Consider the following 56942-nt stretch of genomic DNA (forward strand, 5'->3'; position numbering starts at 1 on the left):
AGGGCAAAAGAGCCAGTGCTGTTGTTGCAAATTCGGCATCGAATAATTTGTCGGCCAAGTCGGGCGCGTCACTGATGCAGGTCATTGCTGATGATGATCTAGACGGTATTGAATTGCTCGAAGACGCATTCGATGACCGTTTCGATCAGACAGATGGTGTCGAAGTCGATGATGGTTTTGTTGATGAAGACCCAGCTCATGGGATTTGTGTTGAAGACGAAGGAGTTATTAATGGAGGAAGTTCTGTCATTGGTATAAGGTATAAGAACCCGTATTCAGATACTAACTGGACAGAAGATGCGAGTGAAGGACACTCTGACCGAGTGCCATTTGCTGTTGATTGGTCATCCAAATTCGCTGGAAATGTCATCGGTCTCAAAGAACGTCTACGTGGGATTGCCATTGCGCGGCACGATGACGCTTCCAACGGCAGTATGGGACGTGGATGAAAGTTTGTTGAACAAACTTTTGCGGAGCAACTTCATCGCTATCGTTAAGAAGCAGAGAAGCGTAAAGGAGTGCGGACAACGCCATGTAAGCAGCCAAGCTGCACCCAATGATAAACGCTTGCCGTCGACGCTCTATGGTGATCGCCGGAAAAGACAAACCCCATGGGATCATATTGATCCCATGGGGTTTGAAGACAGCACAGTTATCTGTGCTGTTATTCGGTTTTGTGCAACTGCTTCTTGCGTTCTGCCGATACCGCAGCGAGTTGCGCGTCAAGTTCGCCAGCACGAACTGCTTCAATCAGCGTGTCGAGAATTGCAGGCAGCGCTTTTAATTCGCTGACCTCAATGGCGTTTTTGTCCTTGGCGATTTCGATGGTCTTGCCTGCATAACGCAGGACGAAAAATGTCTTGCCCATAAGATCTTCGAACCAGCCCTGACGAACACGTCGTAGTGCCTCCGTCTGGACCTTCTGCCCTTCCGCATTCGTGCGCCAGACTTTGCGGAAGGTGTGATACTTGCGGCCTTCAAGCGCTGCCGTCACCATGAGTTTTTGTTCGGAGAGTACCACGATCATTTTTTCTCGTGACCGCAAAACAGGGTCGTTCGTACGTGCGGGAGCCGCATTTGCAAGCTTAAGCGCCTTGAGATGGGACATGCTGTGATCCTTTCCGAAACGTCGTTGTTTCGTCCCGGATACAGCCGTCCGCCAAAAGGGCGAGTAAAGAACTGAAATCATGAGCACGCAATCTCGCCTTTGCTGGCCGCTCTCCCATTCTTGTTGTTCAGTGTATTTCTTTGCATTTGCATCAGGGAAACGATTATAAGCATATGAATTGTGGGCAAATTAAAAGGGGAAAGCGTGCGTATTGACAATAATCCCGATGAAGAGCCAGCAGCGCCTGCAGTCGCATCTGGACAAAAAGAGGCTCAGTCAAAAGGTAAAAGAAAGTCGCTGAGCAACGTTCGCCGGGATCTTAGCGACGAAGAACTTGCCTCTCCCGGCGTTCAAAAAACCTTACTTGATGAAATTGAACGACTTGATAGTGATCTTGCTGACGCAAAAGACTACCAGAGCAAGTATTATGAAGCAGACAAAAAGGCAGATGTTCTTGAGCAAAAACTTAAAACACATCAGGCATTTGAGATAATTTCTGCGTCTTGTCTAACCGGAGGAGCGCTCCTGCTTGGTTACCTGCCATCTGTATGGGAAGCCCAACCGACTGGTTGGATACTGTTTGCAGTGGGGCTTTTGGCAGTTTTTGGAGGCATTATCTCCAAGGTGGTAAAAATATGAACTTGGAAATTAGGTCTATAGTTGATCCGGGGCAGTTCGAAAAAGAGCGCGTCACTTTTCGGGCAAAAGCAAATCTAGATATTGGGGACTTCCTATTCGCTCAGGCTGGTTATGCTAACGGCTCTCCAACGATGGACTTTTCCTACACATATTGGTTTCCGTACAAAGCAATCAACAAGGGAGATTTAGTGGTACTTTATACCAAAGCTGGTGAAGCGCGAGAGAAACCGCTAACAACGGGGAAGACAGCACATTTCTTTTATTGGGATATTAAAAAATCAATATGGAGAGACTTAGAGCTCGGCGCAGTACTTCTAAATGCTCCCAATTGGGTAAGTAAACAAGCAAGCGAGCTTTCGGAGTAGTCCTTCTTCCCACTTTGCTCACTCGCTATCTTTTTAGTTTACCGTTTTAAATTAACCAGAACTTCCATCAGTTCAGAGCCGGTCTGGAATACCTTCGAATTGGCCGTATAGCTTCGCTGCGCTTCGATCATGTCAGTCAGCTCTTGCGCAATATCGACGTTCGAATTTTCCAGAGCGCCTGTCCTGATCTTGCCGTTGCCGTTCGATGCGGCAGTTCCAAGGGTGATGTCGCCGGATTCAGCGGAGGGCGAGAACACGTTGCCGCTGATGACGGTCATTTTGTCCGGGCTCGCGACATCGGCGATCGCGAGTTGATAGCGTGCGAGCATGTCGCCGTTTGCCGAGCGATCATAAACGATGCCATCTTCCCCAATAATGGTATCGACGGTTGCGCTTGGGGCTTGCCCATTCAGTTCAGCAGCCGATATCTGATAATCGCCTGCAAGCTGTGTTGATGCGGCAAGATCAAGCGTCATGGTCTGGCCGTTGGATATTGCTATCTCAAGCGCGCCGCCTTCAAGAAGCTTGCCATTTTGAGGATCAAACCGCATCAGTGACGTTGCAAGAGGTGTGCTGCCCAGAGCGCCATAGGGAAATCCACCAGACGGTGACGCGTCGTCGCGATTGAAGACGGCCACCTCCCAATTGAAATCCGCGCCCTTGGTAAAATAAACATCCAGCGTCACACCTCGTCCCTGATCGTCATATGCTATCAAGGATGTCTTATGCGAATACGCGCTGTTTGCCATATTGTCAGCAGGCGTATTGCCGAGCACCGAGGGCTTGATGACTGGATCAGTCGCGGGAAGGTTCAGCGCCGCAAATATCCACTCATTATCCATCAGGCTGGAGTCGGTCAAAGACATACTGTCGCTGAAATCGATGGGCCAAGTCTCTCCGCCCGGAAGCGTCACATTGAGACTGCCGTCACTGATCAGCGAACCCGTCGCGAGATCGAATTGAAGCGTTGTTTGGCCGAGCGGGGCACTACTGTAAGGAAACGGAGCTCCAGCCCCAGTACTTGTCGCGTCAGCAGCGTTGTAGACCGCCACTTCCCATGTGTTCGACCCTGTACGCGTATAATAGACGTCGAGGCCGACATTGTTTGGGAAGCCTGCATAGCCTCGCAGGCTCATTCGTTCAGTCGGGCGGCTTGCGGTGCTGTTCGCGGATGCTGGCAGCTCACCTGCTGCCGTGTCGAGGATCGGTGCCAGCGTGGACAGGTTCGTATTGATTTTAACAGCTGGCATAGAACCACCCGTTATTGCCTGCGTGAAGCCGGAAAGATCAACGAGGAAGGGATCATTCGGATCGAAGCCAACAATTGGATTGCCGTCGATCAGATCTCCGGTCACCGGATCAAAGTCGAGCTGGACCGAGCGCAATTCAACATTGCCGCTCATCAGGTCATAGGGAAACCCTGTCAATGGCGTACCATCCGTTTCAACAATGGTTACTTCCCAGCGGTTTTCAGCAATCTTCGTGAAATAGGTTTCCGTCGTCACAAATTCGCCAGCGCTATTCAGGCTCGCAGTCGTTAGCTTGCGGTTCCACGCGCTATACGGGCTATTCTCCGATGGTGGAACATTGACGATTGCTTGTCCCACGTCTGGATCATTCGCAGGCAGATTTACAGTGAAAGTGCCATTGGTTGTAGGCTCTGGCGGAAAGCTGCTCTGTCCGAGCGTGATAGGCACCATGCCATCAAAGCCGTTACCCGCGCCTGTGAATGGATAGGGATAGCCCATGAGGGTAAAGCCAGCCACGTTCACCAGATCTCCATTCTTGTCCGGTACGAACGATCCAGCCCTCGTGAGATAAGACATGCCACTGGCATCCTGCACAACGAAGAAGCCATTGCCGTCAAGAGCCAGATCGGTGGTAGAACTCGTGGACGTCAATCCGCCTTGTGCACCGATATTATGGCGTACCTGCGTCAGCACACTGCCGGAGTTGTAATTGCCAGATGTTGACGGCAATACCAGCGAAGAAAACTCAGTCGAGCCGCGCTTGTAACCATTTGTGCTAGCATTCGCGATATTGTCAGCCACTGCACTTAATTTGTTTGCCTGAGCGTTCATTCCCGAAACACCCGTACGCATCATTCCGTACAAACCCATTGAATTGCCCCCTAACCCAAACTCTTTGTGCCGTCTATAGCTTGCGTGAAGCTTGACACTGGCCCGCTATGGTTTCACGCGCTTAAATTGAACTCCCTAGTAAGCTGGTTCGCGCGCGAATCTCATGTAGAGAATACTCCGTGGCGGAATACTCAACAAGTCAGTTCATCCTTCGGGATGGACATACGAGAAATCTTCGCAAAGAATTTGAAGAGATTGCGACTGGCTAAAGGGCTATCGCAGGAAGAGCTTGCACATCGAGCCGATATAGATCGAACCTACATCAGCTCTCTTGAACGATGTGTATATGGCGTTAGCATCGACGTGCTGGGCAGATTGGCAGTAGTGCTGGAGGTCGAGCCCGCAGAATTGCTGAAGATTGCACAGTGATCGAAACAGATGGCCACGCTCGAAAAAATTTGTTTGCACAAACTTTTCGTTCGGAAACTCCGTTAGGCTGCAACCAAAACGGCCTATTAATGAAAATAGCACTATATAAAAAGCACGGAACCTTGTTTTTTAACCATGTTTATCAATGACTTCTAAAGTATAACTTTTCCTCGTCCAAAAACACAAAAAGCGCGGAAAACCGCGCTTTTTTTAAATTTATAGTCCGACTGATCAGGCCGCAGCGCTTTCCGAAGAAATCACGTTGATGATGTCGTTAACGACCTTCTCAACGAGTGCACGGTCATCGCCTTCCGCCATAACGCGGATCAGCGGTTCAGTTCCGGATGGACGAATAACCAGACGCCCCTGCGAACCCAGACGATCAGTCGCTTCATCGATAGCGCTCTTAACCTTCTTATTTTCAAGCGGCTTTCCGCCAGCGGTACGCACATTCTTAAGAAGCTGTGGCACTGGCTCAAACTTGCGGCACAACTCGCTCAACGGCTTGTTCTCTTCCTGTGCAACGGCAAGAATCTGCAAGGCAGAGACCAGCCCATCGCCCGTCGTAGCAAAATCCGACAGAACAATATGACCGGACTGTTCCCCACCAACATTGAAGCCATGCTCACGCATGTGTTCAACCACGTAGCGGTCGCCAACCTTGGTACGGGCCAGCGTCATGTTATGATCATGCAGGTAACGCTCAAGGCCGAGATTGGACATGATCGTCGCGACGATCCCACCGCCTTGCAGACGATCTGACTTTGCCCATGATTCGGCAATAACCGCGAGAAGCTGGTCGCCGTCGATCACGGTGCCGTTTTCATCGACAAGCAGAACGCGATCCGCATCGCCATCAAGCGCAATGCCGACATCGGCGCGCACTTCATGCACCTTCTTCATCAGGCCAATCGGATGGGTCGAGCCGCAATCCTCATTGATATTGATGCCGTTTGGCTCGTCATTAATGGTGATGACCTCGGCGCCGAGTTCCCAAAGTGCGGCGGGCGCTACCTTGTAGCCCGCGCCATTGGCGCAATCCACCACAACGCGAAGACCATTAAGCGAGATATTGCGCGGCAGCGTGCGCTTCGCAAATTCGATATAGCGATAAATATCACCATCGACGCGCTTGGCCTTACCCACTTCGCCATGGGTCGCGAGATGCGCAGAGAGATCGCTATCGATCAGGCTTTCAATCTGCAATTCGATCTCATCTGAGAGCTTGAAGCCATCAGGACCAAACAGCTTGATACCATTGTCATAGAATGGATTGTGCGAAGCCGAGATCATCACACCAATATCGGCACGCAGCGAACGGCAAAGCATCGCGACCGCAGGCGTTGGAATTGGACCGAGCAGAAACACGTCCATACCGGCGGCAGTGAACCCCGCCACAAGCGCATTTTCCAGCATGTAACCAGAGCGGCGCGTATCCTTACCGATCACAACGCGCGAAGCTTGGCCCTTGCGGCGAAAAATATGCCCAACCGCCATACCGACTTTCATGGCAATATCTGGCGTCATCGGAAAGCTGTTTGCCTTACCGCGAATACCATCAGTTCCAAAATATTTACGTGTCATATTCTTAGCCTTGCGTTGCGCCATAAAGCTGTCTCGAAGCAATAAAAAATCAGTCGCGGTTATTTTATGAGACTGCAATGACATCCGGGGTCGTTAGCCCGGCAATCGATTGTCTGCGTTAATAGCGCAAAACCACCCGTCATTGCAATTTCACCTTTCGGGGAAACAAATTATATCAAAGCATCAATTCCCAAAGTTGCCATATGATGCGCCGAAATCCTTAACCGAGCCTTTCCAACAAAATGCGCCTCAAAAACAGAAAAGCCGGACAGAATGCCCGGCTTTTAAAATTGTTACGATACTTACTGCGGCTGTGGGTTGGGCTCAATACCAGGCTCACTGCCGGGTTCTTCACCCTTGCGCTTGCGTGGGCTGCCAGCTTTCGGAACGCCCGAACCACGCGATGGCGTATCATTCCCTTGATCACGCGATGGCTTGTTGCCCGCAAGCAGTTCCTTGATTTCATCGCCACTGAGCGTTTCATATTCAAGCAGACCTTCAGCAAGAGCAATCCAGTCCTCACGCTTTTCAGTCAGGATACGGGTTGCTTCTGCATAGGCTTCATCCACAAGACGGCGTACTTCAGCATCAATGATCTGCGCAGTTGCTTCCGAAATATTCTGCGTGCGCGAAACCGAGTGACCGAGGAACACTTCTTCCTGATTGTCGCCATAGGCCACGCGACCTAGCTTGTCGGAATAACCCCACTGCGTTACCATCGAACGCGCTAGCTTGGTTGCCTGCTGAATATCGGAGGATGCACCGGATGTGATGTTTTCCTTACCGAATTTCAGCTCTTCCGCAACACGTCCGCCCATCAGAATCGCAAGGCGCGAAACCATCCAGGTATAGGTCGCAGAATAACGATCGCCTTCCGGCAACTGCATCACCATACCCAGCGCGCGACCGCGCGGAATGATTGTCGCCTTATGGACCGGATCAGACTTTGGCACGTTGATCGCCAGAATAGCATGGCCAGCTTCGTGATAGGCCGTATTCGCCTTTTCTTCCGGCGTCATGGCGGAGCGGCGTTCCGCACCCATCATGATCTTGTCCTTGGCGTCTTCAAATTCCTGCATGGTCACGAGGCGCTTGTTGCGACGCGCTGCCATCAAAGCAGATTCGTTGACGAGGTTAGCAAGGTCCGCGCCAGAAAAGCCCGGTGTACCGCGTGCCACAACCTTAAGATCGACATTGGGAGCAAGCGGCACATTACGCACATGCACTTTGAGGATCTGTTCACGACCAACAATATCCGGGTTTGGAACAACGACCTGACGGTCAAAACGGCCCGGACGAAGAAGTGCTGGATCAAGAACGTCAGGACGGTTGGTTGCAGCAATCAGAATGATCGATTCGTTTGCTTCAAAACCATCCATCTCGACCAGAAGCTGGTTGAGCGTCTGCTCACGTTCATCGTTACCGCCGCCAAGACCTGCGCCACGATGACGACCAACCGCATCGATTTCGTCGATGAAAATAATGCAAGGCGCATTTTTCTTCGCCTGTTCGAACATATCGCGGACGCGGCTTGCACCAACACCAACAAACATTTCAACGAAGTCAGAACCGGAAATCGTGAAGAACGGCACATTGGCTTCGCCTGCAACAGAACGCGCGAGCAAAGTTTTACCCGTTCCGGGAGGGCCAACAAGCAGTACGCCACGCGGAATCTTACCGCCAAGACGCTGGAACTTCTGCGGATCACGCAGGAATTCTACGATTTCTTCCAGATCCTGCTTGGCTTCTTCAACGCCAGCTACATCTTGGAAAGTGATACGACCATGCGCTTCGGTCAAAAGCTTCGCCTTCGACTTGCCAAAGCCCATCGCACCGCGTGAACCACCCTGCATCTGGCGCATGAAGAAAATCCAAACACCCAGAATAAGAATCATCGGCAACCATGACAGCAGGATACCAAGAAGCGAGCCGGAACCGTCATTTTCAGGACGGGCAGTGATGGTTACACCCTTCTCTTCAAGACGGGAAACCAGTCCTGTATCGCCCGGCGAATAAGTCTGGAATGTCGATCCATTATCGGCAAATGTACCGCTGATCTTCTCACCAGTAATTGTAACCGACTTCACGCGTCCATTGGAAACGTCATCGATAAACTGGGAGTAGGAAACTTCACGGGAATTCGAGCGCTGGCCAGGACTCTGGAACAGGTTGAACAACGCTATCAAAAGTAGAGCAATGATCGCCCAGAGGGCGAAGTTGCGATAGTTCGGATTCATATCGGGTCCTATCGATACCACAGCCACCCGACAAGGGCGGTAGGATGTTTCGACTTAACATAGGATCGAAGAACGGCCTTGCCAAGGCGCGAGAGCCGCCTCATCTTCGATTCTTATCAAACTGGTTTATAAAAATTAGGACATTCGCGCCCAAATTGCGTTTCAATGGCCTTTGCCAGCGCAAAATCATAGCCCGGAAGCACATGATCAAAGATTGCGAAGTGCTTTTCGACAGTGATTCCTGAAGGCAACTGTTGACCGTTAACCGCCGGAAGTTGCTGCAATTTGCCGTTTTGATAGATCGCGGGCAGCACCAGCAAAGCTTCGCGTTGTGTAAAATCAAGTTCCATCTGATGCACTTCAATGAAATCAGTCAGTTCCTGCCGATCAGGTGCTGCCACTTCAAACAGCGTTTGAGCATCATTTTTAAAGCGATAGCGCCCATCCCAGATGATCGTTTGCCCGGGATGAAGTTCCATGGTTGGCAGATTACGGCGTTCGCGACGAAACTTATGCGGCTCACCATTTTTACCACGCTCAACAAGCGCGCCAAACACCGTCAGACGGCCAACTTTCTCCTGACCAGACAACAGCTTTTCAATCCGTGCACGCTCAGCATCACCGGGAAGAAAACGCCGCCCGCCAGCAATCGATGCAAGAAGGCCAGAAAACAAGCGCCGAACACTTTCTGGCAGCGCTGCATAAATGGAGGCATCGACCAAAATCGTGCCGAAGGCATTCATTTGCAGGCAACCGGGGTTTGAAAGTGCTGAAACAAGCGCCGCATTATCGCGTTTGCGTGCCACAGATGCCAGTGCAACTTGCGCCATCACGCGGTCCGGATCGGCTTCGGAAGCCGATGACAGCCGCACGCGCGGACGCTCATAATTGGTGTTTACGTTGCTGGGATCATCAATCCAGACGACCGATTTATCCGTAAGCTCTTGCCGCAGGTTTGAACGGGACGTTTCCAACAGCGGCCTCACCAAGACCACCGAATTTTCAAGCCATGACTGCGGTGCCATTGCAGCAAGACCACGGGCTTCTGAATGAGAGCTCCGCTCTTTGCGCATCAAAAATGTTTCGATCTGATCATCGCGCGTATGCCCCGTCGCAATAAAATCAGCATCCGCATCATGCGCCGCCTGAACCAGCAACCGATAACGCGCAGAACGAGCGGCGGCGGCGAGACCAGTTTTCGGTTTGGCGTCGTCCCATGAAAGAACACGGTGTGCTATGCCATATTGGTGGCAAAGCACACCTACATTGTCAGCCTCTTGCGCCGATTCCGCACGCAAACGATGATCAATCGTAACAGCTGTCAGCGGCGGCGGATTATCCAGCGTCGCGAGATAGTCTTTCAAAAGGAAAAGAAGAGCCAGAGAATCGCTCCCGCCTGACACGGCAGCAATGATTCCCTTAGCGCAATCTAATCTGAAAGGCTCAAAAATATCAGTCGGGGAAAGCCCCACACATAGTCTCCAAAATCAACATTTGATACGCGCGCGCTCATCGCTCACCCGCTTCAAAATGGCAGGCGCAGCCTTCGGATAGCGTTCTGGAATCTGCTTGAATGTTGCACAAGCAACGTCGTGATTATCCATTTTTTCAAGTGTCATACCGAGCTTGAACATATTTTCTGGTGCACGTTTGGAATCCGGATAATCGCGCTGCGTATCGATGAAAACAGTCGCAGCTTCGGGATAACGTGCCTGACCATACAGCGATTCACCCAGCCAATAGCGTGCTTCAGCCGTGGTTGGATCAGCAGGATAGCGCTTGATATGCTCCCGGAAACCAGTCTCCGCTGCTTTATAATCGCCCGACATCACATATTGATACGCGGCCTGATACAGCGAATTTGGATTATCATCAGTCGGCAGCGATGCCACTGCCTGACCCGCTGGCAACGCAGCGCCTTGCTCAACCGGACGAGGCTGCACATCAATAGTTTCGCCGATTACATTGCCATTGTTGTCAAAGCGGATGGAGCCGAGCGAGCGCGGCGGCTCTCCACGTTGTGGGCCACCCTGCGGGGCAGCACCTGAACCAATAGCCACGGAATCGGCGCCCGATGTATCATGGGTCGCCAACTGTGTATCTGAACCAAAATCACCGCCCTGCGCCACATTACCAGAAACCCCATTATCGGGGTTTCCAGCTGGCGTCGCATCAGCAAGCGAAGTCTCGTCCGGCGCTTTGCCCGCATCGGCGCGGCCACCTTCCAGCTTCTGGAAGCGACGTTCATTGTCTTCCTGCATTTTCTGCATCTGGTCCTGCAATTCGAGGACCTGGAAGTTCATGGCTTCGGCACGGTTGCTGAGCGCATCGGCGGTGCTTACCGGATTGCCAATGCCCTGCGCACAAAGATCACTGCCGGGAGGGGGGCTGACCTGAGGATTTTGGGCAGTGGACTTTGCAGGAGCCGCTAGACCCTGCTTCTTTTCCAGCTCTTCAAAGCGGAAATCATTATCATCCTGCGTCTTCTGCAGCAGCTCATTCGTAAATGAAATCTGCGCGTCGACGTCCTCGACCTTACCGGTGAGGTTACGGATCAATTCTTGCTGCAAGCCGGGGCTTTGCTGATAGCCGCCCTGACCGCCCCCGCTGCCATTGTCACGCATAGCGTCGTCAAGAATTGCGGTCGAACCGATATTCACGTGATTCTGTCCACCACCATTGCCCTTTTCCAGCGCACGAAAACGGGTTTCATTCTCACGCTGAATTTTCAGCATGTTGTCGCGCAGTTGCATGATGCGGGCATAGGACTGTGCGTTCTGATGCGCCAGATTACAAACCTGCTGCGAAAACTGATCGCCACCCGGACTTCCAGCTTGCGCAAGTTGAATATTTCCCTGCTGCGAAAAACCAGATGCTGCCAGAACCGGCGCACTCGCCAAAAGCGGCAGCATGGCAATTGCCAGCGTCACTTTCCTCATTGGTTTCCTCATTCCCTTTTGCCCCTATCGCTCATTGTCGAAAAATGATGGTGCCCTGAAACTATAAACCGCGACCACCAAGGTCTGGATAAACAATCAAACACGATGCCTGAACATTTTCTGAACACCTGATTTTCCGCGGTTCTTTTCAGTTATTAGAGAAAAACCTTAAAAAGCATAGATGCTTTCCCTATCACACAGGTTACTTCGGCCAAAATTTGTCGAAATTACCAATAGTTGTCGTTCGGCACAAAAAAAGCGGCCCGAAGACCGCTTTTCTCTGATTAGGTCAGGCTATTTGCTGAAACTTAGCTGCCAGCACCGTTAAGGACGGTAACAGCACGACGGTTCTGCGACCAGCAAGAGTTGTTATCGCAAACAGCGATTGGACGCTCATTGCCGTAAGAAACGGTGCGCATGCGGCTGGTTGGAACGCCACGGGCTGCAAGGAAGTCACGGGTTGCAGCAGCACGACGCTGGCCAAGGGCAAGGTTGTACTCACGCGTACCGCGTTCGTCGGCATGGCCTTCGACAGTGATCGAGTACTGTGGGTAACGCTGCAACCACTGAGCCTGCTTCGACAATGTCTGCTGTGCGTCCGAGCGGATCAGCGACGAATCGAGGTCAAACAGAATGCGGTCACCAACGTTTACAGTGAAATCCTGAGCGGAGCCGGGCGTTGCAGCGCCACCAGCCAAGCCAAGATCACCGGCATTGTTTGGAAGATTCTTCTTGGACGCACAACCAACAACGGCGAGCGACATGAAAAGGGCAATAGCGATCGGGCTACGTGCAATCGACTGGATACGGCGCATGGGCCGGAGCTCCTTAAGATTTGATGTTCCTGCGTAACCAACCAATAATCATATTTAGGTTAAAGCAGGCTCAAGAAGTATGGTTAATAATTTCTTGCGACCATCTGCAAACCGTTTTTATCCGGTAGCAATTCTGCATTTAGCCCTTGAGGGCTAAATGAGGCAGAAACACGGCCCCAAGGCTATAATTGTGGCATTTTGCCATGAAAAAGGCGCGAAACCGATGCTTCGCGCCATTATATTAGTGTTCTTATAATTCGAACTACTCGAGCAACGGCGACCATGCCGGATCAGAACCGAAGTTCGGGGTCTGAATCTGGCGTTCATTGCGACCAGTCAGATCAATACTGAAGAGCTTCGGACCACCGGCACCTGATGCCTTGCGGAAGAACATCAGGACGCGACCATTTGGTGCCCAGGTTGGCCCCTCATTGTGGAAGCCCGAAGTCAGAAGACGTTCACCCGTTCCATCCGTCTTCATAACACCAATCGAGAACTGACCCTGTGACTGCTTGGTGAAGGCGATGAGATCGCCACGTGGGGACCAAACCGGTGTCGAATAGCTGCCGTCACCGGACGAGATACGGCGTGGATTGGAGCCGTCAGCGCCCATCACATAGAGCTGCGGACGTCCGCCACGGTCAGACGAGAACACAATCTGCGAACCATCTGGCGAATAAGACGCACTGGTATCAATAGCCTGGCTGCTGGTCAGACGTGTGGTTGTGCGGTTACGCAGATCCATCGTGTAGATGTTCGCGCTGCCGTCATCCTGCAGAAGGCTCATCACAACCTTCTGGCCGTCTGGCGAGAAGCGTGGCGCAATCGACATTCCGGGGAAGTTACCAACCAGCTCCCGCTGACCGGTTTCAAGCTGCAACAGGTAAACGCGCGGCTGACCGCCAGCAAAGGACATATACGTCACTTCCTGACGGTTTGGCGAAAAACGCGGGGTCAGTGCGATATCACGGCCATCGGAAAGGTAACGAATATTGGCACCATCCTGATCCATAATAGCCAGACGCTTCACGCGCTTCTGGGCTGGACCGGATTCGTCCACGAAAACGACACGGGTATCGAAATAACCCTTTTCACCCGTCAGACGCTCATAGATCGCATCAGCGATAATATGTGCAACACGACGCCAGTTATCCGGCGTGGTGAAGAACTGCTGTCCAATCAGCTGCTGGCCACCAAATGTATCCCAAAGACGGAATTCAGCCTTCAGGCGACCGTCTGGCTGCTTGGTAATGCGACCAGTGACCAATGCCTGCGCATTGATGACCTTCCAGTCTTCAAAACGCGGAGATGCATCAGGATTGGAAATCTTTTCGATGAATGCACTCTTGCTGATCGGCGCAAACAAGCCGGACCGCTCAAGATCGGCGGCAATCACAGACGTGATATTGGCACCAAGCTGATCGCCTGAAAGGAAATCAGTGATTGCAATTGGCAAAGGCTCGACCACGCCCTTATTAATATTGATTTCCACGACCGCATGAGCCGGTATGGTGGAAACAAAACTTGCAGCGATCACACAGGCAAAAGCCGATAAGGCTGCGCGGATCTTTGTTTTCATGATGCCTATTTTCATATCTTCTGGGACCTCTTTTGTCCTTGGCATTCGTTAGGAGCGACCAGCCATGCTGATCAGAACATTTCGCTTGGGTCGAAGTTAACAATCACTTCCGACCAATTCTCATATTTGTCTGCTGGCAGGTTGTACGGTGCGCAACGTGCCACAGCGCGACGGGCGCTTTCTGCAGCCGCTCTGCCCACACCATCACTGCCACCACCAGATGTCACCTCAGGCGAGCCCTGAATGGAACCATCCTGATTGAGATGCATCTTCACCGTCACAACAAGACCAGGCGCATCGGCGACACCAGCTGGCACGTTCCAGCATTTCGATATCGCGCCACGAAGCGCATCCATTTCACTCTGGCTCAATTTCGAGCCACCAGTATTCTTCTTACCGCCCAGCGATGCCTGATCGGTCGAGCGCTTTGCACCGCCGCCTGAAGCTTTCTGCTTATTAAGAAGTGCTGCCACTTCATCCGCAATGGCATCATTCTTCGACTGTGACGTCTGCGAAGCTGACTGCGTTGGCTTCTTCTCTTCAACAGGTTTACGATCCGGTGTCTTGGCGGTCTGCGCCTGCGGAGGCTTTGGCTTTTCCTGCGGTGCCGGAACATTATCCGGCAGTTTCGGTGCTGCCTGATCAGGCGCTTCTGCCTGTTTCTCAATCGCTTCCGCGACCGGATCCGGCTTCACTTCCTGTTTTGCTTCCGGCTTGGTCTGAACTTCCGTGGCAGGAACCGGTGTCGGCTTATCCTGCGGTTTGGGTTCAGGCTTTGGGTCGGGCTTCGGCTCAGGATTTTTCACCGGCTCCGGCTGAGCCTTTGGTTCCTGAGCAGCTTCAAGCGGCTTAGCTTTGGTGTCAGGCGTCGGCGGTGTCTGGCTATCAACGCTCTGATCACCAAACTCCTGCGCATCCGGTACCGTCTGCGGTTTTGTCGTCGGAATCGGTGCCGACTTTTCCTTCATAGGCGCTTTTTTATCGCCCTGCTGAATTTGCGTGATTGATTCAATCGGAACGATGTCAACCGGAAACGATTCCGAATCCTGCACGTCGAAAGCCTTCGGCGAGGAAAACGAAACCACTGCCAGCGCAAGTGCTGCGGCATGCAGTGCAACAGAAGATGTCAGGCCAGCCTTCATGATGCCGTCAGCTATCCTGCTCCTGGAGTGTCACAAGGCCGATATTCTTGAAACCGGCAGCGGAAATGCGAGCCATCACCTTCATGACAGTGCCGTAATCGGCAGCTTTGTCCCCACGCACGAAGATACGCTCTTCGTAACCGGTCTTGGCAATCGCCTGAAGTTTAGCAACAACTTCATCAATCGGAATTTCTGTTTCCTGAAGATAGATTTTACCTTCGCTGTTCACCGATACGGTGATTGGCTGTGTATCGGCGTTCATCGCCTTCGCCTGCGTATCCGGCAGATCGATTGGCACACCAACGGTCAGAAGCGGTGCGGAAACCATGAAGATGATCAGCAGAACCAGCATCACGTCCACGAATGGCGTAACGTTGATTTCGCTCATCAATGCCTTCTTGCGGCCGCGCCTGCGGCGACCACCCGACTGCATTCCCTGATTTCCAACTGACATGCCCATTGCAAGTTTCCCGAAGGCTCGATTTCAACTTTTTTTGCTGGAACGCTTTATTTTTTGTTTTCACGCATGTCTTTATCGGAAAACCAGTTCCAACTTCTCCGCGACATGCTTTAGCTGCGCGGTGTCAGCTTCTCATCAATTTGGCGCGACAGTATGGCGGAAAACTCGTCCGCAAAACCTTCAAGACGCCCGCTAATTTTGCCCGCATCCGCAGAAAGCTTGTTATAAGCAATAACCGCAGGAATAGCGGCGAGCAGACCAATCGCCGTTGCAAGCAATGCTTCCGCGATACCCGGTGCCACAACGGCAAGACTTGTGTTCTTGGAAGCAGCAATCGCCTGGAAGGAGGTCATAATACCAACAACCGTTCCGAACAGACCGACGAATGGCGCCGCCGAACCTGTCGTTGCGAGGAAGCCAAGGCGGGATTCGAGCTTTTCGCCCTCACGCGCCAGTGCCACATCCATCGCCTTGTCGATACGCATCTGCAAACCAATTGGCGAGCGCGCACCTTTCTCAAAGGACTTTTTCCATTCGCGCATTGCGGCAATGAAAATGGAGGCCATGCCAGTGGTGCGGCGTTCATTGAGCGTACGATAGAGTTCTTCCAGTGACTGTCCCGACCAGAAAGCCTGCTCAAAACGCTCCATCGCACCGCGAGCACGACGATAAGAAACAATCTTGTCGACGATAATTGCCCAGGTCCAGACCGATGCGCCTATCAGGCCGAGCATCACCAGCTTAACCACCCAGCCCGCATGCATAAACAGGCCCCAGAGGGTAATATCGGCGGCAGGGGCCGCGAGCGCAATATTTTCCATCGATCTACCGTCCTCGAATCCAAACGCCCGGCATTGTGACCGGGCGGCATCGCAAATTACTCGAAAAACGTCCGCTGCCGAACGCCCCAACCGCCATAACCGGATTTTAACTTTAAATCCTCAAGCGCTTGTCATGGTTAAATTTGGTGAAAGGAAGGCGTTGCTTAATAACCTGCCCCTCTACCGATTCCATCAGCATGATTAATGGATTATTATGGTTAAAGATCAGTTACTCTTAATGTGCGAATAATCAATGAGCACAAAGAATTACTGTTTGCTTCCAATGCGACGGACTATGGCATTTTGCGTTGCAACAACAAATTGGGACGTCATTGACGCGGAATTCGCAAATGCATGGCGAAGCGATAATGGTAGTTCGAGCTGAGCCCCCCGGCCAGACTGACAGCGATTGCACAGATTGACGGGATTGCGAGCAGGAAATGCATGACCGGACAAGCGAGTGGAAAATCCGGCACCTCTCAGTTCTTCGTCAAGAAGCTCAATAAACCTGGTATCCAATCCACCGAGATAAATCGTGTCCTTGTCGTCAAGCTGCCCCACACCATCCACGGTCTGAGTGTCTTTTCGACCATGAATAGCAAGGGCATATCTAGAACGGGACAACAGATCATCCATCCTGACTTCAAAAAAACGATGGGACGTTATGTGAAGATCTTTTGCCCGCTTGCGGTCAACCAAGCCAATAAAGGAATAAAAACTATATTTTCCACCCGCAATTGCTTCTGCGAGTTCTGTCGTCTGATATTCAATTGTACCACCATGCGGGGCGAGAATAACAATTTCTGAACCTGGAACGAAGCGGGTCACGACCGCAAAATCAACCCCCTCGATATAGACATCGCAGAGCTCGTCAAAAGAGTGGAAACGGTCACTCATCTCAAGCCTTCGTAAAAGCGTCACGCCATTCATCGGGTATCCGGCGCGGTTGTCCTTCCTTGGTGATCATCACAGCCTCAACCTTCGCTTCTGAAAGCAGCCGCTCACCACAGGTAATCTTCTGCGCCATGATAACCCGTGCGCCACGGATTTCGCTGACACGGGTTTCAATCAGAATGAGATCATCCATTTTCGCAGGTGACTTGTAGTCGATCTCCATACGGCGAACGACCCAAACCATTTCTTCGCCAAGCGAACCTTCGGCAAGCTCAATATGATGAACATCCTGCAAGCGCAGAAAGTCGGTGCGGCCACGTTCGTAAAATTCGAGGTAGCGACCATGATAGACAAAGCCGGAAAAATCCGTGTCGGCATAATAAATGCGGGCATAGAGATAATGCGTGCCGTCTTTCAACTCGCCTGCAATCTGTGCATGTTCCATATCTATTCGTCTTCCATGAAAAGGCCAAACTGCGATTGCTGCGCGGCTTCAGCGGGCGCGGCAAGCCCCAGATGTTGCCATGCAAGATTGGTCAGCACACGTCCACGCGGTGTGCGCTGCAAAAAGCCCTGCTGGATCATATAAGGTTCGATAATGTCTTCAATCGCATCACGCGGTTCTGACAGTCCGGCAGCGATGGTTTCAATACCGACTGGCCCACCACCGAAATTGCGCGCAATCATATCAAGATAACGCCGGTCAAGCTGATCGAACCCGCGGTTGTCCACCTCAAGACGCGACAAAGCCTCGTCGGCAATCTTGCTGTCGATGACATCGGCACCTGCGACCAGCGCGAAATCACGAACGCGGCGCAACAGACGCCCGGCGATACGCGGGGTACCACGTGAACGACGGGCCACTTCCAACGCACCATCCGGCGAAATACCCATCTGCATAATGCGTGCGCCACGGCGCACAATATATTCGAGTTCTTCGACGGTATAGAAATTGAGCCGTGTCGGAATACCAAAACGATCACGCAGCGGCGTCGTCAAAAGCCCCAGACGTGTGGTTGCTGCGACCAGCGTAAATTTCGCGAGATCAATCTTCACCGAACGCGCTGCTGGCCCTTCACCGATAATCAGATCAAGCTGAAAATCTTCCATCGCAGGATAGAGAATTTCCTCGACAGCCGGGCTGAGACGATGAATTTCATCGATAAACAACACATCGCGATCTTCAAGATTTGTCAAAAGCGCTGCTAGATCACCGGCCTTTGCGATAACCGGACCAGAGGTCGAACGGAAATTGACACCAAGCTCCTTGGCCATAATCTGCGCGAGCGTGGTCTTGCCTAGTCCTGGGGGACCGACAAACAGCACGTGATCGAGTGCTTCGCCACGCACCTTTGCAGCTTCAATAAAAACTTTGAGATTGGCGCGGGCAGCAGCCTGCCCGACAAAATCGTCCAGCGTTTGCGGGCGCAATGTCGTGTCGGCGTCTTCACCACGCAAGTCAGCATCGATAAGTGGGTTGCGGTCGCTCATGCCAGTCCTCTCGCATGAACATTCAATTCAGACAAGCCACTCAACGCGACAGTTCCTTCAAACCAAGACGAATGAGCTTGGCCGAATCGGCATCTTCACCCGCTTCTCGGAGTGCTGCGGCAACAGCATTTGCGGCCTGATCACGCGAATAGCCAAGATTGGCGAGAGCTGAGACCGCATCGCTCACCGGAGCCGATGCAGCGCCCGCGCCGATTTCCTGCTTAAGGCCGATTGTGCCGCTGGCTTCCCCCGCAAAGGCCGGAGCCTTGTTCTTCAACTCAGTCACAATGCGTTCGGCAACTTTTTTACCAACGCCCGGCGCCCGCGAAACCATCGCGAGATCACGAAGCGCAATTGCATTTGCAAGTTCAGGCGGCGTCAATGTTCCGAGCACGGCGAGTGCCACCTTGGCACCAACCCCCTGCACGTTCTGCAACAGGCGGAACCATTCGCGTTCAAGCTGTGATCCGAAACCATAAAGGCGGATCATATCCTCGCGCACATATGTCTCAATGAGCAGCACCGCCGCCTCGCCTTCTCCACCCAAATTACCGAGTGTGCGGGAAGAACAGAACACAACATAGCCAACGCCATGCACGTCGATGACGGCATGATCATCAGCAATTTCATCGATCACGCCTTTAAGCTTGCCGATCATTTTATATCTATCCTGCTAATAACGCTTGCATACGACGTGCGCTGACAATGCTCTGACGATGATGCGCATGGCAAATAGCAATGGCAAGCGCATCGGCAGCATCGCTCGTATCGAACGTTGCGCGCGGCATCAAAACCTTCACCATCATATGAATTTGCTGCTTTTCGCCATGCCCCACACCAATCACCGCCTTCTTGACGGCATTCGGCGCATATTCCGCAACCGGCAGCCCAGCCTGTGCGGGCGCCAGAAGTGCAATACCACGCGCCTGACCAAGCTTCAGCGTCGCCGTCGCATCTTTGTTGACGAATGTATGCTCAACGGCTGCTTCATGGGGCATGAATTCATGCAGGACGTTGGACAGTCCATCATGCAACTGGCACAGTCTCGATGCGAGATCCATCTCAGCATTCGAGGTCACAGTGCCGGAGCCGATAAAATGCAGAGAATTTCCAAGCGATTCGACAACACCCCAGCCGGTACGGCGGAGCCCCGGATCAATACCAATGATGCGAATCGTTTCTTTCATAAGTGAACCCTATCCTCAGACAGGTTCACTTGACAGCATAAATGTGAACAAAAGAGAAACATTGCATCCGAAGATGCAATAAGACTGCGTAGATTTTACTTAAGACGCGCCAAAAGCAGTCTTCAGCAGCACAATCTGATCGGAAACCGGATTTCCACGCGGCACACTCTGCAAAGCTACAACTTCACCATAGACGTTGCGATCCATGCGGCGAACACGCGCCTGGAGACGAATCGAGCGCTCAACAAGCTCAGTGAAAGCATAAGGCAACTCATTCCAGCCCGGTGCGACGTCGCCAGCCGAAGGCGTATCAAGACGAACTTTGGCCTTTTCAACTTCAACCTGCTTGCGGGACATTTCACCATTGCGCGCTGCACGCTGCAAAAGAAGCCATGAAGCAACCTGCATGAGACGTGTCGTCAGGCGCATCGATTCGGCCGCATAAAGGGTCGAGGCAACACGCGAGAGATTGCGCGCTTCCTCACGGCCTTCGCCGTCGAGATAGCTGGCTGCTTCCTCAACCATGTCCATGCCTTCACTGTAAATCGGCTTGAACGAATCTGAGAAAACCATGCGCTCAGCGAGGCTGATCATATTGCCCGGAATGTGTACCTGTTCGCTAATCACTGCTCTGCCACCTTACATAAACGCATTTGCGAATATTTTGTTGCCCGCGCACCGTCAAAATGTGCGTGAGATAATAGAATGAGCTGCCGTTCGATCATGGGGAGAGCTGGGACGGAACAGCTTGATCGGGCGAGTCCACGACAAACTGCACCTTCATGCACCGTCGCGCAAGTTTATGTTTAACATTCGGTTAATTTTTAAAATGCTTTTGAATAAACTGTGAAAGTCATTGACGCCAGATTTGCCAGAAAACAGGCGATTCCCTCAAAACCATAAAAAAAAGAGCCGCAAAGGCGGCTCTCAGGAGTTTAACAGGGAGGCGTCAAACAAAGTGGCTTCACCACTCGGTAAGAATCCAGCCGAACTGGATGTAAACCATTAAACGCCGTTAAGATTAATGATTGGTTAATTCTGAGCGCAAGCTGTGGAATAATCCGCAAACAAAAAAGCCGCCCGAAGGCGGCTTTTAATTATATTTGCTGAAGTGCCGGTTTTGGATTGGCTCCAATCGAGGCCTTTGAACCTTCCGCAGCGGGTTTTGCGGCAGGCTTCTTGCCCCAGCCAATGGTTGGGAGCCACTCGAGATAATAAGCCAGCGCGAACTGCATCACCACACCCGTTGCAATAAGCAGCGCGTCGTATGGCAGGCCACCCGGATTAACAAGCTTCATAACCTGCGCAACCATCGCCAACAGCGTACCGGCAATAAACACCGGCAGCGAATGCTTGCCGAGAATTGCGAGCGGATTGTCCGGCGAAGTACGCGCAATGCTGTTGAGCGTTGGAACGACAGCAATCAGATAAGCCATGGCGAGCACATGTAGAAGACGTGGAGCCGACAGAAACGTCTTGTCAAAACCGGTCAGAACTGCGGGCATGCCCATTGAAACATCAATGCCCCAAAGCGGAATGCGAACCCAAGCCAGCGAAAGAACCAGATAACCAACAGCCGCTGCAATCAATGTAGGATTGGTCGGCAGCTTGCCACCACGACGCACATGGATTGTGCCAGCAATACCGATAGCAAATAGGAACTGCCACGATAGTGGGTTGAGGAACCAGACGCCTTCAGTCGGATAATTGACCGGAGCAACATGATAGATACCGGCAAGCAACCACACCATACCTGATACGCCGAGCATCAGCGACAGGCTGATACGCGCGAGCAAAAGCAGCAGTGGTGTGATTAGCAGCACAACCGCATACATCGAGAGAATATTGTTATAACCAAGCTGATGACCAAGCGTAACCAGTCCGAGAAGTGCCTCAACCGGCTGCTTAACCAGTGGGCCAATATTGATCTGCGTCAGAAGCTCACGATGCTTGAGGAAAATCGCGGCGGAGGCAAAAATACCGATTGTCGCGAGCGTCGTCATGATGTGCGCGGTATACAGCACACAGGCACGACGCCACATTTTCAAAGTCAGCATTAGACGATTGCCCGGAGCAAACTTCGACCCATAGGCCAGTGCCACCGCCATGCCTGAAATCAGAACAAAAGCTTCTGCCGAATCCGAAAAGCCGAGATTCTTATGCGTGAAATGCTCGAAAAAGGTTCCGGGCACATGATTGATGAAAATCGTAAGCAGTGCCAGCGCGCGAAACACATCAATGCGTGTGTCGCGGACTTTTGGCACTATTTTCGCCGTTTCATTCGTCATTTCGCCTGCCTGCTGATTGTTTTCATTCTGCGTTAGCGCAGCACTTATTGCCGCCTATATAACGGGTAATTCGGTCAGAACGCGGTTGGTTCCAATCAACTTTCGTTCCAGTGGATAACATTATGCCAACACAGCCGTTTCCCACACCCACAACAAAAGCGTTACAATGCAAAGGGGCTGTTCAAGCAACGCCTCTTACTTTATGCCCGAATTCCATCAACATTTTTCGCTAGGTTTGGTTTATGAACGCGCCAACTGCTAAACAAAACATTGATCGCTGCCGCCTTTTGCTGGTTGGACCACCCATCGCAAATGGGGATGCACTTGCAAAACTGTTGTCGGCAGCCTTGTCGGGTGGCGACGTTGCAAGTGTGATTCTCGACGGAACCGATCTGGATGAAGCCACATTTCAGGCATCAGCCCAGAAGGCCGTTTCCGTCATTCAGGAAAAAGGCGCTGCCGCGATCATCCTAAACGATACGCGCATTGCAGGCCGCGTTGGTGCCGATGGCATCCACATTGAAGGCAAAGCGGCAGAGCTTGCTGAAGCAATCGAAAAGCACACGCCAAAATTCATCGTTGGCACAGGCAATCTGCGTGATCGCCATAGTGCTATGGAAATCGGTGAATTGCAGCCTGATTATGTTTTCTTCGGCAAGATTGGCGCTGACAACAAGCCGGATGCACACCCGCGCAACCTGTCTCTGGCTGAATGGTGGTCTGAGCTGGTTGAAATTCCAAGCATCGCACAGGCCGGTAACACCTTGGAAAGCGTCATCGCTGCCGCGCAAACTGGTGCAGATTTTGTCGCCCTTGGTAGTGCCATATTTGAAGCGGAAAACCCCGCAGAGGCTGTCGCTGAAGCCAACCGGCTTCTTGATGAACACGCCCCTCGTTTTGAAAATTAAATTCGGCAAGGTTTCGTACGCCCCCATGAAGAGCAAAATTCTTCTCACCACAGCTTTGATATTCGCTGCGTCTGTTCCGGCTGTTCATGCTGCCGGAACTGCTGGTGAACCCGCAGGCGTACAAAAGAAACACGACAAGAAAAGCGATAAGCCTGCTGAAAAGCCCAAGATGCTGCCGCAACCAGCATCGACCAGCGCTTTGCCAGCAATTGACCCAAGCCGGTTTGGCGATAAGCCCAGCGATGAAGCCTTTGGTGCCTATCAGCGTGGGCTGTATCTGACCGCATTCAATCTGGCGAAACCAAAAGCTGAGCAAGGCGATCCGGCTTCACAGACACTTGTCGCAGAAATTTACGCGCGCGGTCTGGGTGTCCCTGCCGATCAGAAAAAAGCTGCCGAATGGTATGCCAAAGCTGCCGATAAAGGCGTGCATGAAGCGCAGTTCCGCTACGCCGCCCTGTTGCTTCAAGGCCGCTACGTAAAAAAAGATACAGCGAAGGCCACGGAGTTAATGCAAAAGGCCGCCGAAAGCGGCAATGCCATGGCGCAGTTCAATTATGGCCAGCTGCTCATGATGAAAGCGACGACTGCTTCCGGCATCGATGCTGCTTTCCCTTGGTTTGAGAGAGCTGCTACCGCGCAGCTCGCCGATGCTGAATATGCTTTGAGCCAGATTTACGCCAACGGCACCGACAAAATACCGCATGACGACAAGAAGGCGCGTGAATATCTGCTGCGCGCTGCGCGCAAGGGTTATGACACTGCGCAATACGATCTCGCAAACTGGCTCATTCAGGGTCGTGGTGGTGATCGCAATTACGAGCAGGGCTTTGGTTGGATGCAGATTGCCGCCCAGCGCGGCATGGTGATGGCGCAGGCATGGCTTGCTCGTCTTTATCGCGATGGTATCGGCACGGATGGTGACACAGTCAAATCCGCAGCATGGTATATCGTTGCTCAGCGCGCCGGTTATCGCTCACCAGACCTCAATGACATGATGGATGGTTTAGCTGATGATCAGCTTAAGCAGGCAATCCAGATCGCAAACAATCTCCGCGTTCGATAAAACCAGACAGTTTTTTGATGAGCTGACACGCTGATTTGCGGCTCAGGCTTGCACAAAGCGCTATTTTATGGTCTTGGAGAGCCCGATTATCGTGGTTCGAGTTAAAGATGGACGCAATCCCCGCAAATAAGCGGGAGATTGCCTTTCTGTCGTGATGCGCCGGGCCGCAACAGTTTCACATTTACTCCCGGATTAATCTTATGAAGATCAATGGTAACGAAATCCGCCCAGGCAATGTTATCGAACATGATGGCGGCCTGTGGGCAGCGGTTAAGACCAATGCAGTCAAGCCTGGTAAAGGCGGCGCCTACAATCAGGTTGAACTCAAGAACCTTATCACCGGCACCAAGCTCAACGAACGTTTCCGCGCAGCTGAAACCGTAGAGCGCGTTCGTCTGGAACAGAAGGACTTCTCGTTCCTTTACGAACAGGGCGAAGCGCTGGTTTTCATGGATACCGAAACCTACGAACAGCTTGAGCTGCTGAAGGATTTCGTTGGTGACCGCGCCGCCTTCCTTCAGGACGGCATGATGGTTACCGTTGAACTCTACGAAGAAAAGCCAATCGGCATTCGTCTTCCTGATCAGGTTACACTTGAAATCGTCGAAGCTGATCCGGTCGTCAAAGGCCAGACGGCAGCTTCTTCTTACAAGCCGGCTGTTCTTGAAAACGGCATCCGTATCCTCGTTCCACCATTCATCGAATCGGGTGAACGCGTGATCGTTGATACCAACGAACTGACCTACGTCAGCCGCGCATAATCGAATATTTGAAATCATGCGGCGCCTGCAAATTGGGCGCCGCAGTCCATTCTCTTTGAAGAGAAATGCGACAGTTCTTTCTCAGCTTGCTCAGTTCTGAGTGCCATAGGTTTGATCTCATCAAATCGGCGCTCTGTGATTTATCAACGCGCATCTTTTTCGAAAGCAAGCTCCAAGGCTTCGGAATGCGCTTCTAAAAGGACGATCAGATGGCGCGTTCAGCCCTTCTCAATGTTATGGTTCAGGCCGCTATGAAAGCCGGACGCGGTCTCGCGCGCGACTTCGGCGAAGTGCAGAACCTTCAGGTTTCCCTTAAAGGTCCAGGCGATTATGTCAGCCAGGCCGACCGCAAAGCCGAAAAAGTCATTTACACCGAACTGAGCCGCGCCCGCCCGGATTTTGGCTTCCTGATGGAAGAATCGGGTGAGGTTGAATCGAAAGACGGACAGCATCGCTGGCTGGTCGATCCACTCGACGGCACCACAAACTTCCTGCATGGTATTCCTGTTTTCGCAGTCTCTATCGCTCTTGAGCGTCAGGGACAGATCGTTGCTGGCGTGATTTACAACCCAGCTATGGACGAGCTTTACACCGCTGAACGCGGCGGCGGCGCATTCCTCAATGATCGTCGTCTGCGCGTTGCGGCCCGCAACAAGCTGGTTGATTGCGTTATCGGCACCGGAATCCCGCATCTCGGTCGTCCCGGCCACGGCCAATACCTTGTCGAACTGCGCAATGTCATGGCTGAAACATCGGGCATTCGTCGCATGGGTGCCGTTGCACTTGATCTTGCTTATGTCGCAGCAGGTCGCCTTGATGGCTTCTGGGAAGACGGCATGCATCCTTGGGATCTCGGCGCAGGCATGTTGATGATCCGCGAAGCTGGTGGCTTTGTATCCGACAAAAAGGGTGGCCAAGACATTTTTGGCACCAAGACCATTGTTGCTGGCAATGAAATTATTCAGAAAGCATTGCTTAAAACGGTCAACAAGCCAATCTGATCCGCTTCCTATTTCTATGTTTTACTGCGCTCCGGTATTCCAACCGGGGCGCATTATTTTTTCGCTTTAAGCGATTCCGCTTCGCTAAATTATGCAGTAGGCTCCCCCGCGACAGATTATCCCAACGGATATCCATGGAGCCAAACGCATGAGCGATCTGAGACTTTCACGGGAACGCCTCGACGATGCACGGGACTATGACCCCTACCGCCTGAGCAGCCCGAGAATTGTCATTCTATCCATGGTGATCTTTCTCATCATTGTTGCATTCCTTGCAGCGATTCTGATGCGGCAGATCCATACGTTCTTCGTCACCAATCCCGGCCTGAATGGTCTGATCTTTGGCGTGCTGCTCATCGGCATTCTGCTCGCTTTCGGGCAGGTGCTGCGACTTCTGCCAGAAATCCGCTGGGTCAATTCATTCCGCGATGGTGAGCGCGATGGCACGACACGCCCGCCGGTGCTTCTTGCGCCAATGCGCGCTCTGATCGGTCGCAGGCAATCCATGGCACTGACGACCACTTCAACCCGATCCATTCTCGAATCGATTGCCACCCGCCTTGATGAAAGCCGCGATATTTCACGCTATCTGATTGGCCTTCTGGTGTTCCTCGGCCTACTGGGTACTTTCTGGGGCCTGCTCGAAACAGTTGGCTCTATTGGCCAAACCATCCAGTCACTCGACCCGAGTTCGGGCAGCACAACCGATGTGCTTGATTCGCTCAAAGCCGGATTGCAAGCGCCGCTATCAGGTATGGGAACGGCGTTCTCGTCGTCGCTGTTTGGCCTTTCCGGCTCACTGATTTTGGGCTTCCTCGATTTGCAATCGGGCCGCGCGCAAAATCGATTCTATACCGAGCTTGAAAACTGGTTGTCATCGGTGACCGACCTTGGTTCGGATATCAGCACCGATGAGCATCTCGGCGGCATTCGTAGCCTGGCAGAGCATGTGCAGAACCTGCAAGGTGGCGAGGCTTCCAGCCAGCGCACGACAGCAGCGCTTGCCAATCTTGCGGAAGGCATTCAGGGGCTGGTCAAGAGTATGCGCAGCGAACAGCAGCTGATGCGCGACTGGGCTGAGAAGCAAACGGAAGAGCAACAGGCCATCCGTGAAACACTTGGTCGTCTCAATGACGCCATTGCCTCCAGAGCCCCTGCCGAGCGCGCTCCAGGTCGCCCTAGTGACAGCAAACGGCCGGAGTAAGCAGCATGGCTCTAGGCCGTAACCGCCGCCCGCAACGTCATGTCGATTATTGGCCCGGCTTTGTCGATGCACTGACAACATTGCTGCTGGCCATCATGTTCCTGCTTACAGTCTTTGTGCTGGGTCAGTTTTTATTGAGCCGCGATGTCGATAGCAAAGATACCGCTCTCGCACGCCTCAACAGCCAGATACAGGAACTCACCCAGCTTCTCTCGCTCGAAAAAAGCAACTCTCAGGACATGCAGGACACGATTGCCAATCTGCAAGCATCCTTGTCAGGTGCCGAGAGCGAGCGTTCCCGCTTGCAAGCTCTGCTCAATGAAGGCAGTGGTGCTGGTGCTGCCGCTGAAAAACGCGCCGGGGAACTCAGCCAGAGCCTAGATGCAGAAAAACAGGTGAGCGCACGCGCGCTTTCGCAAGTTGAATTGCTCAACCAGCAGATTTCTGCACTTCGTCGTCAGATTGCGGCACTGGAAGATGCACTCAATGCGTCAGAATCACGCGATCGCGAGTCAAACGCCAAGATCGCCGATCTCGGTCGCCGCCTGAACGTGGCGCTTGCACAGCGCGTGCAAGAATTGAACCGCTATCGCTCCGACTTCTTTGGTCGTCTGCGGGCGATTCTGTCCGACAAAGAAAACATCCGCATCGTCGGAGACCGTTTCGTGTTTCAGTCGGAAGTTCTTTTCCCGACTGGCTCGTCTGATCTCAATCCCGCTGGACTGGAGGAGATGAAGAAGCTTGCCGAGGCGGTCATCGCACTCAATCAGGAAATCCCGGATGACATCAACTGGGTTCTGCGTGTGGATGGACATACTGACAATGTGCCGCTCGCAGGCACTGGTCGCTTCCGCGACAACTGGGAGCTTTCCTCAGCGCGTGCGACAGCTGTCGTCAAAGACCTGATCGCCAACGGTGTTCCGCCCAACCGACTGGTTGCGGCGGGCTTTGGCGAATACCAGCCGCTTGATAATGCAGATACGCCCGATGCCCGCGCCAGAAACCGCCGCATCGAGCTAAAACTGACTGAGAGATAGAAATAAAGGGGCGCTTAGCCCCTTTATTTATTTCCCGAAAACGCCGGAACCAGCTTCAAATTGCAGCTTGGCAAGGCGGGCATAAATGCCACCCTTTTCAACCAGCGTCTGGTGGGTTCCCTCTTCGACAATCTGGCCCTTATCGAGCACCAGAATGCGGTCGGCTTTGAGAACGGTTGCAAGACGATGCGCCACGACCAGCGTCGTGCGATTATCCATCAGGCTATCGAGCGCTTTCTGCACCAGCATTTCGCTTTCGGCGTCAAGCGCCGAAGTCGCTTCATCGAGCAATAAAACGGGTGCCGCCCGCAGAATCGCACGCGCAATCGCGATACGCTGGCGCTGACCGCCTGAGAGCGTTACGCCACGTTCGCCGACTTCCGTGTCATATCCCTTGTCGAGTGCCAGAATAAAATCATGTGCAAGTGCTGCTTTTGCTGCGGCTTCGATTTCCGCATCACTCGCGCCCGGCTTACCAAAGCCGATATTTTCGCGAATGCTGGTGGCAAAGATCACAACGTCTTGCGGCACAACTGCAATGCGCTCACGCACCTTAGCCGGATCGGCATCTGGCAAAGCCACACCATCCATACGCACAGAACCTGTCTGAGGATCATAATAACGCATCACCAGCGAGAAGATCGTGCTTTTACCAGCGCCCGACGGGCCAACAATCGCAACCGTCTCACCGGGCTTTACAGCGAAGCTCACACCATTGAGCGATGGCGCATCGGGACGCGTCGGATAAGAAAAGTGCACATTATCGAAGCTAATGTCGCCCCGCGCTGGTTGCGGAAGAGCAACTGGCTTTAACGGTGCGACAATACCCGGGTTCTCATCGAGAATTTCAGCAAGACGCTCAGCAGCACCAGCGGCCTGAGCAAGTTCACCGCCCACTTCAGAAAGCGCACCAAAGGCGCTGGCCGCAAATACCGCGTAGAGAACAAACTGGCCCAACGTCCCTGCGCTCATTGTGCCCGACAACACATCACGCGAGCCAAACCACAACACCGCAACAACACTGGCAAAGATCAGGAAGATCGCAAAGCCGGTGAGAATAGCACGTGCTTTGATGGATGAACGTGCAGCCTGATAGGCCTTTTCAACAGCGCCCGCAAAACGACCCACCACCATATTTTCATTGGTGAAAGCCTGCAAAGTGCGCATAGCACCAATCTGCTCGCTGGCATAAGCATTCGCATGGGCCAGCATATCCTGCGTCATACGCGAACGTCGGCGCACCGAACGACCAAAGGCAATCAGCGGAATAACAATCAACGGAATAGCAGCAATCACCAGCATGGAAAGCTTGGGGCTGGTGACGACCATCATGATCAGCGCACCAATGCCGAGAATCACATTGCGCAAAGCAACCGATGCCGTAGCCCCGACAACGGACTTGATCTGCGTTGTATCGACAGACAGTCGTGAAACAATCTCGCCGGATTGTGAACGATCAAAGAATTCAGTCGAAAGGCTGGTCACATGCGAAAACACGGCATTGCGCAGATCGGCCACTACGCGCTCACCAAGCGAAATCACAAAGAAATAGCGAAGCCCGGATGCCAGCGCTAACACCAGCGCCAATGCCACCAGCATGACAAAGTAATTATTGACGAAGATCGCATCAGAACCTGAGAATCCATGATCAATCATCCGGCGAACGGCGACAGGTACGGCAAGAGTTGTTACAGCAGCAAGGACCAGCGAAAAAAGCGCGCCAACAACCAGACGCTTATAGCGCGAGAGAAATGGGATCATCCGCTTCAAAGGCTTAAGCGAGCGGCGTTTCCGATCTTCCTGGGTGTTGAAATCAGGATTCATGCGAATTTGACTATCTGTGCTGGCCATTCTTGAGATTGCGCCCTTGTTATTGCCGTGCGCCTGATGTATAGGCTCGCCAACCCTTTTGGAAGCCGTTGCCTTTGGTAACGGGTCTTCATATTGACCATCGGGCGAAAGTGCCGCAGTTTTAAACATTAGAGCTGGGCTTTTCTTCCCAGACTTTCAGGATTGAGAAGATGAAAGCTGATATCCATCCCGACTACCACACCATCAAGGTCGTGATGACCGATGGCACGGAATACACAACCCGTTCCACCTGGGGCAAAGAAGGCGATACGATGAACCTCGATATCGACCCAACCACGCATCCAGCCTGGACCGGTGGTTCGCAGACCCTGCTTGACCGCGGTGGCCGCGTTACCAAGTTCAAAAACCGTTTCGGCAATCTCGGTATCTAATATCGTTATTGATGAACTTACGAAAAACCTCGCTCTGGCGGGGTTTTTTGTTGCCTGCATTTCACGCCAGTGGCTACCGTATAATGCGGCGCTCTAATAAAAAAACTCCCGGACAAGCCGGGAGTTCAAACAGTTAAAACTGAAACCAGAACTTAGGCGCTCAGCTTTTCCATAACTTCGTCACTGACTTCAAAGTTGCTGTAGACGTTCTGAACGTCATCATCATCTTCAAGCACGTTGAGAAGCTTCAGCACAGAACGCGCCTTTTCTTCATCAAGTTCAGTGTTGGTCTGTGGCTTCCAGATCGTCTTGATCGATTCGGCTTCTCCAAGCGCTGCTTCCAGCGCCTTAGATACGTCACCGATATCTTCAAAGGCGCAGAGGATCACATGCTCTTCTTCACCCGACTGAACGTCGTCAGCACCGGCTTCAATCGCTGCTTCCATGACTTTGTCGGCATCACCAACGGAAATCTTATAAACGATTTCGCCAACGCGATCGAACATGAAGGCTGCAGAGCCGGTTTCGCCCAGCGCACCACCAGACTTGGTGAAAGCTGCACGCACATTGGATGCGGTACGGTTGCGGTTATCGGTCAGGGCTTCAACGATGACCATAACGCCACCCGGGCCACGGCCCTCGTAACGCACTTCATCGTAGTTTTCCCCGTCATTGCCTGCAGCTTTTTTAATGGCGCGTTCAATGTTGTCTTTCGGCATCGACTGCGCCTTGGCATTCTGAATTGCCAGACGCAGGCGCGGGTTCATCAACGGGTCAGGCAGACCCTGCTTGGCCGCAACGGTAATTTCGCGTCCGAGCTTTGAAAACATTTTCGACCGCACGGCATCCTGACGGCCTTTGCGGTGCATGATATTCTTAAACTGTGAATGGCCAGCCATGGCACCCCTGTTCGGTTCAAATGAAGCGCACGGAGAAAGCGTCACTTGAGAAGAGGGCAGGCCACAGCTCGGGCCAGCGTGCTTTCCGTGCAGAATGGGCGCGTTATAAGGAATTGAGGCTCATTCGTCCAGCAAAAGCGCCAAATTACAAATTCCTCTGTCAATTATGCGATTAGCTGTCGACGCCCGGACCCAAACAGCTTTATCTATAAAGCCATGAAACAGCATTCCAGCAATACCTCCAGCGAAACAATTGCTACCCGCATCAGCCGCATTCTGGCTGACCGCATTATTGCGGGTGAGATCGAGCCCGGCGTGAAGTTGCGGCAGGATCATATTGCTGAAGAATTTGAAACGAGCCATGTCCCTGTCCGCGAAGCGTTTCGACGACTGGAAGCGCAAGGGCTGGCAATTTCAGAGCCAAGGCGCGGTGTTCGGGTTGCTTCTTTCGACATCAAAGAAATTCGTGAAGTCGCCGAAATGCGTGCAGCTCTTGAAGTGCTGGCATTGCGCCATGCGGCGGCGCACATCACACGCGCCACGCTTGATGCAGCAGAGCAGGCAACCGTCGAAGGTGATAAATCACGCGACGTCAGAAGCTGGGAAGAAGCAAATCGCCGTTTTCATCGGCTGATTCTCGAACCCTGCAACATGCCGCGTCTTCTGGCGACAATCGACGATCTGCATGCAGCCAGTGCGCGCTTTCTGTTCGCCACATGGCGATCGGAGTGGGAAACCCGCACCGATCATGACCACCGGGCTATTTTAACTGCGCTTCGTCAAAATGACATTGAAGCAGCAACGACCATTCTGGCCCGCCATGTTCAATGGATCGGCCATCGCCCGATCAAAACGGCGTCGGGCAAAACCCGCGATTCTTTCGCTATCGTCGGCTAGAAGCCAGCTTCAACAAACAGATTTTTACTGCCCCGTGACCTGCCGCTGACGCAGATCGCGAACAGGTTTTATCGTACTAATTTTAAATAATTCCTAAATTTTATATATTTTATCTATTTCTCACTTGCCAAGAAGCGTCAATCCAGAGATTTTAAATAGATTGAGTCGCAATTTTATCTATAATTTGAGGAAGCTATGACCGACATCACCCAGAAGAGTATATCTTTCAGCCCGCTTGATCTTGAGTCCCGCTCGCCTGCCCTGCGCATTGCAGCCGTCGCGTTTGGCACATTGGTACTGGCAATCTCATCGCAGATCGTCGTTCCAATGATCCCCGTTCCCATCACACTTCAGACGCTGATCGTGCCATTGATTGGCGCGCTTTATGGCTGGCGCCTGGGTGCTGTCACAGTGCTAGCATGGCTTGGTCAGGCGATGATTGGTCTTCCCGTTCTGGCAGGCGGTGCGGGTGGCATCCACCACTTCGTAGGCGCAACGGCTGGCTATCTCGCAGCCTTCCCCATTATCGCAGCGCTGACCGGCTATCTCGCTGAGCGCGGCTGGAATAAGAGCATTGTTCTGAGCTTCACGTCTTTTCTTGCTGCCAACGCAATCTGTTTGGCGCTTGGCGCCCTATGGCTTTCGGGCGCTATTGGCATTGAAAAGGCCGTTGCCTTCGGTGTCACGCCATTCATCGTCGGTGCCGTGATCAAATCCGCACTCGGCGCTGCAATCCTTAAAGCAGCAAACCGATAAGCAAAAAATGACGGTACGCCTGAGCGGCCATCATCTTCTCTGCATGCTGACTTATATCGGCAAAGGCTACAGCCCGGCATTCGTGGACAATTATGACACGATTGCCAGGCGCTTGTCTGGTGGAGAAGACATCGAGATCATTGATGGGCCGGACGATATTTGCCAACCGCTGCTTTGTACCGGCGATTGCCACTGCTTCAATGAGAATGTTGTGGTGCGCGACCGACTGGCGCTTAACGCCGTCTCAGACTTACTTGAAACGACAATTGCCGCAGGCTCTGATTTCGAGCTTGATGCGGCTCGACTTGCATTGATGCGCACTGCCTTTGCAGCAGGAATCATCCGCAAAGCCTGTCGGTCTTGCGAATGGTCAGATCTCTGCACCCGCATCGCCGTCAAGGACGATTATGCGGGCGTTCAAATCAGATTGTAGCTCGGAACTATTTCCAGAATTCTGGAATATGCTCTTCCAGTCGCGCGCCAATACGCAACGGTGCAATTTTTTCAGCAAGTCCCGTGCGATCAGAAATCTCGATTCCTACGCCGCAAACCGTCGCAGGACCGCTGGCAGCCTCAAAACGACCTTTCGGTACTTTCGACAGGAACCGATTAAGCGGCTCTTCCTTTTCCATGCCCAGCGACGAATCATAATCGCCGCACATGCCAGCATCCGACATATAGGCCGTGCCGTTGCGCAGAATTTGATAATCTGCCGTCGGTACATGGGTGTGCGTTCCAACCACGGCACTGGCGCGACCATCGACAAAATGGCCGAAGCATTGCTTTTCACTGGTGGCTTCTGCGTGAAAATCGAAGAATACGGCATCGGCTTGCTCACCGAGCGGACAGGCTTCGAGAATTTTCTCGGCTGCAATGAACGGGTCGTTGAGGTCGGGATGCATGAAAACGCGGCCCATCACATTGGAGACCAGCACGCGCGCACCGTTTTTGGCGATGTAAAGCCCTTCGCCTTTGCCCGCCGTTCCTTTCGGAAAATTTGCAGGACGCAGAAAACGGTCTTCACGCTTGGAAAAATCAAGCGCCTCGCGCTGATCCCAAACGTGATTGCCCGTCGTTACAACGTCGGCACCCGCGCGGATTGTGTCGTGAAAAATCTCTTCGGTAATACCGAAGCCGCCAGCGGCGTTTTCACCGTTGACGATCACGAAGTCCAGCTTCAGATCGGAAATAAGCCCCGGCAGCTTGTCATAGACCGCCGTGCGCCCCGACCGGCCCACCATATCACCAAGAAAAAGTAATCTCATAAATCCGTCTTTATCAGCCCTGATCGAAGGAGCGCAAGCCAGTCTCGGTCAGTATCTGGTGAAGAGCGATATCGTGCGGCTCATTGGGCACATGTGGCACTTCCTGACATTCAAATGCCATGCCGATCAGGAGCGGCTCGAGACCGCGCTTGGTAAAACGCGACAGTGCCCGATCATAGTGCCCTGCCCCATAACCAAGCCTGTGACCACGCTTGTCAAAGCCGGCAAGCGGCATCAACAAAATGGCAGGATCAACCAGCGGGGCATTTTTATCTGGTCCCATCGTACCAAAGCCCGTCTGCACGAGTTCCGCATCCGGCAAAAACTCGCGGAAAGCAATTGTCTCCTTATCCACAACCACTGGCAGACAGAGCCGCACACCCTTATCACGCAGAAAAGACAATAGCGGGCGTGGATCAATCTCCGACCGGATCGGCCAATACCCGGCGATCATTGTTCCCTTGGGAATATGAAGAGCATCTTCTGCCTTTTTAGCCGCCGACAAAGACGCCTCGTAACGAAATCGCGGATCAAGCGCATCGCGACGCGAAAGCACTGCTCGCCTTAACTCCTGCTTATCGCCACCTTGCGGCTGTCCATTGTCATTCATAAAACGCCTCCACCAATTGCTGATAGTGGACCCGGAATGGCGGCATCAGTCAAGCAGCAGCTGCAATCCGTTGCGAACGATCACGAATGACTTTCAGCACAACACCGTGAAAATCATTCAGGAAAACCTTGCCCCAAAAATCACAATAGAAATTGATCGGCGTGGCAATCCGGTAGCGCGTGGTCAGTGTCAGGCGCGTGTGACCATTCGGAAGTGTTTCAAGCTGATAATCGCCATTGGTAAGCTTGAGATAGGAACTATCCACATCGATATGCGCTTCAACGGCTGCAGGGATCGATTCCGGTCCAAAATTGAAATCCCATGCAAGAAGACGATTTTCTTCCCACTGCGTTATGATTTCCTGAAATTTTACACCGCGTGTCCACTCAAGCTGGCGTACAGCGCCGACACCCTCGCCCTCAAGCCGTGCATCAACAGGCTGCGGAACACCGACAATTCCGTGACTGAATGTCCATGACAGTTCATCCGCGCGAACGTTGCGGATTTCAGCCGTCTGCTGCCACACAATGTCAGGTGAAGCTGCAATATCGATGACGGTGGTAACCGCCCCCTCATGGGGCTCATATTTCAGCAACGGTTCCAAAGGGTACACCATCAAAGGAAGTGCAATCACCAGCATTGTCGAACGCGGTGAACGGAAGCGCCGAATAAGGGAAAGCGTCACCCATGATCCAATCGCCGAAAAAACTGCGAAGAATGGCGCAGCCATAATCACGCAAATCCCGCCCTCGCGAAAGAAGACCATGCTGATCACGACAAGGCCGCCAATTATCATCCAGGCCATTTTTACGTGATTCCAAAGGGCTTTTTGCGCACGCGGGTCGCTGATGCTGGATGCAAGGCTTGCAATCCCCATCGGCAACAGCATAAGGCCACCGAAAAAGGGCATCATATCGGAAATCGGCGTCAGCCAGATCAGCATATAGAGCAACAGCCCGTAGACCATCGCAATCGGAACAGCGACGCGCAGACGTTCAGACAATAGAGGTAAATCAGGGGGAGTATATGTCATCAGTAAACGCACATATCTTTGAAGAGATAAGGCGTTTTAGACCATATTCGTCTAAATTAACAAACCGCTTGGCTCAAAAAAAGCGGTAAGCGAGAGAAAGTGGCGACCACGACGACCGATGGTAGTGTTTGATCCCGGGAACCTACAACGTAGGTGGGCGCCATATGCGAAAGCCCACAGGCCTTCACAGGGACAGCTCCCTTAGAGATCAATAAGGCCCCGGGGATGCTGTTACACCTGTCGGGAAGCGCAGTACGCCGACAACATATATAGGCGCAGTCACACATAAGCGCCAGAGCAATCAAGGCAGATACAGAAAACTTTTAGGAAAATTAAGTCGAGCTACGACGCGGTGAGATACGCGCTGCTACCTGCTCAAGACGCGCTGCAACATCTGCGAGCATTCCGGTGACGGCAGCGTCATTTCTATCTGCATTTGTCAGCGCTTCATCATGTGAGTGACGCAGATTTTCAACCTCTTTTTCGAGCGCTTTCACACGCTTCTGCGTCTCAGCAAGCTCGTCCATCACCATAATGCCAGACATAACAGTAAGACGCAGATCACCAATTTCACCAAAAGAGGATTTCAAATGAGTGACATACTGGTCGAAACGATCCGCAAGGCCAGAGAGGTGCTCTTCTTGCCCTTCGTCACACGCCATCCGATAAGCTTTGCCATCAATGGTAACAGTTACAGTCGCCATGCTTGTGTCCTTTATCGATCCAGAACGGCGCGGATGGTTTCCATAGCGGTCACAAGACGACGTGACACTTCACGGTTCGCAGCTTCAAGCCGCTCTGCGCGTGCCTCAGATTGATCAAGTTCCTGAGCAAGTTTGCTACGGTCAGCGTTCATACGCTGCACCTCTTCCTCGGCTTCGGCGAAGTCGCCTTCCTTGTCCAGCCGCAGATCAACTGCTTGTTCAAGCGTGTTGAGTGCTTTGTCCAGCCGTTCGAGGACTTGCCTGAGGGTCGTATCGGGTGCCATCCATATCCTTTCCAATGCCAGATCACAGACCCAGATTACAGACTTCGAATCGCGCCTGCCGGACGGGCATCTTTAAAAAGACTGTAATAATCGTGAGCCCGATAAGCAACAAATGAGGGGGCTTTGATCCCGTTCATGCACCGTTATCAGCGCAAAAAAGGCTTTTCAGTGTTAGTCGCCCCAGCAATTGCCCGCATTTCGGACTGAATCGCGGAGTGTTTATCGTCGAAAAGCTATCGTTTTGTTGACTCCTCGGTCGCAGGTGCTATGTGTCCCAAAGCCTTTTGCAGCGCGAGCATCTGACGCATTTAATCGGTTTAAATTGATTAAATCGTTTAGTATAAGAAGTTCGTGCTTCAGTCCCGAGGCATCGCCGCAACCCCGTTCAAACCACTCTGGAAAGACGGCTGAGACCATGACGAATTCCGATAAACAAAATCAGTTGGCCAATGCAATCCGCTTCCTCTCGATTGATGCGGTTGAAAAAGCCAACTCCGGCCATCCCGGACTGCCTATGGGTGCAGCCGATATTGCGACCACGCTCTACACGCGTTTTCTGTCGCATGACCCACAGAACCCACATTGGCCAGATCGCGACCGCTTCGTGCTTTCCGCAGGTCACGGCTCGATGCTTCTTTATTCGCTGCTCTTCCTTTCGGGCTACGAAGACATCTCGATTGAGGAAATCAAGAATTTCCGCCAGCTCGGTGCACGTACTGCTGGTCACCCGGAATACGGCCATGCCGCTGGTATCGAAACCACAACGGGTCCACTTGGACAGGGCATTGCCAATGCTGTTGGCATGGCGCTTTCCGAACGCGTTCTAAACGCACAGTTCGGCGACAGCCTCGTTGACCACTACACCTATGCGATCGTGGGTGATGGCTGCCTTATGGAAGGCATCAGCCAGGAAGCTCTTTCGCTTGCTGGTCATCTGAAGCTCAATAAGCTGATCGTTCTTTGGGACGACAACAACATCTCCATCGACGGCCCAATCTCGCTGTCCGACAACACCGATCAGCCTGCACGTTTCGCCGCTTCCGGCTGGAACACGTTGGCCGTTGACGGCCATGATCAAGATGCGATTGCAAAGGCAATCGAACTGGCCAAGGTTTCGGACAAGCCAACCTTCATCGCCTGCAAGACCACGATTGGTTTTGGTTCGCCAAATAAGGCTGGCACCAACAAGGTTCACGGTTCGCCACTCGGTGCAGAAGAAATTGCTGCAACACGCAAGGCACTCGGCTGGGCTTCTGAGCCTTTCGTTGTTCCTGCTGAAGTTCTCGACGCATGGCGCGTTGCTGGCCTCAATGCAGCGAAGAAGCGTCTGGAATGGGAAAAGCGTCTTGCTGCGGCTGACGCAGAAACCCGCGCTGAATTTGAACGTCGTATGCGTGGAGATCTGCCTGCAAACTTCGATGACGCGATCAACGAATACAAGAAGAAGCTTTCCGCTGAAAAGCCAAAGGTGGCGACCCGCAAGTCGTCCGAAATGGCTCTGGAAGTGATCAACGGCGTTGTGCCTGAAACGCTCGGCGGCTCTGCCGACCTGACCGGCTCCAACAACACCAAGACCAGCCAGACCAAGGCTGTTACGCCGGAAAACTACGGTGGTCGCTACATCCACTACGGTATCCGCGAACACGGCATGGCTGCTGCCATGAACGGTATCACACTGCATGGCGGTCTGATCCCTTACTCGGGCACTTTCATGTGCTTCTCGGATTATTGCCGTCCGGCCATGCGTCTGTCGTCGCTGATGGGCATCCGCGTTGTTTACGTCATGACCCATGATTCGATCGGTCTTGGCGAAGACGGTCCGACCCACCAGCCGGTTGAGCATCTTGCAGCTCTGCGCGCCATTCCGAACCACAATGTCTTCCGTCCGGCTGACGCTGTGGAAGTTGCAGAATGCTGGCAGCTTGCACTGCATTCGAAGGGCACGCCTTCGACGCTCGCTTTGACCCGCCAGAACCTGCCTGTCGTTCGTACCGAACATCGCGAAGAAAACCTCTCCGCATTCGGCGCTTACGAACTGGCCGCTGCACAGGGCGATGCGAAAGTTTCGATCTTTGCAACTGGTTCCGAAGTTGAAATCGCGCTCAAAGCGCGTGACCTTCTCGAAGCCAAGGGCATTGCAACCCGCGTTGTTTCGGTTCCATGCTTTGAGCTGTTTGAAGAACAAAGCGATGCTTACAAGCAGGCAACGCTTGGCGATGCTTCCGTTAATGTCGCAATCGAAGCTGGTATTTCGATGGGCTGGGAACGCTTCATCGGCGAAAACGGCGTCTTCATCGGCATGAAGGGCTTCGGCGCTTCGGGCGAGATCAACGATCTCTACAAGCATTTCGGCATCACAGCAGAACATGCTGCTGAAGCTGCGGAAAAGAAGCTCAACGCCGCATAATGATCAAACGCCGGCGCTAAACACGCCGGCGTTTACCTTTCCAGTTGGGGCTTACCGCCTTAGCTGTTTTATCAAGCCACTGCATATGCAGAACCCTTTTGGGAGAATGAGAGAAAATGGCAGTTCGCGTCGCAATCAACGGTTTTGGCCGCATCGGCCGCAATGTCCTTCGCGCTATCGTCGAATCGGGCCGCACCGACATTCAGGTCGTTGCAATCAACGATCTCGGCCCTGTAGAAACAAACGCGCACCTTCTGCGCTATGACAGCGTTCATGGTCGTTTTCCAAAGGAAGTAAAAGTCGCTGGTGACACCATCGACGTTGGCTACGGCCCGATCAAGGTTCACGCTGTTCGCAACCCGGCTGAACTGCCGTGGAAAGAAGAAAACGTCGACATCGCTCTGGAATGCACCGGCATTTTCACTGCACGCGACAAGGCTGCCCTTCATCTTGAAGCTGGCGCAAAGCGCGTTATCGTTTCGGCTCCTGCCGATGGCGCTGATCTGACTGTCGTTTTCGGTGTGAACCACGACAAGCTGACGAAGGACCATCAGGTCATTTCCAACGCTTCATGCACCACCAACTGCCTAGCGCCAGTGGCACAGGTTCTTAACGATGCAATCGGCATCGAAAAGGGCTTCATGACCACGATCCACTCCTACACGGGCGACCAGCCAACGCTGGACACCATGCACAAGGATCTCTACCGCGCACGTGCAGCAGCTCTTTCGATGATCCCAACTTCGACGGGCGCTGCTAAGGCCGTTGGTCTGGTTCTGCCAGAACTGAAGGGCAAGCTCGACGGCGTTGCAATCCGCGTTCCAACCCCGAATGTTTCGGTCGTTGACCTGACTTTCGTTGCCAAGCGCACCACCACTGTTGAAGAAATCAACAATGCGATCCGTGAAGCTGCCAATGGCCGCCTCAAGGGCATCCTCGGTTACACCGATGAGCCGCTGGTATCGCACGACTTCAACCATGATTCGCATTCGTCGGTATTCCACACCGACCAGACCAAGGTCATGGACGGCACCATGGTGCGCATCCTGTCGTGGTACGACAATGAATGGGGCTTCTCGAACCGCATGAGCGACACCGCTGTCGCTATGGGCAAGCTGATCTAATAACTGACAACGCCCCTTCAATCACGAAGGGGCGTTTTCAATTACATATTCAAAACCGAGAGAAGAAAAATGGCTTTCCGCACCCTTGATGATGTCGACGTCAAATCAAAGCGCGTTCTGGTTCGCGTGGACCTCAACGTACCAATGGCAAACGGCGAGGTAACTGACCTCACCCGTATCGAACGTATTGTTCCAACCATTGCGGAGCTCTCGAAGAAGGGTGCAAAGGTTATCCTGCTCGCCCATTTCGGTCGCCCAAAGGGTGTGGCCTCTGATGAAAATTCACTGAAGCATGTCGTAAAGCCGCTTGCGAAAGTGCTCGGACACGGTGTCCACTTTGCGGAAGACAGCATTGGCGACAAAGCCAAGACTGCTGTTGATGCACTGAAAGACGGTGATGTTCTTCTTCTCGAAAACACCCGCTTCCACAAAGGCGAAGAAAAGAACGATCCGGAATTTGTGGCAGCACTTGCTGCAAACGGCGACATCTTCGTCAACGATGCTTTCTCGGCTGCACACCGCGCGCACGCTTCGACCGAAGGTCTGGCCCATGTGCTGCCAGCCTATGCGGGCCGCGGTATGCAGGCTGAACTCGAAGCGCTTGAAAAGGGCCTCGGCCAGCCGGTGCGTCCGGTTGTTGCAATTGTTGGCGGCGCCAAGGTTTCGACAAAGCTCGACCTGCTATCAAACCTTATTGAAAAGGTTGATGCGCTGGTGATCGGCGGCGGCATGGCAAACACTTTCCTCGCAGCACAGGGCCACGATGTTGGAAAATCGCTGTGCGAACATGATCTTGCGCAAACCGCACGCGAAATCATGGCCAAAGCTGAAAAGACCAAATGCGCCATCATCCTGCCTGTTGATGCTGTTGTGGGCTGGCACTTTGCTGCCGACACACCAAACCAGACCTACGGCGTTGATGGCGTACCACACGACGGCATGATCCTCGATGCTGGCAACCTTTCAACCGACCTGATCGCTTCGGCCATTGATGATGCGGCAACGCTCATCTGGAACGGCCCACTCGGTGCTTTTGAACTGCGTCCGTTCGATGCAGCAACCGTAAAGACTGCAAAGCATGTTGCAGCCCGCACCAAAGCTGGCAAGCTGGTTTCAGTCGGCGGCGGCGGCGATACGGTTGCAGCGCTTAATCATGCAGGCGTTGCCGACGACTTCAGCTATATCTCGACTGCTGGCGGTGCATTCCTTGAATGGATGGAAGGCAAGCCTCTTCCCGGCGTTGATGTGCTGAAGAAATAAGAAAACAAAAAGCCCGGAGTTTCCTCCGGGCTTTTTCTTTATGACTTAGGCGTCAGTTTCAACAACCGGCCCGGATTATCGTCTTCGATCACCCAGATCGCACCATCAGGCGCAACCGCCACATCGCGGATGCGATTTTCCATCGCAAAGCGCTCTGCTTCATTCGGCTGACCATCACTATTGATCGTGACGCGGATCAATGCCTGCGATGAAAGCCCAGCAATCAGCGCAGAACCATTCCAATCCGAGAACTGCTTGCCCTTATAGAAAGCCAGTCCGCCCGGTGAAATCACCGGCGTCCAGAACAGCATCGGAGCCTCAAAATCCGGTCGTGTGCTGTGCCGTGGAATAGGTCTGCCGCTATAATTGTCGCCATTGGAAACAACCGGCCAGCCATAGTTCAAACCCGGCTTGATGAGATTGAACTCATCGCCACCGCGCGGTCCCATCTCATGCTCCCAGAGCTTGCCATCAGGCGCGAAAGCAAGCCCATAGGGATTGCGATGCCCCATGCTCCATGTCAGCGCTTTAACGCCCTCTTCTGATGCATGTGGATTGTCTTTTGGAACAGAACCATCAAGATTCATGCGCAAAATCTTACCCATTGGTGCATTTTCATCCTGCGCAGTAGCAGGGATCATCCGATCACCGACCGACAGAAACAGATGCTTTTTATCGGGCGAAAACGCGATCTTGCCACCGGGTTGTCCGCCCTTTGCAACCGCCGACTGTTTCCAGATTGCCTCAAGGTTCTTAAACTCGGCCTTGCCTTTGCCTTCAGACAAATTGGCACGCACCAGCACAAGACTGCCGCCACCATTTTCCGGCATGACATAGGTGAAGTAAATTGCCTTGCTCTTGGCAAAATCAGGCGCAGGCAGGATGTCCAGAAGACCGTTCTGATCACTGGCCAAAACTTCCGGCACGCCAGTAACTTCAGTCTTATCACCCTTCTCGGTTACGACAAAAATCTTGCCGCCCTTTTCAGTGAGGATCAGTTTTCCGCCCGGCAGAAATGCAATCGCCCATGGTGTGTCGAATTCTGCCACGGCTGCAACATTAAAAGGTAACTCTGCGGTCGCCTCCCTGCTTCCTGCATTGATGCTCTCTGCAAAAACGGTGTGAACCGGAAGCGCGATCATCGAGGCAGCCAGCATGAATGGCAGGCTTAACAGGGCACGTCGCATCTCTCCTCCTATAACTGATAGTATTTAAATGGGATTTTTCACCGCCATTTCAAAACCCAATTATGGCTAAAATGACTGTTAAGCTGTGAAAATATCAATAAAAACTCACGCTAATCGATAATTTTAGTTTTCAGCGAAATGAAATCCGACGACCACCGCCATAGCGAAAATTGCAAACACGGCGATCTTCCAGAAATCACCGCGTTTTTTCAGTCCCGGCCAGCCCAGCGGCTTGATAATATGCAGAGCCATGAGGGCTACAAGCAGCACCGGCAGAATTTTGGTCACGAAGCACCTCTCATACCTCCTTGTGACGTAGCAACGGGCCTGCTGCAAGTCTGATCACTGCTTTCCCGACTGTGATATTTTTATTCATCTTTAGTTTGATGGACGAAACTTCGCTCATCAGCTTACACTCACCCCCGGAAGAGATGAAAAGCGCGTGGAGGAGACAAGGCCAACAAGCCAAATCTTGCACTTTCATCCAACATATTATCGCAACGCTTTTATAGGCTATCGGCCCGTCAACGCGTGCGTCTGGGAGGAACAGCATGACATCGAAATATGCGCAGACCTATGCTGCATGGCAGAACGACCCGGAGGAGTTCTGGGCGAACGCGGCCAAGGCCATTGACTGGTTTAAGCCATGGAATCAGGTTTTTGCGAACGATGAAGGCGTCTATGGGCGCTGGTTTAAAGGCGCCGAATGCAACACCTGCTATAATGCGCTCGACCGTCATGTCGCAAATGGGCGTGGCGATCAGGTGGCACTCATCTATGAAAGCCCGATTACTGGTTCCGTACGCAAGTTCACCTATCGCGAATTGCTGGAAGAGGTAGAAGCGCTTTCCGCCGTCATGCTCGACAATAACGTGAGCAAAGGCGACCGTGTGCTTATCTATATGCCAATGGTACCGGAAGCAGCGATCGCAATGCTGGCCTCAGCGCGTATTGGCGCCGTGCATTCCGTCGTGTTTGGTGGCTTTGCTGCCAACGAGCTTGCGACCCGTATTGACGACGCAAAGCCAGTGATGATTATCGCAGGCTCCTGCGGGATTGAGCCAACCCGTATCGTGCCGTATCAGGCCATGCTCGACAAAGCGATTGCCACTGCCCGTCATAAGGTCGAACATTGCATTATCCTTCAGCGCGACCAGCATCCGTATAATCTCGTTGAAGGACGCGACATTGATTACCGCACATCCGTCGATGCTGCACGCGGTCGTCACGTTCCCTGTACGCCGCTTGATGCTATTGATCCGCTTTATGTGCTTTATACATCCGGCACCACAGGTGAGCCCAAAGGTGTCGTGCGCGACAATGGCGGACATATGGTGGCGCTTGCATGGTCGCTGAAGCATGTCTTTGGCGTTGAACCGGGACAAGTCTTCTGGGCCGCGTCTGATGTGGGCTGGGTCGTCGGCCATTCCTATATTGTGTATGCGCCACTGATTGCCGGTGCCACCAGCATCCTTTTTGAAGGTAAGCCAGTCGGCACGCCCGATGCAGGCACCTATTGGCGCATCATCTCTGAACATAATGTGGAAGTGATGTTCACCGCACCAACGGCTTTGCGCGCCATCAAAAAAGACGATGCTGACGGCAATTTCGTGCGCAAATATGATCTTTCCAAATTACGTGCGCTCTATCTGGCAGGCGAACGTGCCGATCCAGACACGATCCACTGGGCAGAAAATCTGCTCGGCTGTCCGGTAATCGACCATTGGTGGCAAACAGAAAGCGGCTGGCCGATGGTCGCCAACCCGCTCGGCCTTGGGCTACTTGAAACCAAATATGGTTCACCAGCAGTTTGTCTACCCGGCTATGATATTCAGGTGCTCGACGACGCAGGCCACGAAGTCGAACGCGGACAGCTTGGAAATATCCTGATTAAGTTGCCCTTGCCACCGGGGTGCCTGCCGACCTTGTGGAATGCCGATGAACGCTTTCGCAAAGCCTATCTCAACGAATTTCCCGGCTATTATAAAACCGCCGATGCGGGCTATATGGATGATGATGGCTATCTCTACATCATGAGCCGCACCGATGACATCATCAATGTCGCGGGCCACCGTCTCTCTACGGGCGCCATGGAGGAAGTGCTTTCCAGCCATCCGGATGTTGCAGAATGCGCGGTGCTTGGCATCTCCGATTCTGTCAAAGGTCAGGTGCCTTGCGGCTTTCTGGTGCTGAAATCCAATATCGACCGCGATAGCCATGAAGTCGAAAAAGAGTGCGTCAGCATGATTCGCGATGCCATCGGGCCGGTCGCAGCTTTCCGACTGGCTCTCACGGTGAAACGTTTGCCAAAGACCCGATCCGGCAAAATTTTACGCTCAACAATTCAGAAAATCGCGGATGGTGTGGAATGGAAAATGCCTGCAACCATTGATGACCCGGCGATTCTCGACGAGATCAGCACGGTTCTGCGCGAACGTCACATCGGGCTGGCTTTTGTTTAATTTATTGATCATGCATTGACCGGCGAAAGTCGCCGGTCCACTCTCCGGCAAAATTCGGAGAATAATATATGCAGTTAGAAGGCAAGGTCGCGATCATCACAGGAGCTGCGCGCGGCATCGGCTATGCCATTGCCAAACGCTTTCTGATGGATGGTGCCAGCGTTGTTCTATCAGATATTGACGGATCAGAAGCTGCAAAGGCCGTCAGAGATCTGGAGCAATATGGCAAGGTCCTGTCGATTGCCTGCGATGTGGGTGACAAGCTCGACATTCACAATCTGCTGACCTATGCGACAACCAATCTTGGCGAGATCGATATTCTGGTCAACAATGCCGGTATCGTGCATCAGGCCGATTTTCTTGATCTGAAGGAAGACGATTTCGACCGGGTGGTGCGCGTTAATCTCAAGGGTGCATTTCTCTGTGGGCAGTCTGTTGCAAAACGCATGGTCGCACGCGTGGAAGCCGGTGGCGATGCTGGCAAAATCATCAACATGTCGTCCATCAATGCCATTTACGGCCTACCAGAACAGCTCGCTTATTCTGTCTCCAAAGGCGGCATCAACCAGCTGACACGCACAATGGCAGTGGCACTTGCCAAATGGGGTATCCGCGTTAATGCGATTGGCCCCGGTTCGATTGAAACCGATATGCTTGCTGCGGTGAATAAAGACAAGGAAGCACGCAAAAAGATAATCGACCGCACGCCATTGGGCCGAATCGGTCAAGCCGCTGAAATCGCAGCAATTGCTTCATTCCTGGCATCCAATGAGTCGAGTTTCATCACCGGTCAGACCATTTATGCTGACGGCGGACGCCTGCCGCTCAGCTACACGGCAGAACCGCGATTTAAACCCTAAGCAACAGCTTTACTCCTGACAGAAAGTTGTCAGGAGCACTATGCCATAGTGCATTCTTACAGACGAGGGATTTCACCATGGCATTCGCAATCGCACCACTGCTCGCAATTCTGAAGGAATACAGGCGCAGACAAAACGAACGTCGGCACTACATTCTTACACAGCGCGCACTCGATGAACTTCCGGGCGAACTGCGTAAGGATATGGGCTGGCCAGATCGCTATCTGGAACAGCGTAAAGCAAAACAATGTAACGGAGAATAAGCTCGGAATGCGCCGCGCAGACCGCCTATTCCAGATTGTTCAGCACCTGCGCGGGGGCAGGCTTGTTACCGCACGGCAGCTTGCCGAACGGCTGGAAGTCTCCGAACGCACCATCTATCGCGATATAGCCGATCTTCAATCAACGGGTGTTCCTATCGATGGAGAGGCTGGTGTCGGCTATATTCTGCGTCAGGGGTTCGAGCTGCCGCCGCTGATGTTTACGCGCGATGAAATCGTAGCACTGGTTGCAGGTGCGCGCCTGATTCGTGCATGGGGTGGTGTTTCCATGGCGCGGGGTGCCGAGGAAGCACTTGTAAAGATTGAAGCCGTACTGCCCAAGGAAGAGCGCGCGCGCATTACCAGCACGCAAATCCATGCGCCGTCCACGTCCATTAGTGTGGATGAACGACGCATTATTGATGCAGTCGAACGCGCGGTTGATGAAGGCACCGTGCTCAGCATCCGCTATCGAGACCTTGAAGCCCGTGAGAGTGAGCGTGACATCCGTCCGCTTGGTCTTTGGTTCTGGGGTAAGGTCTGGACTGTGATCGGCTGGTGCGAATTGCGCAATGCTTTCCGCACTTTTCGCACAGATCGCATCATTGCCGCTGACAAATCTGGTCGCACATTCCGTTCAGAACGCGGCAAAACACTGGCTGACTTCTATCGGCTTATGGAGTTAAGCGAGTGGAATTCCTTTAAAGATTAAAGCGTCATCCAGCTTAAAAAGAAAAACCCGCCAGACCGGCGGGTTTTCTGTATTCAGTCGAAGAAAATATTATTCTTCGTCTTCATCCGTGTTTGTGTTCTTCAATGAAGAAAGCTTTGCGAAAACCTTTTCCGCATCCAGCTCTTCTTCTTCAGGAGCCGCATCGCGGTAATCAAAGTTTTCGGTCGCGGATGCGGGCAACAATGTGCTGTCAGATTCGACAACAGGACGGCTGCGTGCTGCGCGATCAACTTCTAGATCAAGATCAATCTGCGAGCAAAGACCAAGTGTTACCGGGTCCATTGCGGTCAAGGTTGCCGAATTCCAATGGGTACGGTTGCGAATCTGCTCGATGGTCGACTTTGTCGTTCCAACCAGACGCGAAATCTGCGCATCCTTCAATTCAGGATGGTTGCGAACCAACCAGAGAATCGCATTCGGGCGATCCTGACGCTTTGAAAGCGGGGTATAACGTGGACCCTTGCGCTTGGCTTCTGGCACGCGAACCTTTGGCTCAGAGAGTTTCACACGATGATACGGGTCTTTTTCGCCCTTCGCGATTTCTTCGCGCGAAAGCTGACCGGTGATCACCGGGTCAAGTCCCTTGATACCCTGCGAGGCCTCACCGTCCGCAATAGCCTTCACTTCGAGCGGATGCAGCTTGCAAAGAGCCGCGATCTGATCAAAGGACAGAGCCGTATTATCAACGAGCCAGACTGCCGTTGCCTTCGGCATAAGAAGCTGGGTGGCCATTAGATATAATCCTCTTGTTCGTCCGCTCCGGTAGGGCGGGCCGTGGGAAAAACCACAAATTCCGGGAAATCACGGTCTATATATATTTTTTTTGAGCGCAGAGCAAGAAACTGCTGCCATCCCATCCCATGTTCTCTTTTCATTGAACAAAATCAGGCGACTTCGAGCACGATCTTGCCGATATGCTGACTGCCCTCCATGCGCTCATGCGCCTGCCGCGCATCTTTCAACGGAAAGGTCATATCCATCACCGGCGCAACCTTCCGTTCCGTCAGAAGCGGCCAGACTTTTGCTTCCAGTTCACGCGCAATACCTGCTTTGAAGTCCACTGAACGTGATCGCAATGTCGAACCAGTGTGGGTGAGACGCTTGGTCATCAGGAGTGCAAAATTGGCTGTAGCCTTTGCACCATTGAGAAAAGCAATCTGTACAATACGGCCATCTTCAGCGGCAGCTTTATAATTGCGATCAACATAATCGCCGCCAACCATATCAAGAATAACATCGGCGCCCTTGCCGTCCGTCATTTCTTTCACTACGGCAACGAAATCTTCATCACGATAATTCACCGCGCGGTCGGCACCGAGCTTGAGACAAGCTTCACATTTATCAGTGGAGCCAGCAGTAATAATCACCTTCGCACCAAAAGCCTTGGCAAGCTGAATGGCCGTCGTGCCAATGCCGGATGACCCGCCATGGATCAGCAGTGTCTCACCTTTTTTCAGCCCGCCGCGCTCAAACACATTGTGCCAAACGGTGAAGAAGGTTTCGGGGATCGCCGCCGCTTCACTGTAGCTATAGCCGGATGGCAACGGCAGAGCCGTGCTTTCATGCACCGTGGCATATTCTGCATAACCACCACCGCCGAGCAATGCCACGACCGCATCGCCAATGCGATAGCGCTTCACCCCCTCCCCTAGTGCTACAACATCACCGGCAATTTCCAATCCCGGAATGTCGGACGCTCCCGGTGGCGGGGCGTAACTCCCTTGTCGCTGCAACACATCGGGACGGTTCACACCCGCAGCGCGAACCCGCACCAGTATTTCGCCAGCTTTCGGCTGAGGAACTGCGCGCTCAACAGGTTGCAATACATTTGCGTCACCCGGCTGCAGAATTTCGATTGCAGTCATGTGGGAAGGCAATTCAGCCGTCATGATCAAAGCTCCTGTTTCGTCCCATCGTCGCATAAATGCCGCACATAATGGCATCCTAGGCAAATTTGGCGAAATCATCATCGATTTCTGGAAATATATATGCGAAGATTCAAGGTGTTAAATCTTTTCTGTCTTTATAAGCGCAGCCTATAGCGCATCCCGCAAAGTGCGAAGCGGTTTTCGGAATAAGGTGCGCGTAAAACAAAAAGATTGAGCATTTCGCACGGTCAAATCTAAACAAGAAATGCTCGAGACTCCGGAGGAAGGCCATGAGCGGTTTTGACGAAGATATTACAAAACCACGCAACAGTGTGGTTCTTAGCGATGAAGAATTATCGCTGTTGTCGGTTATCGAAATCGACCAGCACATCGCTTTGCTCCAGTCTGAAATAGAACGTCTAAAAGCCGAGAGGCTAAAGAAGGGAGACAGCCGCGCTGCGGCGGAAGCTCTTTTCCGTTGAGACTGCGCTGTTTCCTCATCACTGACAAAGCGAAGTAGCAGCTATGCGGCTTCATAAAATCCCGGGAACGTGATCTTGCGCATTTATATTCAGGTTCTGGCGCTGCTCTGCGGCACAGCCTTTCTGTTAATGGCCTCCGGCCTGCATGGTCTGCTTCTGCCATTACGCGGCGGACTCGAAGGCTTTTCTGTCGCATCACTTGGTATGCTCGGCACCACATGGGCAGGTGGCTTCGTTGCTGGTTGCCTGTTTGCACCGCGTCTTGTGCGACGTGTCGGCCATGTGCGCGCTTTTGGCTGTTTCGCAGCCTCCGCAGCAATCATTGCCCTTCTATCCGGCATCTATATCGATGCAGTATCCTGGATAATCTTACGCACTTTCACCGGGTTCTCAATGGCCGGCGCTTTCATGGTCATTGAAAGCTGGCTCAACGAGCGCGCCACCAATGAATCGCGTGGCAAGATTTTCGGCCTATATATGATGGTCAACTATGGTGCGACCATGAGTGGCCAGATGATGGTGGCCAACGGCGATATTCGTTCTGATCACCTTTTTATGATCACTGGCATTTTGTTCTGCCTGGCACTGATCCCAACTGCCATGTCCACTGCCGTCAGCCCCAAACCACTGACCGAAGTGCAACTGGACCTCAAAGCACTCTATCGCAATTCGCCTGCCGCATTTGTTGGCTGTATCCTGATCGGCATTGCAAATGGTGCATGGGGAACGCTAGGCGCGGTATTCGGCGCAAAATCCGGCATTTCTACCGCCGAAATAGCCCTGATGGTCAGCGTTACAATTGCCGCAGGGGCCTTGATGCAAATACCTGTGGGCCGTATCTCCGACCTGATAGACCGGCGTTATGTGCTGGCTGGCGTCGCTTCCCTGGCAGCACTTGTCGGTCTGGCCGCTTTCATTATTGGGCCGTCAAACGGCACAGTTATCATCATTATGACCGGTTGCTATGGTGCGCTTGCCTATGCTCTTTATCCGGTCGCAGTCGCTCATGCCAATGACCACGCCACATCTGAAAGCTTTGTGAAAGTGTCGAGCGGACTGCTGCTGCTTTATGGCTTTGGCACTATGCTTGGGCCATTGCTGGCTGCAGCTTCGATGGATATTTTCTGGCCATCGGGACTGTTTGCCATCACAGCGCTCGCGCATATTTCGATAACAGCCTATGCATTGTTTCGTTCACGCCGACGTGCATCTGTACCGAAATCTGAAAAAGAGCAGTTCAAGAGCATGCCATCAGTGAAAAGCGCAACGCCTGAGGGGATGAATCTCGACCCACGGGCGGAAGGCGAAGCGAATTAAATAAAGATGTTCGGCGGCTGTAACGCAGCCGCCAATATCTAAGGGATGATTGTTTGCATCGCTATCCAGATCACGATCTTTAGAGCGCCGATCTGATTTAATCAGATTGCAACACGCTCTAGTTTAAGCGGAAACGGAAAACGAAACTATATCAACAATTTAAGAGTGTTGAGCTTCGGACTAGGGGATCAGTGACGCGTCACCTGAGTTTTCAGTTTTTCAATCTGCTCTTTAAGAGCCAGCTTCTTGCGCTTGAGAGACGTAACATGCAGGTCATCAATTGCCGGTGACGCTAAAGCTTCGGAGATTTCCTCTTCCAAAGCGCCGTGCTTCTGTTCAAGCGTGGCAAGATGGGACTCAATAGCCATCATCAATTCTCCTTCGATTGATTTAACCAAAAGAACAGAGCCACGTCGCGTTTTGCCAACAAATGGCTCCATCCGCTCTCACCTGCGCAAACGCCCGGTAGTACACCTCCTGCTATCCGGGCCAATTACGCAGTCCCGGCTGCCATTCAACAGTTTCGTTAGCAACCGTTATTCATGACAGAACAATGACACTGTGGCATGAGTTTGATGCAAAGTCGAATTTGTTTTGGTAGGATTTTCCAATCACGAAAAATGTGATAAAGGCTTCGCCTGAAACGGGTCTGCACCAGTCTGGAGCGGCCCGTGATATTATTTTTAAGAAATGGGGCAAACCGCATGTCCGATCAGGATCAGGCCGAAATCAGATTGGCCGTCGCACGTCTGAAACAGGAACACGCGGATTTTGATGCAGCCATCGATGCTATGATGCAGGTCGGCTGCGATCAGCTGCGCATACAGCGCATGAAAAAGAAAAAACTCGCAATCAAAGACAAGCTTCAGGAACTGGAAGATCAGGTTATCCCTGACATCATCGCCTGAGCATCACATAAAAGACGTTTCATAGCCGGGGTTCGCCCGGCTTTGTTTTTCATTCCATGATCTCAAGAAGCAGGACGGATCAATGAGCAGAAGTGCAGATGTCGCAATCATTATGGGAAGCCAATCCGATTGGGAAACAATGCGCCATGCCGCTGATACGCTTGACGCATTGGGCATATCTTTCGATGCCCGCATTGTTTCGGCACACCGTACTCCTGATCGCCTCGTTTCTTTTGCCAAAGGCGCAAAAGCCGAAGGCTTCAAGGTCGTGATTGCTGGCGCTGGCGGCGCTGCCCACCTCCCCGGCATGGCCGCAGCAATGACCCCGCTCCCAGTCTTTGGCGTTCCGGTGCAGTCGAAGGCACTTTCTGGTCAGGATTCGCTTCTGTCTATCGTGCAGATGCCAGCCGGCATCCCGGTCGGCACACTCGCCATCGGTCGCGCTGGCGCAGTCAACGCAGCGCTCTTATCGGCAGCAGTCCTTGCGCTTTATGACGACGCTCTTGCAGCCCGTCTTGACGAATGGCGCACCGCCCAGACCGAAAGCGTTGCAGAACGCCCATCCAATGAGGTCTGATATGACACATTCAGCATTGAAGGCCGGTTCTACAATCGGAATCATCGGCGGGGGCCAGCTTGGCCGTATGCTCGCTATGGCGGCTGCACGCCTTGGTTATGAAACCATCATTCTGGAGCCGCAAGCCGATTGCCCGGCTGCTCAGGTGGCAAATCGCCAGATTATTGCTGCCTATGATGACCCGGCAGCGCTGGCACAGCTTGCTGCAGCGTCTGATGTCATCACCTATGAGTTTGAGAACGTGCCGGTATCAGCCGCCGATAAGCTTGCAGAATCGGCGCTCGTATTTCCGCCACCAGCAGCGCTTGAGATTTCGCAGGATCGCTTTACCGAAAAGCAATTCCTCAATGAAAGCGGTATCGAAACCGCACCGTGGCGTCTCGTTGACGATGAAGAATCGCTCATAGCAGCGCTCGGAGCACTAGGCGAACGCGGTATTCTGAAAACTCGGCGCCTCGGCTATGATGGCAAGGGACAAGTCCGCCTCACATCGCTCGACGAAAGCGAAGCGAAAAACGCACTTCACGCGATCAAGCACGCACCAGCAATCCTTGAAGGCTTTGTTGCTTTTGAGCGCGAAGTCTCTGTGATTGCAGCGCGCGACCGTAGCGGCAATGTTGCGATCTTCGATATTTCAGAAAACGTCCATAACGACGGCATTCTATCGACCTCGACGGTTCCCGCAGCAATCTCGGCTGAGACAGCTGACACCGCCAGCAAGGCCGCTGAGAAGCTTCTCCATGCACTTGATTATGTCGGTGTGCTTGGTCTTGAGTTTTTCGTTCTTGCTGACGGAACGCTGCTTGCCAATGAATTTGCACCGCGCGTGCATAATTCCGGTCACTGGACGGAAGCTGCCTGCGCGATCTCGCAGTTTGAACAGCATATCCGTGCCGTTGCAGGGCTGCCGCTTGGCGACACGGTGCGCCATTCCGATTGCGTGATGGAAAACCTCATCGGCGACGATATTGAGCAGGTTACGGCGATTCTCGCAGAATCGAATGCTGTGCTGCATCTCTATGGTAAAAAAGAAGCCCGCCCGGGCCGCAAAATGGGTCATGTGACCCGCATCCACCCTCGCGCGCGTTAAGCATTGCGCAGGAATCGATCAGATTCCTGCGTTAGCAGGCCCTGCGGCAAGATTTTCGGGACCAGTCTTCGTGAATCTGCGGCGCAGGAGTTGACATTCGGCTGAAATATTGTGTATTTCGGCCAACCCTTCGGGCAGGAATACTGCCTGTAACCAATTGGCGCCTTGGGCGCCTGTTTTTATGCCGCCCCGCGACACGTGCTGTCGATGGGCCCAACCAAGACCGGTGATTGACATGAAGATCAAGAATTCGCTCAAGGCGCTCAAGGGCCGTCATCGTGACTGCCAGCTCGTTCGTCGTAAGGGCCGCGTTTACATCATCAATAAGACTGCTCCGCGCTTCAAGGCACGTCAGGGCTAATCTTATTTCTGATTTTGCATTTGACGTTTCGCTACGTATAATAAACATTATGCGTATGCGGAACGTTTTTGCTTATCCAATACACTTCACGCTCCTATCAGCCTTTAGCGCAGCTCTGCTGATCACCAGCCCTGCGCTCGCCGATACGAAGCCTAAGCTGACCGCCCCTATCCTGCCTGTGCAGACGGGTGCCGACAGCGAACAAAAGCCCACTCCCAAACCTCAAGAACAAGCAGACCAGACGCCTGAAGAGCGGCTCGATAAGCTTTTTGCTGATCTCAAGCGCACCTCCGATGCGACCAAGGCTCGTCGCCTGACGATCCAGATCAATCAGATCTGGCAGCAATCTGGCAGCGCCACGGTGGACCTTCTAGTGCAATGGGCCAATTCAGCGATGCTTGAAAAGCGCTATACGTCAGCGCTCGATTTTCTCAATGAAGCCATCGCGATCAATCCCGATTATGCGGAAGCATGGAATCGTCGTGCGACGGTCTATTACCTGCGCAATGACTATACGCATGCCATGTTTGACATCAATCGCACGCTGGAGCTTGAGCCGCGCCATTACGGCGCACTAACTGGCATGGCGGATATTCTGCGCGCTCGTGGCCTCAAGGAGCAAGCTCTGAAGGCCTACGAGAAAGCGCTCGAAGTTAATCCGATGATGCGTGATGCGCAGAAGAATCTGCTCGATCTCACGGAAGAGCTGAGCGACACCCGCACCTGATTCTCTGACAGAGATACAAACAAAAACGCGCCCCGAAAGGAGCGCGTTTTTTCTTGTACATCAGGCCCACCCAAAACTGGATGCTCAGAATTAGTCAGTTGAAGACTGACCATCCGCCCCAATATAGGCGATGCGAAGAAGGTTGGTTGCGCCCGGTGTTCCGAATGGCACACCAGCCGTAACGATCAGACGATCGCCAGCTTTGCCGAACTCTTCCTTGAATGCGACCTGACAGGCGTGATCGACCATGTCTTCCAGATCATGCGCGTCTTCTGTGACAACGCAATGCAGACCCCAGACAACCGACAGGCGGCGTGCAGTTTCAACAACCGGCGACAGCGCGATGATTGGTGTACGAGGACGTTCACGCGCCGCACGAAGACCAGTTGCACCCGAAGCCGTGTAGGTGACGATTGCTGAAAGGTTCAGCGTTTCAGCGATCTGACGTGCAGCCAAAGCAATCGCATCGGAACCGGTTGGTTCAGGGATTGCGCGCTGCGCATCCAGAATGCCCGGATAGGTCGGCTCGCGCTCAACCTTTTCCGCAATGCGGTTCATCGTGGCAACTGCTTCAACCGGATATTGACCGGAAGCCGATTCTGCCGAAAGCATGACCGCGTCTGCGCCTTCAAAAACAGCCGTTGCGACGTCCGATACTTCAGCGCGGGTTGGAACAGGTGCGGTGATCATTGATTCAAGCATCTGTGTCGCAACCACAACTGGCTTACCAGCGCGGCGTGCCTTGCGGATCATCTGCTTCTGAATGCCCGGAACGCTTTCCAGTGGCATTTCAACGCCAAGATCACCACGGGCAACCATGATCGCGTCGGACAGTTCGATGATCTCATCCAAACGGGTGACAGCCTGCGGCTTTTCGATCTTGGACATCAGGCCGACCTTGCCGCCTGAAATCTTGCGTGCTTCGATCAGATCTTCCGGGCGCTGAATGAACGACAGGGCAACCCAGTCGATATCTTCCTTCAGAACCGCGTCGAAATCCTTGTAATCTTTTTCCGTCAGAGCGCCGACACCCAGCGTGGTATCTGGCAGGCTAACACCCTTACGATCGGAAATGCTGGTTCCAGCAACAACCTTACAAACAATCGACTTGCCATCGCTTGATTCTGCAATCAGCTCCAGCTTGCCGTCATCGATCAGAAGACGATGGCCAGCTTCCACAGCTTCCAGAATTTCCGGGTGCGGAAGATAAACACGGGTTTCATCGCCCGGTTCCTGATTGTTGTCGAGGGTAAAGGTCTGACCAACGGTCAATGTGACCTTGGTATTTTTGAACTTGCCAACGCGGAGCTTTGGACCCTGAAGATCGGCCAGAATGCCGATTGGACGACCAAGCTCTTTTTCAACATTGCGGATGCGCTTCACAAGCGCACGCATCATATCATGATCAGCATGACTCATATTGATACGGAAGACGTCTGCGCCTGCTTCAAAAAGCTGACGGATAACGGATTCCTCGCCAGACGCCGGGCCGAGTGTGGCGAGAATCTTGACCTTGCGGTTGCGCTTCATGGGTTATTCGTTCCTGTAACTGTGGAGTTTTCTAACGGCGTTTCGTCCGTGAGCTGTACCATCCAGCTCGATTGTTCCCCGGTATCGTATTCCTGAAAGCCATTGCGCTGGAAACCACGGGCAAAACAGTCCTGAACACCTGTGATACGGAATTCTTTTTCCGCCACACACATGTTCACTTTGCCTTCCCAGCGACCGCCGCTCTGAGAATCTTCTGCGAAAAGATAATAATATCGGGAGGTCAACGGCCCCTCGATCAGCGTCTTGCAGGTGGAGCCATCAATATGCCACCAGCCCTCTGTCACCCAGCCGGCCTTGGCTCGATAGCCAATGGAAACACCAACCAGATTCTGAGTTGAGTTACATACTCGAAAATCAGCACGCGCTTCCATGGAAGTCACACCCAAAGCACCCACAAGCACAGTGGAAAACAAACCCAAAAACACTGGAAGTCGCATTCGCCGAACTCCTTCAGTCCGCAATCGCTTTTGTCTCACGCAAGGAAATCCTCTTTCGGTCGATCTCTTTTCGGCAGTTTCGCCTTTGATGTCAACGCAATCCCGGAGAGAACAAATCAGTTACAGCATTTCCAATCAAACTGCATAGCATTTTCGCGCAATTTAAACGATTAGATTCCTGCCTTGCCTCAATCCCGAAACGCCTTCACCATTCTTTTGAGAATGATCGTTGCAATACCGACTTTCTCATGACAGAGCTGAAACTACTTGCGATTTATGACAGAAATCCCACCCAAGAAGCTGCATCCATGTCATTTGATCCATCGTTCTCACCCGTATATAAGCTCGATGGCGACCTTAGCCTCGGCCTGCTTCTGACTGCCGACCATGCCCGGCGTGATTTGCCTGCCAAATATGGCAGCCTTGGCTTGGCGCAAAGCGAGTTTGAGCGCCATATCGCTTATGATATCGGCGTCGAAGAACTAACGCGGCAGCTGGCAGCCAAGCTCAATGCCCCAGCGGTCATGGGGGGCTTTTCCCGGTTGCTGATTGATCCCAATCGCGGCGAAGACGACCCAACACTCATCATGCAATTATCAGACGG

At 52.8% G+C, this 56942-nt stretch carries 61 protein-coding genes, 1 other RNA gene and 1 pseudogene (2 of these 63 running past the window's edge); 29 read left to right on the plus strand and 34 right to left on the minus strand.

The annotated features are described in order from the left end of the window. Nucleotides 1-449, plus strand: the 3' portion of a protein-coding gene (locus RI570_RS04260) for a hypothetical protein (protein WP_313827148.1). 913 nt of this gene lie to the left of the window's left edge; only the last 449 of its 1362 coding nucleotides appear in the window; the start codon falls outside the window, past its left edge; it ends in the stop codon at nt 447-449. Between the two features lie 215 nt (nt 450-664). On the opposite strand, the gene RI570_RS04265 is transcribed toward RI570_RS04260, so the two are convergent. Continuing rightward, nucleotides 665-1108 (minus strand): DUF6641 family protein, encoded by a 444-nt coding sequence (locus tag RI570_RS04265; protein ID WP_313827149.1) that lies wholly within the window; start codon nt 1106-1108, stop codon nt 665-667. A gap of 204 nt (nt 1109-1312) precedes the next feature. On the opposite strand from RI570_RS04265, the gene RI570_RS04270 reads away from it, so the two are divergent. Next, nucleotides 1313-1747: a hypothetical protein gene (locus RI570_RS04270; RefSeq protein ID WP_141710222.1), complete on the plus strand. Its 435-nt coding sequence runs from the start codon at nt 1313-1315 to the stop codon at nt 1745-1747. Beyond that, nucleotides 1744-2112, plus strand: coding sequence for a hypothetical protein (locus RI570_RS04275; protein WP_069713789.1), 369 nt, complete (start codon nt 1744-1746; stop codon nt 2110-2112). The genes RI570_RS04270 and RI570_RS04275 overlap by 4 nt, the downstream gene beginning before the upstream one ends. A 38-nt stretch (nt 2113-2150) precedes the next feature. Here RI570_RS04275 and RI570_RS21640 read toward each other — a convergent pair whose 3' ends face one another. Together RI570_RS21640 and RI570_RS21645 are read right to left on the minus strand one after the other, a co-directional pair. Continuing rightward, nucleotides 2151-3362 (minus strand): flagellar hook-basal body complex protein, encoded by a 1212-nt coding sequence (locus tag RI570_RS21640; RefSeq protein WP_409558644.1) that lies wholly within the window; start codon nt 3360-3362, stop codon nt 2151-2153. Nucleotides 3363-3440: 78 nt separating this feature from the next. Continuing rightward, a pseudogene (locus tag RI570_RS21645) lies at nt 3441-4232 on the minus strand (flagellar hook-basal body complex protein); the annotation flags it as partial. Between the two features lie 177 nt (nt 4233-4409). Between RI570_RS21645 and RI570_RS04285 the strand changes: the two are divergent. After that, a complete protein-coding gene (locus RI570_RS04285; protein ID WP_069713792.1) occupies nt 4410-4622 on the plus strand; it encodes a helix-turn-helix domain-containing protein in 213 nt (70 codons plus the stop codon). 231 nt (nt 4623-4853) lie between these two features. Here the strand turns inward: RI570_RS04285 and glmM are convergent, their stop codons facing one another. The 16 genes from glmM to RI570_RS04365 form a co-directional block, all read right to left on the minus strand. Next, nucleotides 4854-6206 (minus strand): phosphoglucosamine mutase, encoded by a 1353-nt coding sequence (gene glmM / locus RI570_RS04290; protein WP_313827151.1) that lies wholly within the window; start codon nt 6204-6206, stop codon nt 4854-4856. Between the two features lie 302 nt (nt 6207-6508). Continuing rightward, nucleotides 6509-8443, minus strand: a complete 1935-nt coding sequence (gene ftsH / locus RI570_RS04295) for an ATP-dependent zinc metalloprotease FtsH (protein WP_313827152.1) — start codon at nt 8441-8443, stop codon at nt 6509-6511. Nucleotides 8444-8559: 116 nt separating this feature from the next. Beyond that, nucleotides 8560-9915 (minus strand): tRNA lysidine(34) synthetase TilS, encoded by a 1356-nt coding sequence (gene tilS, locus RI570_RS04300; RefSeq protein ID WP_313827153.1) that lies wholly within the window; start codon nt 9913-9915, stop codon nt 8560-8562. A 15-nt stretch (nt 9916-9930) separates the two neighbouring features. Continuing rightward, on the minus strand, nt 9931-11394 hold the full coding sequence (ybgF, locus tag RI570_RS04305) for a tol-pal system protein YbgF (protein ID WP_313827154.1): 1464 nt from the start codon (nt 11392-11394) through the stop codon (nt 9931-9933). Between the two features lie 296 nt (nt 11395-11690). Then, entirely contained in the window at nt 11691-12197 is a 507-nt protein-coding gene (pal, locus tag RI570_RS04310; RefSeq protein WP_250041098.1) for a peptidoglycan-associated lipoprotein Pal, read from the minus strand. A 262-nt stretch (nt 12198-12459) separates the two neighbouring features. Next, the gene (gene tolB / locus RI570_RS04315) at nt 12460-13791 is read right to left on the minus strand and encodes a Tol-Pal system beta propeller repeat protein TolB (RefSeq protein ID WP_313827155.1); all 1332 of its coding nucleotides are present in this window, start codon (nt 13789-13791) and stop codon (nt 12460-12462) included. Nucleotides 13792-13847: 56 nt separating this feature from the next. Next, a complete protein-coding gene (locus tag RI570_RS04320) occupies nt 13848-14918 on the minus strand; it encodes a hypothetical protein (protein ID WP_313827156.1) in 1071 nt (356 codons plus the stop codon). Between the two features lie 7 nt (nt 14919-14925). Next, on the minus strand, nt 14926-15378 hold the full coding sequence (gene tolR / locus RI570_RS04325; RefSeq protein ID WP_313827157.1) for a protein TolR: 453 nt from the start codon (nt 15376-15378) through the stop codon (nt 14926-14928). A 110-nt stretch (nt 15379-15488) separates the two neighbouring features. Continuing rightward, on the minus strand, nt 15489-16199 hold the full coding sequence (tolQ, locus tag RI570_RS04330; protein WP_313827159.1) for a protein TolQ: 711 nt from the start codon (nt 16197-16199) through the stop codon (nt 15489-15491). A gap of 267 nt (nt 16200-16466) precedes the next feature. After that, the gene (locus tag RI570_RS04335) at nt 16467-17129 is read right to left on the minus strand and encodes a poly-gamma-glutamate hydrolase family protein (protein ID WP_313827160.1); all 663 of its coding nucleotides are present in this window, start codon (nt 17127-17129) and stop codon (nt 16467-16469) included. Then, complete coding sequence (locus RI570_RS04340) at nt 17098-17538, minus strand: YbgC/FadM family acyl-CoA thioesterase (RefSeq protein ID WP_313827161.1); 441 nt, start codon at nt 17536-17538, stop codon at nt 17098-17100. Before RI570_RS04340 ends, RI570_RS04335 begins: the two co-directional genes overlap by 32 nt. Before the next feature lie 2 nt (nt 17539-17540). Further along, complete coding sequence (ruvB, locus tag RI570_RS04345; protein WP_313827162.1) at nt 17541-18584, minus strand: Holliday junction branch migration DNA helicase RuvB; 1044 nt, start codon at nt 18582-18584, stop codon at nt 17541-17543. A gap of 40 nt (nt 18585-18624) precedes the next feature. Continuing rightward, nucleotides 18625-19242, minus strand: coding sequence for a Holliday junction branch migration protein RuvA (gene ruvA / locus RI570_RS04350; protein ID WP_313827163.1), 618 nt, complete (start codon nt 19240-19242; stop codon nt 18625-18627). 7 nt (nt 19243-19249) lie between these two features. Beyond that, nucleotides 19250-19771, minus strand: coding sequence for a crossover junction endodeoxyribonuclease RuvC (gene ruvC / locus RI570_RS04355; protein ID WP_313827164.1), 522 nt, complete (start codon nt 19769-19771; stop codon nt 19250-19252). Nucleotides 19772-19870: 99 nt separating this feature from the next. Then, nucleotides 19871-20377 (minus strand): DUF1465 family protein, encoded by a 507-nt coding sequence (locus RI570_RS04360; protein WP_313828544.1) that lies wholly within the window; start codon nt 20375-20377, stop codon nt 19871-19873. Nucleotides 20378-20868: 491 nt separating this feature from the next. After that, nucleotides 20869-22059 carry an OpgC family protein gene (locus RI570_RS04365; RefSeq protein WP_313827165.1) on the minus strand — a complete coding sequence of 397 codons (1191 nt, stop codon included), beginning with the start codon at nt 22057-22059 and terminating at the stop codon, nt 20869-20871. Between the two features lie 242 nt (nt 22060-22301). Here RI570_RS04365 and RI570_RS04370 point away from each other — a divergent pair, with 242 nt between their 5' ends. The 6 genes from RI570_RS04370 (at nt 22302) to RI570_RS04395 (ending at nt 28036) form a co-directional block, all read left to right on the plus strand. Beyond that, nucleotides 22302-22967, plus strand: coding sequence for a thiamine phosphate synthase (locus tag RI570_RS04370; RefSeq protein WP_313827166.1), 666 nt, complete (start codon nt 22302-22304; stop codon nt 22965-22967). 25 nt (nt 22968-22992) lie between these two features. Continuing rightward, nucleotides 22993-24033 (plus strand): tetratricopeptide repeat protein, encoded by a 1041-nt coding sequence (locus tag RI570_RS04375; RefSeq protein WP_313827167.1) that lies wholly within the window; start codon nt 22993-22995, stop codon nt 24031-24033. A 200-nt stretch (nt 24034-24233) separates the two neighbouring features. Next, nucleotides 24234-24794 carry an elongation factor P gene (gene efp / locus RI570_RS04380; RefSeq protein ID WP_313827168.1) on the plus strand — a complete coding sequence of 187 codons (561 nt, stop codon included), beginning with the start codon at nt 24234-24236 and terminating at the stop codon, nt 24792-24794. A gap of 209 nt (nt 24795-25003) precedes the next feature. Then, nucleotides 25004-25795: an inositol monophosphatase family protein gene (locus RI570_RS04385; RefSeq protein ID WP_310015282.1), complete on the plus strand. Its 792-nt coding sequence runs from the start codon at nt 25004-25006 to the stop codon at nt 25793-25795. A 148-nt stretch (nt 25796-25943) separates the two neighbouring features. Then, entirely contained in the window at nt 25944-26999 is a 1056-nt protein-coding gene (locus RI570_RS04390) for a flagellar motor protein MotA (protein ID WP_313827169.1), read from the plus strand. 5 nt (nt 27000-27004) lie between these two features. After that, nucleotides 27005-28036 carry a peptidoglycan -binding protein gene (locus RI570_RS04395; protein ID WP_313827170.1) on the plus strand — a complete coding sequence of 344 codons (1032 nt, stop codon included), beginning with the start codon at nt 27005-27007 and terminating at the stop codon, nt 28034-28036. A gap of 27 nt (nt 28037-28063) precedes the next feature. On the opposite strand, the gene RI570_RS04400 is transcribed toward RI570_RS04395, so the two are convergent. Further along, the gene (locus tag RI570_RS04400) at nt 28064-29860 is read right to left on the minus strand and encodes an ABC transporter transmembrane domain-containing protein (RefSeq protein ID WP_409558645.1); all 1797 of its coding nucleotides are present in this window, start codon (nt 29858-29860) and stop codon (nt 28064-28066) included. Between the two features lie 197 nt (nt 29861-30057). Between RI570_RS04400 and rpmE the strand changes: the two genes are divergently transcribed. Beyond that, a complete protein-coding gene (rpmE, locus tag RI570_RS04405; protein WP_187544024.1) occupies nt 30058-30279 on the plus strand; it encodes a 50S ribosomal protein L31 in 222 nt (73 codons plus the stop codon). 152 nt (nt 30280-30431) lie between these two features. Here rpmE and RI570_RS04410 read toward each other — a convergent pair whose 3' ends face one another. Further along, a complete protein-coding gene (locus tag RI570_RS04410; RefSeq protein WP_313827172.1) occupies nt 30432-31178 on the minus strand; it encodes a YebC/PmpR family DNA-binding transcriptional regulator in 747 nt (248 codons plus the stop codon). Between the two features lie 216 nt (nt 31179-31394). Between RI570_RS04410 and RI570_RS04415 the strand changes: the two genes are divergently transcribed. The 3 genes from RI570_RS04415 to RI570_RS04425 all read left to right on the plus strand — a co-directional run bounded on the left by RI570_RS04415 (nt 31395) and on the right by RI570_RS04425 (nt 33264). Further along, the gene (locus RI570_RS04415; RefSeq protein WP_313827173.1) at nt 31395-32075 is read left to right on the plus strand and encodes a GntR family transcriptional regulator; all 681 of its coding nucleotides are present in this window, start codon (nt 31395-31397) and stop codon (nt 32073-32075) included. 195 nt (nt 32076-32270) lie between these two features. After that, complete coding sequence (locus RI570_RS04420; protein ID WP_313827174.1) at nt 32271-32831, plus strand: biotin transporter BioY; 561 nt, start codon at nt 32271-32273, stop codon at nt 32829-32831. A 7-nt stretch (nt 32832-32838) separates the two neighbouring features. Then, nucleotides 32839-33264, plus strand: coding sequence for a DUF1284 domain-containing protein (locus tag RI570_RS04425; protein ID WP_313827175.1), 426 nt, complete (start codon nt 32839-32841; stop codon nt 33262-33264). Between the two features lie 7 nt (nt 33265-33271). On the opposite strand, the gene RI570_RS04430 is transcribed toward RI570_RS04425, so the two are convergent. The 6 genes from RI570_RS04430 to RI570_RS04455 form a co-directional block, all read right to left on the minus strand. Next, nucleotides 33272-34096: a TIGR00282 family metallophosphoesterase gene (locus tag RI570_RS04430; RefSeq protein WP_313827176.1), complete on the minus strand. Its 825-nt coding sequence runs from the start codon at nt 34094-34096 to the stop codon at nt 33272-33274. Between the two features lie 13 nt (nt 34097-34109). Beyond that, the gene (locus RI570_RS04435; protein WP_313827177.1) at nt 34110-34706 is read right to left on the minus strand and encodes a 5-formyltetrahydrofolate cyclo-ligase; all 597 of its coding nucleotides are present in this window, start codon (nt 34704-34706) and stop codon (nt 34110-34112) included. 49 nt (nt 34707-34755) lie between these two features. Then, nucleotides 34756-35739 carry an SRPBCC family protein gene (locus RI570_RS04440; protein ID WP_313827178.1) on the minus strand — a complete coding sequence of 328 codons (984 nt, stop codon included), beginning with the start codon at nt 35737-35739 and terminating at the stop codon, nt 34756-34758. A gap of 100 nt (nt 35740-35839) precedes the next feature. Continuing rightward, nucleotides 35840-35998, minus strand: a non-coding RNA gene (gene ssrS, locus RI570_RS04445) — 6S RNA. A gap of 73 nt (nt 35999-36071) precedes the next feature. Next, nucleotides 36072-36443, minus strand: coding sequence for a cell division protein ZapA (locus RI570_RS04450; protein ID WP_313827179.1), 372 nt, complete (start codon nt 36441-36443; stop codon nt 36072-36074). A gap of 11 nt (nt 36444-36454) precedes the next feature. Continuing rightward, entirely contained in the window at nt 36455-36727 is a 273-nt protein-coding gene (locus RI570_RS04455; protein WP_250041133.1) for a DUF4164 domain-containing protein, read from the minus strand. A gap of 415 nt (nt 36728-37142) precedes the next feature. Between RI570_RS04455 and tkt the strand changes: the two genes are divergently transcribed. From tkt to RI570_RS04470, 3 genes are all read left to right on the plus strand, one after another. Continuing rightward, a complete protein-coding gene (gene tkt, locus RI570_RS04460) occupies nt 37143-39134 on the plus strand; it encodes a transketolase (RefSeq protein WP_313827180.1) in 1992 nt (663 codons plus the stop codon). Nucleotides 39135-39250: 116 nt separating this feature from the next. Further along, nucleotides 39251-40258, plus strand: coding sequence for a type I glyceraldehyde-3-phosphate dehydrogenase (gene gap / locus RI570_RS04465; RefSeq protein WP_313827182.1), 1008 nt, complete (start codon nt 39251-39253; stop codon nt 40256-40258). Between the two features lie 69 nt (nt 40259-40327). Then, nucleotides 40328-41518 (plus strand): phosphoglycerate kinase, encoded by a 1191-nt coding sequence (locus tag RI570_RS04470; RefSeq protein WP_313827183.1) that lies wholly within the window; start codon nt 40328-40330, stop codon nt 41516-41518. Between the two features lie 38 nt (nt 41519-41556). On the opposite strand, the gene RI570_RS04475 is transcribed toward RI570_RS04470, so the two are convergent. Then, nucleotides 41557-42705, minus strand: coding sequence for a PQQ-dependent sugar dehydrogenase (locus RI570_RS04475; protein ID WP_313827184.1), 1149 nt, complete (start codon nt 42703-42705; stop codon nt 41557-41559). Between the two features lie 123 nt (nt 42706-42828). After that, nucleotides 42829-42993, minus strand: a complete 165-nt coding sequence (locus tag RI570_RS04480; RefSeq protein ID WP_313828640.1) for a hypothetical protein — start codon at nt 42991-42993, stop codon at nt 42829-42831. Between the two features lie 263 nt (nt 42994-43256). Here RI570_RS04480 and RI570_RS04485 point away from each other — a divergent pair, with 263 nt between their 5' ends. From RI570_RS04485 to RI570_RS04500, 4 genes are all read left to right on the plus strand, one after another. Beyond that, nucleotides 43257-45167, plus strand: a complete 1911-nt coding sequence (locus tag RI570_RS04485; RefSeq protein WP_313827185.1) for a propionyl-CoA synthetase — start codon at nt 43257-43259, stop codon at nt 45165-45167. Between the two features lie 68 nt (nt 45168-45235). Next, on the plus strand, nt 45236-46027 hold the full coding sequence (locus tag RI570_RS04490; RefSeq protein WP_313827186.1) for an SDR family oxidoreductase: 792 nt from the start codon (nt 45236-45238) through the stop codon (nt 46025-46027). A gap of 77 nt (nt 46028-46104) precedes the next feature. Next, a complete protein-coding gene (locus tag RI570_RS04495) occupies nt 46105-46290 on the plus strand; it encodes a hypothetical protein (protein ID WP_313827187.1) in 186 nt (61 codons plus the stop codon). A 7-nt stretch (nt 46291-46297) separates the two neighbouring features. Further along, on the plus strand, nt 46298-46999 hold the full coding sequence (locus RI570_RS04500; RefSeq protein WP_313827189.1) for a YafY family protein: 702 nt from the start codon (nt 46298-46300) through the stop codon (nt 46997-46999). Between the two features lie 69 nt (nt 47000-47068). Here the strand turns inward: RI570_RS04500 and RI570_RS04505 are convergent, their stop codons facing one another. Continuing rightward, nucleotides 47069-47752 carry a DUF1013 domain-containing protein gene (locus RI570_RS04505; RefSeq protein WP_313827190.1) on the minus strand — a complete coding sequence of 228 codons (684 nt, stop codon included), beginning with the start codon at nt 47750-47752 and terminating at the stop codon, nt 47069-47071. A gap of 152 nt (nt 47753-47904) precedes the next feature. Further along, nucleotides 47905-48909 (minus strand): NAD(P)H-quinone oxidoreductase, encoded by a 1005-nt coding sequence (locus RI570_RS04510; protein ID WP_313827191.1) that lies wholly within the window; start codon nt 48907-48909, stop codon nt 47905-47907. Between the two features lie 269 nt (nt 48910-49178). Between RI570_RS04510 and RI570_RS04515 the strand changes: the two genes are divergently transcribed. Then, the gene (locus tag RI570_RS04515) at nt 49179-49370 is read left to right on the plus strand and encodes a DUF1192 domain-containing protein (protein WP_313827192.1); all 192 of its coding nucleotides are present in this window, start codon (nt 49179-49181) and stop codon (nt 49368-49370) included. A gap of 75 nt (nt 49371-49445) precedes the next feature. After that, complete coding sequence (locus tag RI570_RS04520) at nt 49446-50687, plus strand: MFS transporter (RefSeq protein ID WP_313827193.1); 1242 nt, start codon at nt 49446-49448, stop codon at nt 50685-50687. Nucleotides 50688-50875: 188 nt separating this feature from the next. On the opposite strand, the gene RI570_RS04525 is transcribed toward RI570_RS04520, so the two are convergent. Then, a complete protein-coding gene (locus RI570_RS04525; RefSeq protein ID WP_187544002.1) occupies nt 50876-51058 on the minus strand; it encodes a YdcH family protein in 183 nt (60 codons plus the stop codon). A gap of 333 nt (nt 51059-51391) precedes the next feature. Here RI570_RS04525 and RI570_RS04530 point away from each other — a divergent pair, with 333 nt between their 5' ends. The 5 genes from RI570_RS04530 to RI570_RS04550 all read left to right on the plus strand — a co-directional run bounded on the left by RI570_RS04530 (nt 51392) and on the right by RI570_RS04550 (nt 54350). Beyond that, complete coding sequence (locus RI570_RS04530) at nt 51392-51595, plus strand: YdcH family protein (protein ID WP_187544001.1); 204 nt, start codon at nt 51392-51394, stop codon at nt 51593-51595. Nucleotides 51596-51677: 82 nt separating this feature from the next. Further along, the gene (purE, locus tag RI570_RS04535) at nt 51678-52172 is read left to right on the plus strand and encodes a 5-(carboxyamino)imidazole ribonucleotide mutase (protein ID WP_313827194.1); all 495 of its coding nucleotides are present in this window, start codon (nt 51678-51680) and stop codon (nt 52170-52172) included. Nucleotide 52173: 1 nt separating this feature from the next. Then, nucleotides 52174-53262 carry a 5-(carboxyamino)imidazole ribonucleotide synthase gene (locus RI570_RS04540; protein ID WP_313827195.1) on the plus strand — a complete coding sequence of 363 codons (1089 nt, stop codon included), beginning with the start codon at nt 52174-52176 and terminating at the stop codon, nt 53260-53262. 235 nt (nt 53263-53497) lie between these two features. Next, nucleotides 53498-53623, plus strand: a complete 126-nt coding sequence (gene ykgO, locus RI570_RS04545; protein WP_075657282.1) for a type B 50S ribosomal protein L36 — start codon at nt 53498-53500, stop codon at nt 53621-53623. Nucleotides 53624-53660: 37 nt separating this feature from the next. Continuing rightward, on the plus strand, nt 53661-54350 hold the full coding sequence (locus RI570_RS04550; protein WP_409558646.1) for a tetratricopeptide repeat protein: 690 nt from the start codon (nt 53661-53663) through the stop codon (nt 54348-54350). Between the two features lie 90 nt (nt 54351-54440). Here the strand turns inward: RI570_RS04550 and pyk are convergent, their stop codons facing one another. After that, a complete protein-coding gene (gene pyk, locus RI570_RS04555; protein ID WP_313827202.1) occupies nt 54441-55880 on the minus strand; it encodes a pyruvate kinase in 1440 nt (479 codons plus the stop codon). Beyond that, the gene (locus tag RI570_RS04560; RefSeq protein WP_313827203.1) at nt 55877-56338 is read right to left on the minus strand and encodes a DUF1036 domain-containing protein; all 462 of its coding nucleotides are present in this window, start codon (nt 56336-56338) and stop codon (nt 55877-55879) included. Before RI570_RS04560 ends, pyk begins: the two co-directional genes overlap by 4 nt. A gap of 308 nt (nt 56339-56646) precedes the next feature. Here RI570_RS04560 and RI570_RS04565 point away from each other — a divergent pair, with 308 nt between their 5' ends. Further along, a protein-coding gene (locus tag RI570_RS04565; RefSeq protein ID WP_313828546.1) for an N-formylglutamate amidohydrolase crosses the window boundary here: on the plus strand, nt 56647-56942 show its beginning. 505 nt of this gene lie beyond the right edge of the window; 296 of the gene's 801 nt are visible here — the first part of the coding sequence; its start codon is at nt 56647-56649; the stop codon falls past the right edge of the window.

Origin of the sequence: Brucella pseudogrignonensis, from assembly GCF_032190615.1 — a bacterium.
Lineage (GTDB): Bacteria > Pseudomonadota > Alphaproteobacteria > Rhizobiales > Rhizobiaceae > Brucella > Brucella pseudogrignonensis_B.

Bases quoted from the DNA above. Each gene is read 5' to 3' on its own strand.
- RI570_RS04265 (WP_313827149.1), bottom strand. From the start codon at position 1,108: ATGTCCCATCTCAAGGCGCTTAAGCTTGCAAATGCGGCTCCCGCACGT.
- RI570_RS04275 (WP_069713789.1), top strand. From the start codon at position 1,744: ATGAACTTGGAAATTAGGTCTATAGTTGATCCGGGGCAGTTCGAAAAA.
- RI570_RS21640 (WP_409558644.1), bottom strand. From the start codon at position 3,362: ATGCCAGCTGTTAAAATCAATACGAACCTGTCCACGCTGGCACCGATC.
- RI570_RS04285 (WP_069713792.1), top strand. From the start codon at position 4,410: ATGGACATACGAGAAATCTTCGCAAAGAATTTGAAGAGATTGCGACTG.
- glmM (WP_313827151.1), bottom strand. From the start codon at position 6,206: ATGACACGTAAATATTTTGGAACTGATGGTATTCGCGGTAAGGCAAAC.
- ftsH (WP_313827152.1), bottom strand. From the start codon at position 8,443: ATGAATCCGAACTATCGCAACTTCGCCCTCTGGGCGATCATTGCTCTA.
- ybgF (WP_313827154.1), bottom strand. From the start codon at position 11,394: ATGAGGAAACCAATGAGGAAAGTGACGCTGGCAATTGCCATGCTGCCG.
- pal (WP_250041098.1), bottom strand. From the start codon at position 12,197: ATGCGCCGTATCCAGTCGATTGCACGTAGCCCGATCGCTATTGCCCTT.
- tolB (WP_313827155.1), bottom strand. From the start codon at position 13,791: ATGAAAATAGGCATCATGAAAACAAAGATCCGCGCAGCCTTATCGGCT.
- RI570_RS04320 (WP_313827156.1), bottom strand. From the start codon at position 14,918: ATGAAGGCTGGCCTGACATCTTCTGTTGCACTGCATGCCGCAGCACTT.
- tolR (WP_313827157.1), bottom strand. From the start codon at position 15,378: ATGGGCATGTCAGTTGGAAATCAGGGAATGCAGTCGGGTGGTCGCCGC.
- tolQ (WP_313827159.1), bottom strand. From the start codon at position 16,199: ATGGAAAATATTGCGCTCGCGGCCCCTGCCGCCGATATTACCCTCTGG.
- RI570_RS04335 (WP_313827160.1), bottom strand. From the start codon at position 17,129: ATGAATGGCGTGACGCTTTTACGAAGGCTTGAGATGAGTGACCGTTTC.
- RI570_RS04340 (WP_313827161.1), bottom strand. From the start codon at position 17,538: ATGGAACATGCACAGATTGCAGGCGAGTTGAAAGACGGCACGCATTAT.
- ruvB (WP_313827162.1), bottom strand. From the start codon at position 18,584: ATGAGCGACCGCAACCCACTTATCGATGCTGACTTGCGTGGTGAAGAC.
- ruvA (WP_313827163.1), bottom strand. From the start codon at position 19,242: ATGATCGGCAAGCTTAAAGGCGTGATCGATGAAATTGCTGATGATCAT.
- ruvC (WP_313827164.1), bottom strand. From the start codon at position 19,771: ATGAAAGAAACGATTCGCATCATTGGTATTGATCCGGGGCTCCGCCGT.
- RI570_RS04365 (WP_313827165.1), bottom strand. From the start codon at position 22,059: ATGACGAATGAAACGGCGAAAATAGTGCCAAAAGTCCGCGACACACGC.
- RI570_RS04370 (WP_313827166.1), top strand. From the start codon at position 22,302: ATGAACGCGCCAACTGCTAAACAAAACATTGATCGCTGCCGCCTTTTG.
- RI570_RS04375 (WP_313827167.1), top strand. From the start codon at position 22,993: ATGAAGAGCAAAATTCTTCTCACCACAGCTTTGATATTCGCTGCGTCT.
- efp (WP_313827168.1), top strand. From the start codon at position 24,234: ATGAAGATCAATGGTAACGAAATCCGCCCAGGCAATGTTATCGAACAT.
- RI570_RS04385 (WP_310015282.1), top strand. From the start codon at position 25,004: ATGGCGCGTTCAGCCCTTCTCAATGTTATGGTTCAGGCCGCTATGAAA.
- RI570_RS04390 (WP_313827169.1), top strand. From the start codon at position 25,944: ATGAGCGATCTGAGACTTTCACGGGAACGCCTCGACGATGCACGGGAC.
- RI570_RS04395 (WP_313827170.1), top strand. From the start codon at position 27,005: ATGGCTCTAGGCCGTAACCGCCGCCCGCAACGTCATGTCGATTATTGG.
- RI570_RS04400 (WP_409558645.1), bottom strand. From the start codon at position 29,860: ATGAATCCTGATTTCAACACCCAGGAAGATCGGAAACGCCGCTCGCTT.
- rpmE (WP_187544024.1), top strand. From the start codon at position 30,058: ATGAAAGCTGATATCCATCCCGACTACCACACCATCAAGGTCGTGATG.
- RI570_RS04410 (WP_313827172.1), bottom strand. From the start codon at position 31,178: ATGGCTGGCCATTCACAGTTTAAGAATATCATGCACCGCAAAGGCCGT.
- RI570_RS04415 (WP_313827173.1), top strand. From the start codon at position 31,395: ATGAAACAGCATTCCAGCAATACCTCCAGCGAAACAATTGCTACCCGC.
- RI570_RS04420 (WP_313827174.1), top strand. From the start codon at position 32,271: ATGACCGACATCACCCAGAAGAGTATATCTTTCAGCCCGCTTGATCTT.
- RI570_RS04425 (WP_313827175.1), top strand. From the start codon at position 32,839: ATGACGGTACGCCTGAGCGGCCATCATCTTCTCTGCATGCTGACTTAT.
- RI570_RS04430 (WP_313827176.1), bottom strand. From the start codon at position 34,096: ATGAGATTACTTTTTCTTGGTGATATGGTGGGCCGGTCGGGGCGCACG.
- RI570_RS04435 (WP_313827177.1), bottom strand. From the start codon at position 34,706: ATGAATGACAATGGACAGCCGCAAGGTGGCGATAAGCAGGAGTTAAGG.
- RI570_RS04440 (WP_313827178.1), bottom strand. From the start codon at position 35,739: ATGACATATACTCCCCCTGATTTACCTCTATTGTCTGAACGTCTGCGC.
- RI570_RS04450 (WP_313827179.1), bottom strand. From the start codon at position 36,443: ATGGCGACTGTAACTGTTACCATTGATGGCAAAGCTTATCGGATGGCG.
- RI570_RS04455 (WP_250041133.1), bottom strand. From the start codon at position 36,727: ATGGCACCCGATACGACCCTCAGGCAAGTCCTCGAACGGCTGGACAAA.
- tkt (WP_313827180.1), top strand. From the start codon at position 37,143: ATGACGAATTCCGATAAACAAAATCAGTTGGCCAATGCAATCCGCTTC.
- gap (WP_313827182.1), top strand. From the start codon at position 39,251: ATGGCAGTTCGCGTCGCAATCAACGGTTTTGGCCGCATCGGCCGCAAT.
- RI570_RS04470 (WP_313827183.1), top strand. From the start codon at position 40,328: ATGGCTTTCCGCACCCTTGATGATGTCGACGTCAAATCAAAGCGCGTT.
- RI570_RS04475 (WP_313827184.1), bottom strand. From the start codon at position 42,705: ATGCGACGTGCCCTGTTAAGCCTGCCATTCATGCTGGCTGCCTCGATG.
- RI570_RS04485 (WP_313827185.1), top strand. From the start codon at position 43,257: ATGACATCGAAATATGCGCAGACCTATGCTGCATGGCAGAACGACCCG.
- RI570_RS04490 (WP_313827186.1), top strand. From the start codon at position 45,236: ATGCAGTTAGAAGGCAAGGTCGCGATCATCACAGGAGCTGCGCGCGGC.
- RI570_RS04495 (WP_313827187.1), top strand. From the start codon at position 46,105: ATGGCATTCGCAATCGCACCACTGCTCGCAATTCTGAAGGAATACAGG.
- RI570_RS04500 (WP_313827189.1), top strand. From the start codon at position 46,298: ATGCGCCGCGCAGACCGCCTATTCCAGATTGTTCAGCACCTGCGCGGG.
- RI570_RS04505 (WP_313827190.1), bottom strand. From the start codon at position 47,752: ATGGCCACCCAGCTTCTTATGCCGAAGGCAACGGCAGTCTGGCTCGTT.
- RI570_RS04510 (WP_313827191.1), bottom strand. From the start codon at position 48,909: ATGACGGCTGAATTGCCTTCCCACATGACTGCAATCGAAATTCTGCAG.
- RI570_RS04515 (WP_313827192.1), top strand. From the start codon at position 49,179: ATGAGCGGTTTTGACGAAGATATTACAAAACCACGCAACAGTGTGGTT.
- RI570_RS04525 (WP_187544002.1), bottom strand. From the start codon at position 51,058: ATGATGGCTATTGAGTCCCATCTTGCCACGCTTGAACAGAAGCACGGC.
- RI570_RS04530 (WP_187544001.1), top strand. From the start codon at position 51,392: ATGTCCGATCAGGATCAGGCCGAAATCAGATTGGCCGTCGCACGTCTG.
- purE (WP_313827194.1), top strand. From the start codon at position 51,678: ATGAGCAGAAGTGCAGATGTCGCAATCATTATGGGAAGCCAATCCGAT.
- RI570_RS04540 (WP_313827195.1), top strand. From the start codon at position 52,174: ATGACACATTCAGCATTGAAGGCCGGTTCTACAATCGGAATCATCGGC.
- ykgO (WP_075657282.1), top strand. From the start codon at position 53,498: ATGAAGATCAAGAATTCGCTCAAGGCGCTCAAGGGCCGTCATCGTGAC.
- pyk (WP_313827202.1), bottom strand. From the start codon at position 55,880: ATGAAGCGCAACCGCAAGGTCAAGATTCTCGCCACACTCGGCCCGGCG.
- RI570_RS04560 (WP_313827203.1), bottom strand. From the start codon at position 56,338: ATGCGACTTCCAGTGTTTTTGGGTTTGTTTTCCACTGTGCTTGTGGGT.